Source organism: Tenacibaculum todarodis (assembly GCF_001889045.1).
Lineage (GTDB): Bacteria > Bacteroidota > Bacteroidia > Flavobacteriales > Flavobacteriaceae > Polaribacter > Polaribacter todarodis.
In genome coordinates this window covers 2,816,445-2,874,115 of record NZ_CP018155.1, presented here as the reverse complement: position 1 = coordinate 2,874,115, position 57,671 = coordinate 2,816,445, and the positions used below count along the sequence as shown (strand labels likewise).

Below are 57,671 nucleotides of genomic sequence, written 5' to 3'. Positions count from 1 at the left end.
CCCCTGAATTACTTGTTTGGTTTGTTGAGTTATCAACTGTATCGTCTGGCGTATCTGGATCAAGATAATCTATTGTGTTAATATTTCTTTGCCCATTACTATTACCAGACCAAATTAAAAATCCACTTAAATCTAACTTTGAATTTGGAGAATAGCTGAAATTTAATGCAGCTAATTTTGTTTCAATTCTATTTGCATTTCTTGCGCTTGCGTTTAAAAAACCGATTCCGGCATCAGAAATATCAATATTTGTTCCGTTTGAAGGACTTTGGCTTCTAAAATTATTTCCAAAGCTTCTTAAGGTTCTTCTATCTAATACAACTTCTCCAAGATTATTAACATCTCCAATAACATTTAACGTGTATTTTGGCGTGTAATAGAATAATTTCGGTTGAAAAAGGTACAAACCTTCATCTGGCGCAGAACCACCACCTGCTAAAACATCTCCAAACCAAAAGTTCTTTTTTCCTTCTTTTAGTTTAATATTAATAGCAACTCTATCTTGGTTATTTTGTACGCCACTTAACTGATTTACATTACTGTAATTTCTTAAAACCTGAATTTTATCAACCGCATTAGAAGGTATGTTTTTACTTGCCAATTTTGTATCTCCGCTAAAAAATTCTTTACCGTCAACCATTATTTTTTCAACAACCTTACCTTCTACTTCTATTTCACCGGCATCATTAACTTCTACGCCTGGCAACTTTTCTAAAACATCTTCTAACTTACGTTCGCTTCCGTTTTTAAAAGAATCTGCATTGTAAACAATTGTATCTCCTTTTATAGTTACAGGCATTTTATAGGTAATATTTACTTCTTCTAAAGAGTTATCTTCTTTTAAAGTAACGTTTTTAGTCAGTTTTTCTTCTTTTACATCTACATCAAACTCCGCAGTTATAAAACCTACGTAACTTATTTTAATAGCAAAAGCTGTATTTTTAGATAATGATAATTTATAACGCCCACTTGCATCTGTAAAACCGTATGATTGCATTTTGTTAGTCGACTTGTTTAATGCTAAAACATTAGACATTTCTAAAGGATTACCAATACTATCTTTTACTACACCAGTAAGTGTAATTTGTGCATTAGCAGTTCCTATAACCATAAAAATGGCTACGAGTAGTAATTTTTTCATGTGTGTAAATTTGCTTGATATTTATTGATTAACGCCCTCTTCCGCCACGACCTCTTCCGCCACGACCTCTAAAACGCTCTCTCAATTCTTCCATTTTAACTTTTACAACTTCGTTGTATTTTTCTCTAGAAATTTCTTTTCCTTTTGTTGGTTTAGAAATAGTGCTTTCTTCAGTTGGATTAATTACAATTTCTGTACAAAGTATTGTTGTTCTACCTGTACTAACTTCTAAAATTAAACCTGGTAAACCCCAATATTCTCCTGGTCCTGTACCAACTGGAATCTGTGGTGTAAACCACGCAGTTACTAAAACCGTTTCTGGTTTTTTTATTTCATCTGAAGCTGTATTTGTAGAATCTTTTTTAGCTTCGTCTTTATTATTATTTCCTCTTGGACCTCTTCTGAAGTTAGAAAAATCTGTTGGATCAACTTCTTTTAACATTGTAGCTTTAAAAGCCGTGTAGTTTCCTATTTGCTTAGATTCAGAACCTAACTCCCATTTTGGCTGACTCATATCATCCGAAATTAAAAATTGTTTTCCAAAAAACTCTGTCGACTCTAAGGCTACTTTATCTGCACTGTTTTTATATTGAGTTCCGCCACCAGACATGCCTCCAAATCTAAAACCTCGTCCGCCGCCAGGAGCTTCTAATTTTTCGTTTTCTTTGTATAAAGATTCGGATTTGTTAAAGTTTAACGTAAACGTCTTTTCTAACATAGATTTCATACGTTCTTGGATCTGTTTTTTTCTTTGGTCAGTCATTTGTCTTCCTCCAAAATTATTCATATCCATTGTTGTTTTAGACATGTAGACTGCTTTTCCTGTAAAATCTTTTTGAGAAAAAGTTACAATAGAAAATAATAAGAAAGCGTAAGTAAATACTTTTTTCATGTTTTTTATTTATTTTTTTATTTAAAATAGCTTTCGCTACCTCATATAAGACTACAATAAAACACGAAGGTTTAATCTAAGATTAAAAAAAAGTAAATATTTAACCACCAATCTTAATAGTTGTTCCATTTCCAAGATCTAATCCGTTTCTACTTTTAAATTTCTCCATCATTTCTTTAGATTTTTTTTCTTGAATCTCATTAAATTTACTTTGAGAAATAACCTTTCCTTTTTTTGGTTCTTTAATCTCAACTTTCTTAGACGGGTTTAACACAACTTCAGAACAAACAATGGTTAATTCACCTTGTCTCAACTCTAAAATTAAACCTGGTAAACCACCAAATTCTCTTGGTCCATTGCTAATTGGTATTTGCGGCGTGTACCAAGCTGTGGTAACAATAGTTTTCATTTTTTTCTCTTCTTTTACTTCGTTTTCTTTTGAATCTCCAGCACTAAAACTTGAGAAATCTATCTCCTCTACTTCTCTTGAAAATGTTGCTTTGTAACATGTATACATTCCTATATTTTTGGTTTCATCACTTAACTCCCAATCAATCTTTTTAATTTCATCTTTAATTAGGAAGTTTTTCCCCATAATATCCGTTTTCTTGGCATACGTATTTTCTTTAACATTTTTGTACAGTAAATCTGTTCCTCCGCCTCCAAAAGAAATCATTTTTATGCCACCCATTTTTGTTTGTGGAGCAGCTAAAGATTCGTTTTCTTTATAGGTAGATTCAAACCTATTAAAGTTGAGTGTAAATGTTTTTTGATTCATTTTCTTCATTTGAGCCTCTAATTTTTTTTGCATTTCTGGATTTGGAGCATTTTTACCATCTCCAAAAGAAATATTACTTTTTCTATGTGTTTTGTAAGTTGCTTTTCCCATAAAATCTTGTGCGTTTATTGAAAAAGAAATTGTCAAAATAATAAGTGTTATAATTGTTTTCATCTTTATGGGTTTTAAATTTTAGTAAGTTTGTTTAGTATCTTTTTTGCCATTGCAATAGTGTTATCAATATTTTTAGATTTCCCTTTGGAAGTAAATTTGTAACTCTTTTTAGCATCTTTTTTATCCTTTGGATAATTAACTTCAAATTCAAGAAGAATTAAATCTTCGGGTTTATTTTCAGAAAAAATTTCCTTTATATCATCCCAATTAATATCTTTTAATTCTTCAGCAGAATCTACCGAAAACTTTAAACTGTTAACAGTTGCTTCTGTAAAATTCATTTCTGCAATTGGTTTATCTTGAGCATTAACAAATAGGCTAGTAAATAAACATATAATAAATAGTAATTTTCTCATTGTATATGATTTTTAAATTGAACACTACAAAGATGACTATGATGAAACATATTTTAGGTTAATGAGTGTTAACTAGTGTTAACCAATTATTTTTATTCCTTTTTAGAACTTACCTTTGAAATATGAACACCAAAAAACAACGTTGGATTTTATACTTTATAACAGCTACTATTATAACAACTATAGCTGTTCAATTATATTGGAATTATAAAAACTACGAAGAAAACAAGCAAAGAGTCTTAAACGAAATTAAAAGTAGTTTAGATGAATCTATAGATGATTACTATACTAATCTTTCTAAGAAAAATTTGTTAACTATAATTGAACCAGACAATCCAACAGCAGCAGATAGTTTAAGAAAAAAACAACTTTGGAAAGATTTTTTCAAGAATGCAATACCACAAAAAAAGACTTCAGGAACAAATAAAAAAGCACCCGAATTTAAAATTTCTTCAATTGAGATAAGTACAGAAGAAAAAAGAGATTTTGAAAAAACAGATTCAATAATAACTAATGATTTACTAGATAAATTAAATAAAAGTTACCAAAAAGACCTACCTAAAAACAAAAAAATAAGTGGACTAATACAATTAGGGGACAATAAAAAAAAAGGTATTCATATTGCCAAAGATTCTGCAAACAAAATAACATCAATACAAGTATTTAGAGGAGAAAAAGCACGAGACAGCATTAAACTTATTAAAGGTTTAAAAACCATGTTTATTGCTATACATAATGATTCTTTAGATTATACCGTTTTAGACTCCTTATTAACTTCTAAACTAAAAAGCAGAAAAATTAATCTTGATTTTGCTTTTAATCACTTTAAAAAAGACACCCTTTTTTACGCTTATAATGTTTCGGAAAATATTGAAAAGAATGTAATCACTAATTCAAACTCAACTTATTTTCAAGATAATAATCGTTTTGATTTATTGCATACAAATCCTTCTAAAGAAACTTTAAAAAGAAGTTCTACAGGAATTTTATTATCACTCTTATTGTCCTTAGCCGTAGTTTCTAGTTTATTTTATTTATTGAAAATAATCAATCAGCAAAAAGAATTAGCAGAAATTAAAAACGATTTAATTAGCAATATTACGCATGAATTTAAAACACCAATTACCACTGTTTCTACAGCTTTGGAAGCAATTGGTAATTTTAATGCCATTGATGATAAAGAAAAAACCAAAAAATACGTTTCAATTTCTAACGTTCAATTGAAAAAACTACATCAAATGGTAGAGAAATTATTGGAAACAGCTACCTTAGATTCTGAGAGTTTATTATTACAAAAAGAGGAAGTAAACATTGTTGACTTGATTGATAAAATCACAAAAAAACATCAATTAATTTCAGAAAATAAAACAGTGCTGTTTTCTTCTAATATTTCTGAAATAACAGCAAATATAGATGCTTTTCATTTTGAAAATGCAATCTCAAACCTAATTGACAACGCTATTAAATATGGTGGAGAAACAGTTGAAGTTAATCTGAATTCGGTTTTAAATACTATTGAAATTAGTATTGTTGATAATGGAAATGGAATCGAAAAAAATCAACAAGAAAAAATATTTGAGAAATTTTATCGTGTTCCAAAAGGAAACACACACGATGTTAAAGGCTTTGGAATTGGCTTGTATTACACCAAGAAAATCATTGAAAAACACAACGGAATTATCAACTTAGTTCCGAATATAAAAAACACCGTTTTTAAAATTCTTTTGCCAAATGAATAATACTATAAAAATATTACTTGCCGAAGACGAACCAAGCTTAGGACAAATTGTAAAAGAAAGTCTAGAAACTAGAAACTTTGAAGTTTTTCATGTAGAAAATGGTGAAGAGGCTTATAAAATATATAAAGAAGAACAACCAGCAATTTTAGTTTTAGATGTAATGATGCCAAAGAAAGATGGTTTTACTTTGGCAAAAGAAATACGAGAAGAAAACAGTACAATTCCTATTATTTTTTTAACAGCAAAATCACAAACAAAAGATGTTTTAGAAGGATTTTCTCACGGTGGAAACGATTACTTAAAGAAACCATTTTCTATGGAAGAATTAATTGTTCGCATTCATTCTTTATTAAACAGAGTTGAAAAAATAAAAGATGTTGAAAAAATAAAAATCGGAAATTATACTTTCAATTACAAGAAACAGACACTAGAACTAGATAACATTTCCAATTTATTAACCCATAGAGAAGCGGAATTATTGTACAATCTTTGGCAACAAAAAAACGAAGTTTTGGACAGAACATTCATCTTAAAAAAGTTATGGGGAAATGACGATTTTTTTAACGCAAGAAGCATGGATGTCTTTATTTCTAAACTTAGAAAAAAACTTAAAAAAGATGAAAACATTCAAATTGTAAACATTCGTGGTTTTGGTTATAAATTGATGTGCTAAACATTATTTTAATTCCTTTTTTTGTGTAAATTTACCGTCCCTATAATTGTAACACTTTACACCTAGAATTATGCACGTAGCAATTGCCGGAAACATTGGAGCTGGAAAAACCACACTTACTAAATTATTAGCCAAACACTATAAATGGACTCCTCATTTTGAGTCGGTTGATGAAAATCCTTACTTAGATGATTTTTATGCAGAAATGGAACGTTGGTCTTTTAACTTACAAGTATTTTTCTTGAATAGTCGTTTTCGTCAAGTGTTAGAATTACGCCAATCTGGGAAGAAAATAATTCAAGACAGAACTATTTATGAAGACGCACATATTTTTGCGCCCAATTTACATGCAATGGGATTAATGACAAATCGTGATTTTAGCAATTATTCTTCACTTTTTGAATTGATGGAAAATTTAGTTACTCCACCAGATTTACTTATTTATTTACGCGCAGATATTTCTACCCTAGTTGGGCAAATTCACAAACGTGGTAGAGAATATGAAAACTCAATAAGTATCGATTACTTAAGTAGATTGAACGAACGTTACGAAGCTTTTATCAGCAAATACACAAAAGGAAAATTATTAATTATTGATGTTGATAATTTAGATTTTGTTGAAAACCAGGAAGATTTAGGATATATTATTGATAGAATTGACGCCCAAATAAACGGTTTATTTTAACGTCTAAATTCGCTCAATAAAATAGCAGTTGCAGTTGCAACGTTTAAACTTTCTGTTTCTTGTTTTACGCCAAAGCGTGGAATAGAAACTACATTTTTAGCGAGTTCTTTTATTTCTTTAGAAACACCATTAGCCTCATTACCCATTATTAAAACACCTTCTTTTGGAAGCTGACTTTTATATACATTTTCGCCATCCATATCGGCAATAAATGTTGGTAGTTTCGTTTCTGATAAATAAGAATTTAAATCAACGTAATTAATCTGAATTCTTGTTAAAGAACCCATACTTGCCTGTACAACTTTAGCATTATAACAATCTACAGTATCTTTAGAACACAATAACTGTTCAACCCCAAACCAATCACACAAACGTATTATTGTGCCCAGATTTCCAGGATCATTTATTGCATCTAACGCAATTACCAAACCGTTGTTTTTAAGTAGTTTTTGTTCCGGAATTTGAAACAAACCTAAAACCTTATTTGGCGTTTTTAGTTGACTTATTTTTTTAAGTTCAACATCAGAAACTTCAAAAGTTTTATCTACAGGAATATCAAAAGAACATTCATTTGTAACAAACAACTTCTCTAAAACTAAAGAGGATTTCAGTAATTCTTCAACGACTTTTATCCCTTCAGCAATAAATAATTTATGCTTTTGACGATACTTTTTTTGCTGTAAACTTGTTATTAGTTTAATATGATTTTTTGATAAACTCATTAAATAATTTTTAACAACTTAAAACCGTTAAAAAATAGTATTTTTGGTTCTTATTGCGATGCGTAAAGTTAATGAAAAAACTTTCTTTTTACATACTTCTTGTACTTTTAGTAACCTCGTGTAATTCTATAAAACGAGTTGCAGAAGGAGAACAGTTACTTACAAAAAACACAATTTTTGTTGATGATAAAAAAACATCAGGCACAGAAGACTATAATTATGTAATTCAACGCCCTAACGCTAAAGCACTTGGAATACCTTTATCACTCTATTTCTACAACTTAGGTAATCCAGATGGTTCAAAAAATTCAGCTGAATGGGAAAAAAGACATCCAAAAACATATAAATTTTTTAAAAACGTATTTTCAGAAAAGCAAAGTATTGGTGTAGCAAAATCTTTTATTGGTATAAATAATTGGTTTTTAACTAGCGGACAAGCACCTGTTATTATAGATGATATTAAAATTAATAGAACTGTAAATGAATTAAAATCATATTATTTTACAGAAGGCTATTTTCAAGCAGAAGTAACCTCAAAAAGAGATACCGTTGGCACAAAAAAAGGAGCTGTAAATTATTATATAGGAAAAGGAAAGGCTACATTTTTAGATAGTATTTCTAAAAAAATAATGTCTCCCGTTTTAGATTCTATTTATGAAGAAAACAAAAAATATACTTTTTTAAAATCTGGGGATCAATACAATAACAGTAATTTTGAAAACGAAGCAAAACGTATTACAAAGCTTTATAGAAACAATGGTGTTTATCATTTTAACCTTAATTCAATTGGTTTTCATGAAATTGATACGGCAAGTGTAAATTACAAAACAAATGTAGATTTAAAAATTTCAGATAGAATTATTGAAGAAGATGGCGACTATTTTTATAAGCCTTATAAAATTCAGAAAATAAAAAAGATAAATGTTTATACAGACTACACGTATTCTGATAAAGACAAAAAAATTAAAGATTCTTTATCTTACAAAGGCGTATCTTATTTAGCGCATGATAAATTAAAATACAACCCAAAATACTTATCTCAATCATTATTTATTCATCCAAATGAAATTTATTCAGATTCTTTAAGAAATTTAACTAGAAGCCATCTACGTGGGTTAAAAAATTTTAAAACTAATACAATTAAATATCGTGAATTAAATGATGATGAACTTGAAGCCAATATTTATTTAACTCCAATTGAAAAATATACGTTAGGTTTTGAAACAGAACTTTCTAGATCTAATATTAGAAATTTTGATGTTTCTGGTAAGTTTTCAATATTAAATAGAAACACATTTAGAGGCGCAGAAATATTTAAACTATCCGTTTCCGGTTCTTATTTTAATTCTAATAATGGTCCTGGTTGGGAACTTGGTACAGATTTATCATTAGAAGTACCTCGTTTTATGGCTCCTTTTGGGTTAAACAAGTTAGTTCCAAAAAGAATGTCACCAACAACCAGTTTCTATACAGGTCTTGTCGTACAACGTAATATTGGTCTAGATAAACAAAATATTAATGTCGGTGTAAATTACAAATGGAATTATAACAGTAAAAAAACACTGCAATTAGAAGTCTTAAATGCACAATACATTAGAAACCTAAATGTAGATAATTACTTTAATGTTTACGCATCTGAATACAGTAAATTAAATACCGTAGCACAAACATTTTATAATGACCCAACGTATCAATTAAGTGTGCCAAATGAAGTATTAAGTTTTATGAGTATGGTAGCAACAGACACTTCATTTGCTACCAATAACCCTATAGAATCTCAAAGTAATTTAAATATCTTAAATCGTTATAATATTATTTCTTCAGATTTCTTAATACCGGTTATCGCATACAATTTCACTTACAACAACCAAAGTAATTATGAAGATCAAGACTTTTCATATTTTAGAATTAGAATAGCAAATTCTGGAAATGTAATGGGTTTACTTTCCAATCAAACAAATAATAGAAATCAAAAAACAGTATTTAAAATTCCGGTTGCACAATACTTTAAAACAGATATTGAATACAAGAAATTCTGGCAACTAGGAGAAAATTCTGTATTAGGTTTTAGAGCTTTTACAGGTGTTATTATGCCTTATGGAGATTCTGACATTCCTTTTTCTAAAAGTTATTTTGCAGGTGGTTCTAATGATATTAGAGCTTGGAAGACTTATGATTTAGGACCCGGAACAAGACAACAAGGTTTAGAATATAATATTGGAAGCTTTAAATTTTTATCCTCTCTAGAATATCGTTTCGATTTAGTTGGAAGTCTAAAAAGTGCTATTTTTATAGACGCTGGTAACATTTGGGATATTACAGGTCAAGATTTTATAGACGATGCATCTAAATTTAACGGCTTTTCTTCAATAAAAGATTTAGCTGTAGGAGCTGGTTTTGGACTTCGATATGATTTTAAATTCTTAGTAGCACGTTTAGATTTAGGTTTTAAAGCACACGAACCTTATTTAAGCGGAAATAGATGGTTTAGAAACTTTAATTTTGGTAATACCGTCTACAATATTGGTATTAACTATCCATTTTAAAGTACAAACTCCCGAAAACGTAAAAGTTTAAAGACGGGTAATTCTTTCCATTTTGCACAAAAAAAATGTAATTTTGCTGTATTAAAATTTTAAATAACTAAATCTTTAAACCAATGATTAAACCAGGAGTTGCCACAGGTACAGAAGTTCAAGAAATTTTTAACCTTGCCAAAGAAAAAGGATTTGCATTACCAGCAGTTAATGTTGTAGGTTCTAGCACAATTAATGGCGTTTTAGAAACAGCAAAAGAACTAAATGCCCCAGTAATTATTCAATTTTCTAATGGTGGAGCACAATTTAACGCAGGTAAAGGTTTAGCTAACGAAAATCAAAAAGCAGCCATTGCAGGAGCAGTTGCAGGCGCAAAACATATACATGAATTATCAGTAGCTTATGGAGTTCCGGTAATTTTACATACAGACCATGCAGCAAAAAAATTATTGCCTTGGATCGATGGTTTATTAGATGCTTCCGAACAACACTTTAAAGAAACTGGTAAACCTTTATATAGCTCACATATGATTGATTTAAGTGAAGAACCACTTGAAGAAAACATAGAAATTTGTAAAAAATATTTAGCTCGTATGAGCAAAATGGGCATGACTTTAGAAATAGAGTTAGGTATTACAGGTGGTGAAGAAGACGGTGTAGATAATTCGGATGTAGATATTTCTAAACTATACACACAACCAGAAGAAGTTGCCTATGCTTATGAAGAATTAATGAAAGTTTCTCCACAATTTACCATTGCAGCAGCATTTGGTAACGTACACGGAGTTTACAAGCCAGGTAATGTAAAATTAACGCCAAAAATCTTAAAAAACTCTCAAGAATTTATCACAAAAAAATATGGTGTAGAAGAAAATCATATCGATTTTGTTTTTCACGGTGGTTCAGGTTCTACTTTAGAAGAAATTAGAGAAGCAATTGGTTACGGAGTTATAAAAATGAATATTGATACCGATTTACAATATGCATTTACAGAAGGAGTTAGAGATTACATGCATGAAAAGGCAGCTTTTATAGCATCTCAAATTGGTAATCCAGACGGAGCAGATAAACCAAATAAAAAATATTACGACCCAAGAAAATGGTTACGTTTAGGTGAAGAAACATTTAAAACACGTTTAAAACAAGCGTTTTCAGACTTAAACAATGTAAATACACTTTAATTTTTGGGCGTTACTTTATCCTAAAAGCATTTAGGATTAAAGTCAGGCTATCCGCACTCACTATAAAAAAAGCATTTTGAAAAACATCAAAATGCTTTTTTTATGAGTTCAGACAAAGCTTCTATCCTTAACGCAGAGATAATAGTAAAGAAAGAATTGTAGTTCATAAAAAACTTTTACATTTGTAGTCTGCACTTTTTATAAAATTAAAAAGTATATTTAACAAATAATAAACTAAACACCAACTAACTATGTCTTGGTTTAAACGTACAGATAAAGGAATTCAAACTCCTACAGAACATAAAAAAGATACACCTAAAGGCTTGTGGTATAAAACACCAAGCGGAAAAATAATAGATACCGAAGAACTTAAAGAAAACTTATATGTAAGTCCAGAAGACGGTTACCATGTAAGAATTGGAAGTAAACAATATTTTGAGTTATTTTTTGACGAAAATAAATTTACCGAATTAGATGAAAAATTAACATCTAAAGACCCTTTAAAGTTTGAAGACACCAAAAAATATCCAGAAAGAGTAAAAGCTGCACAGAAAAAAACAGGATTAAAAGACGCTGTAAGAACAGCTGTAGGTAAATCCAACGGAAAAGATTTAGTTATTGCTTCTATGGATTTTGCTTTTATTGGTGGTTCTATGGGATCTGTAGTTGGAGAAAAAATAGCAAGAGCTATAGATTACGCAATAAAAAATAAGTTACCATTTTTAATGGTATCAAAGTCTGGTGGAGCACGTATGATGGAAGCTTCGCTTTCTTTAATGCAATTAGTTAAAACTTCTACAAAATTAGCACAATTAGCAGAAGCTAAATTGCCTTATATATCACTATGTACAGATCCAACAACTGGAGGTACAACAGCATCATTTGCAATGTTAGGAGATATAAATATTGCAGAGCCAAACGCATTAATTGCCTTTGCAGGACCAAGAGTTGTAAAAGACACAACGGGTAAAGATTTACCTGAAGGTTTCCAACGTTCTGAGTTTGTTTTAGAGCATGGTTTCTTAGATGCGATTTACGAACGTAAAGACTTAAAAAAACAAGTTAATTTGTATATAGATTTAATACAAAACCAACCTGTTAGAGCATAAACAAAAAAACCGAAGCAAATTTGCTTCGGTTTTTTTTACTCCCAAATATCGGTTCTGTAATGTTCTTCTTCTCCTTCTAAAATTTGTAGGTAACTTTTATAACGAGACCAAGAAATAGTTTCTTCTTCTAATGCGTCTTTTACTGCACAATTTGGTTCTTTTACATGTATACAGTTATTAAACTTACAGTGTTCTTTTAAGGCAAAAAACTCAGGAAAGTAATCACCTAGTTCTTCTTTGTCTATATCTACAACTCCAAAACCTTTAATTCCGGGTGTGTCAATAATTTTAGCATCGAAACTTAATTCAAAAAGCTCCGCAAAGGTTGTGGTGTGTTGTCCTTGCTTGTGTTGTTCAGAAATTGCTTTGGTTTTTAAATCTAAACTTGGCTCAATAGCATTTACCAACGTTGTTTTACCTACTCCGGAATGACCAACAAACATAGATGTTTTACCAGTCATCATTTCTTTTATAGTGTCTACATTTTTATTTTGTGTAGCAGAAACCTCAACACATCTATAACCAATAGCTTCATACACATCTTTTAAATATAAAATCTCAGCTCGTTCTTCTATTTGGTAGCTATCAATTTTATTAAACACTAAAATGGTATCTATTCTATAGGCTCTTGTTGACACTAAAAAACGATCTATAAATGTGGTAAATGTTGGTGGATTGTTAATGGTAATCAACAAAAAAACTTGATCTATATTAGACGCAATTATATGGGTTTGCTTAGATAAATTTACCGATTTTCGTTCAATACAGTTTTTACGTTCGTGTATGTTGTTAATTACACCTGTTTCTTCATCGTTTTTGGTTTCTAACTCAAAGTCTACAACGTCTCCAACCGCAATTGGATTAGTGCTTTTAATTCCTTTTAATCGGAATTTTCCTTTCATACGGCAGTTATAAAATTCTCCTTCGTGAGATTTTACTTGATACCAACTTCCTGTAGATTTGTATACGATTCCTGTCATTATTACAAAGATGCTGAATTTTAACTAAAACTTTGGTGTGGTTTCCAGTGATTTTTTATTTTAAGAGAAAAAAGGTTTTCTTCTTCTATCTTTTTTCCATTGATGAAAAAAGAAACAAAAAAATCTAGACTACTGAATATTTATCTGAATTTATTATTCGTTGTCTAAATTTTAAGAACTCGCTACGCTCAAACAGCTTAAAATTTTACGACAACTTCATTGTAAATTCTACGACAAACCTTCAAGATGTCGTAGTTTCAATGCTACGCATTGATTACATTGTTTATAAATCACTCTTTGTTTATTAAAAAACAATTAGTTTATAAATAAGCCTGCGTTAAGGATTGAAGCGGCATCCTTTTTTCCGAGTTCGAGTGAATTTGCTTTTTTGCAAATTTGTATCGAGAACTCAGAAAAAAGATATAGCGAAAAGCCTGACCTGAAAGGTAACGCCAAAAAAAACCACAAATTCAGAAATAATTCGTGAACTTGCGGTTAAAATTTATATAAATACACTGAAAAAAGTTCAGCGTAATAATCTTATTAGATTATTATCCTTTAATAATTTTTTCTTGATGATTGATTGATTCTTGGTGAATTGCTTTAAACATCCTTAACACAAACTCTTCACTTAAACCTTTGCTTTCTCCTTCTAAGATCATGTTTCCAAGAATTTCATTCCAACGTCTAGATTGTAAAACGGCTACATTTTGCTCTTTTTTAAGCGCTCCAATTTGGTCGGCAACTTGCATTCTTTTACCCATCATTTCTATTAACTGACCGTCTACAACATTAATTTGGGCTCTTAAATTTTCTAATGAATCTCTGTAACTAGAATCGGTTTCTGTCTGTTTTCTAATCTTTAAATCTTCCATTATTTGCTTCAACTTTGTTGGTGTTACTTGCTGTGCAGCATCAGACCAAGCGTTATCTGGATCGTAATGAGTTTCTATCATTAATCCATCGAAATTTAAATCTAAAGCGGTTTGAGAAACGTCAAAAATCATTTCTCTGTTTCCTGTAATGTGTGATGGATCGTTAATTAAAGGTAAATCTGGAAATCTGTTTTGAAATTCAATTGCAATTTGCCATTCTGGGACGTTTCTGTATTTAGATTTTTCATAAGTAGAAAAACCTCTGTGGATTGCTCCTAAATTTTTAATATCTGCAGTGTATAATCTTTCAATACCACCTAACCATAAAGCTAAATCTGGATTTATTGGGTTTTTAACCAATACAATTTTATCCGTTCCGTGTAAAGCATCTGCTAGTTCTTGCATTATAAATGGAGAAACTGCTGTACGAGCACCAATCCATAATAAATCGATATCGTGCTCTAAAGCTAACTTTACGTGTGCTGTATTTGCAACTTCTGTACAGGTTTTCATACCTGTTTCTGCTTTTACTTTTTGTAACCATTTTAAACCTAAAGCTCCTACTCCTTCAAAATTTCCTGGTCTTGTTCTTGGTTTCCAAATTCCGGCACGGAAATAATTTACATCAGAATCTTTTAATTCGTGTGCAATTTTTAAAACCTGTTCTTCGGTTTCTGCACTACAAGGCCCTGCTATTACTAGTGGATGATCTAATTTCATATCGTCCAACCATGTTCTTAATTCTTTTGTATTCTTCATCTTTCTACTTGTTTTGGCTTTTAGTTTATGCCGTTTAATATTTGTTTTATATAATTTGTGTTCTCCATTTCGTTAAAAATTTCGGAGAAATTATCTTGTTCCATCAGTTTTTTAAAATGTTGTAAATTACTGATGTATTCTTCTAATGTTTCTATTACGTTTTCTTTATTCTGCTCAAAAATTGGTGTCCACATTGCTGGACTACTTTTTGCCAAACGAACTGTAGATCTAAAACCTGAACCTGCCATATCAAAAATATCACGTTCGTTTCTTTCTTTATCTATTACTGTTTTTCCTAACATGAACGCGCTTATGTGAGATAAGTGCGAAACATAGGCAATATGTTTATCATGCGAAACTGCATCCATGTATCTAATACGCATTCCAATCTCGGTAAAAAGCTTTAAAGCTTTCTCTTGTAATTTAAAAGTTGTCTTTTCCACTTCGCAAATAATATTCGTTTTACCAACGTATAAGCCAGAAATAGCTGCTGTTGGCCCAGAATTTTCTGTTCCTGCAATTGGATGACATGCTAAATAATTTCTTCTTTTAGGATGATGTTCAACCGCTTTACAAATTGCTTCTTTTGTTGAACCAGCATCTACAACTAGTCCAGTATCCGAAATTTTATCTAAAATTGTTGGCAATAATTTTACTGTTGCATCTACCGGAATTGACACAATTACCAAGTCTGCTTTTTCAATATCGTCTAAAACTGCTTTTTCTTGAATAATACCTATTGCTAATGCTTCATCTAAATGATCTTCATTGGCATCTATTCCATAAATTACAGTTTCTGGATTGTTCTTTTTTATATCGATAGCAAAACTACCGCCAATTAAACCAACACCAATTAAGTAAATGTTTTTCATTCTCTTTTCTCTTTAAGTGAGATTCCTCTTCGTTCCTCATTCGGAATGACACTCTTACGCTTAAACTTTTTATTTGATAATTTTTCAGCAAACAGACTAACTGCCAATTGCGACTGAAAACTGCAAACTTATTTATAACCTATTAATTGCTTCTTTAATTACATCTGTTGTTACACATAATGAAAAACGAATATATCCTTCTCCTTGTGAACCAAAAATGGTTCCTGGTGTTATAAAAATATCGTTTTCATATAAAACTGAATCTGTAACTTCTTCAGATTTTTTTCCTTCGGGAATTTTTGCCCAAACAAATAATCCTGTTGAATTTTTATTATAAATACAATTCAACTTATCAGCCAACTGAAAAATTAAACTTCTACGTTTTTCGTACACTTTATTTTGTTTTAAAAACCATTCATCAGATAGTTCTAAAGCTTCTATGGCCCCTTTTTGAATTCCGTAAAACATACCTGAATCCATGTTAGACTTCACCTTTAAAACTTCATTAATAAACGTTGAATTCCCTAACAACATACCAACTCGCCAACCTGCCATGTTAAAGGTTTTACTTAGTGAATTTAACTCTAATGCTATATCTTTTGCGCCTTCAACTTGTAAAATACTAATAGGTTTATCATTTAAAATAAAACTATACGGATTGTCATTTATAATTAAAATATTATGTTTTTTACCAAAGGCAACCAACTTTTTAAAAGTTGATAAGGTTGCATTTGTTCCTGTTGGCATGTGTGGATAATTTACCCACATAATTTTTACGTTTTCTAAATCTTGACTTTCTAATTCCTCAAAATTTGGCTGCCAATTACTGTCCGCTCTTAAATCATAAAAAAGTGGTTCTGCTCCTACTAACTTCGTAACTGATGTATAGGTTGGATAACCTGGATTGGGAATTAAAACCTTATCGCCTTCATTTAAAAAAGCCATAGAAATATGCATAATTCCTTCCTTACTTCCCATTAATGGTAAAACCTCATTTTCTGGATTCGACTCTACAGAAAATTTGTTTTTATAAAAAGTTGAAATTGCATTTCTTAACTCCGGTAAACCTTGATATGATTGATATTTATGTGCGCTTGCATCACCCAAACTTTTTTGGATTGCCTCCAAAACTTTTGTTGGCGGTTGCAAGTCTGGAGAACCAATTCCCATATTAATAATTGGTTTTCCTGCAGCAACCAAACCACGTACTTCTCTTAACTTTTTAGAGAAATAGTATTCTTGAACTGTATCTAATCTTTTAGCAGCTTTAATCATTTTCTCCCATTTTTGTAGGTTCCTAGTATTTTGAATTCTTCTGCCATTATCTTTAAAATTGCTTCCGCTTTTTTGTATTCCTTATAATCATCAAAAGTAACATCTACAAAAAATGAATACTTCCAAGGTGTTTCTATAACTGGCAACGATTGAATTTTTGTTAAACTCATTTTACAATCGCTTAACACATTTAAAATTGCTGCTAAACTTCCTCTTTTATGATTTAATTGAAATTTTAACGATGCTTTATTAATTTGATCTATTCCGTTATTTGGTGCTGTGGTTTGTACAATTACAAATCTTGTAGAATTGTCTTTTATTGTTTGAATTTCATCTTCAATAACTACTAAATCAAATATTTCTGCGGCTATTTTTGGTGCAATAGCTGCAATTCCTTTCAAATTTTTATTTGCTATTCGTTTTGCAACTTCAGCAGTATCTACATCTTCGATTAATTTAATATGAGGATGCTTTTTAAAAAACTCTTTACACTGCAATAATGCCATTGGATGCGACCAAACTTCTTTAATATCTTTAAGTTCCTGACCCTTTAAACACATTAAATGATGATTAATATTTAAATATTCTTCTCCAATTATATGAAGGTTGTTATTATCAATTAAAGCATAATTAGGAATAATTGAACCTGCAATTGTATTCTCTAAAGCCATAACAGCAAGTGTTGCAGAACCGTCCAATAAACTATCTACCAAGACATCAAAAGACATACATTCTTTTAATTCTATTGACGTTCCATAAAAGTCGTGAGCAACTTTATGATGATTTGAGCCTTCTGCTCCTTGAATAGCAATTACCTTTTTCATTTTTAATCAAAAAAAAAGCCTCGAAGTAAATTCGAGACTTTATATATTTTTTTATTGTTTTAACAACATGATACAAAGTCTCTCCTCTTATTGTAAAAATAAAAGTAAAAATAGAAACGTGTCCAAGTAGTATTTAACATCTTAATTCTCTCTGTTTGAGCAACAAATCTAAAGATTATATTGATATAAACAAACCTTTTGGTAAAAGATTACAACTTTTTATGAATTCTGTAAAAACTAATTTCAATTAGTTGTTAATTTTAAAGTATATCTATTTTAACAATCTTTTTCTATTGAATTCTAGAAAACTTTTTTATACGGATACTTTTCCTTTTATATGTGGATGTGGATTATAATTAACTAATTCAAAGTCCTCAAAAGTAAAGTCTTCTATGTTTTTAATTTCTGGATTTATTTTCATCGTCGGAAGTTCTCTAACTTCTCTAGATAATTGTAATTCTAATTGCTCTATATGATTGCTATAAATATGAGCGTCTCCAAAAGTGTGGATAAATTCTCCTGCTTCATAACCGCAAACTTGTGCTATCATCATAGTAAATAATGCATACGAAGCAATATTAAACGGAACTCCTAAAAATATATCTGCACTTCTTTGGTATAATTGACAAGATAATTTTCCGTTAGCTACATAAAATTGAAAAAATGCATGACAAGGTGGTAATGCAGCTTTTCCGTTTGCTACATTTTCTGAAAATGAAACTGAATTATCTGGTAAAACTGAAGGATTCCATGCAGAAACTAGCATTCTTCTAGAATTTGGATTGGTTTTTAAAGTAGCAATAACATCTTTTAGCTGATCTATTTCATCACTATTCCAATTACGCCATTGATGCCCATAAACAGGACCTAAATCTCCATTTTCATCTGCCCAAGAATTCCATATTTTAACACCATTTTCTTGTAAATACTTAATATTTGTATCGCCTTTTATAAACCACAACAGTTCATAAATAATAGATTTTAAATGTAACTTTTTAGTAGTTACCATTGGAAAACCTTTGCTTAAATCGAATCGCATTTGATGACCAAAAACACTTTTTGCTCCTGTCCCAGTTCTATCTCCTTTTTCGTTTCCACTTTCTAAAACGTGTTGTACTAAGTCGTGATATTGTTTCATTTTATGCTATAAGATTTATGTAAAAATAAAAAAGCATCGGCTTATTTTACCGATGCTTTTCTAAATAATATTAATAAGTTATTAACCAATTATCATTCCAGCAATTGTTGCCGACATTAATGATGCAATTGTACCACCAATTAAAGCTTTCATTCCGAATTCTGATAAGGTTTTACGTTGTCCTGGCGCTAAAGAACCTATTCCTCCAATTTGGATTCCAATAGATGCAAAATTTGCAAATCCACACAACATATATGTTGCCATAATAATAGATTTATTGTAAGTTAAATGGGTTGCTGAAGCTACATTTTTCAATTCTGCTAATTGTATATAACCAACAAACTCACTTGCTGCCAACTTAATTCCTAATAATTGTCCCATTAGTGCCATATCTTCTCTTGCTACTCCAATTAACCACATTAATGGCGCAAAAATATAACCCAAAATTGCTTCTAAAGTAAAACTTCCATAAGCAGTATTTTCTGCCATCCAAGTATTTAAAGATGTTACATCTCCAAACCAACCTAAAATTCCGTTTATCATTGCTATAAAAGCGACAAAAACTAATAGCATTGCTCCAACATTCATTGCTAATTGCAAACCTTCTGTTGTACCATTTGCAATAGCGTCTAACACATTAGAACCTATTTTTTCTGAAGATACTTTTACATCTGTATTAACCTCTTCTGTTTGCGGATATAATATTTTAGAAATTACAATGGCTCCTGGCGCTGCCATAACTGACGCTGCTAATAAATGTTTTGCAAAATGCAATCTTAAGGCAGGATCATCTCCTCCTAAAAACCCAATGTATGCAGCTAAAACAGCTCCTGCAACAGTTGCCATTCCACCAATCATAACTAAAAGCATTTCAGATTTATTCATCTTTTCTAAATATGCTTTAATTAATAAAGGAGCTTCTGTTTGCCCTAGAAAGATATTTCCTGCAACTGATAAACTTTCTGCTCCAGAAATTTTTAATACTTTGGTTAAAGCCCAAGCTAATGCTTTTACTAATTTTTGTATAATACCTAAGTAGAATAATAATGATGTTAACGCGGAGAAAAAGATAATTGTTGGCAATACTTGAAACGCAAATATGAATCCGAATTTGTCCATATCTACCACTAAGCCTTCAAATAAAAACTTACTTCCAGCTCTGGTAAAGTCTAAAACACTTACAAAAACACCTCCAATTGTTTCAAATATACCTTGTATAAAAGGCACTTTTAATACTCCAATTGCAATTATTAATTGAAAAGCTATACCTAAACCAACTGTTTTCCAATCTATGGCTTTTTTGTTTGAACTAAACAGGAAAGCGATTACTAAAAGTGCCGCCATTCCTAAAACACCTCGCCATAAACTTCCAATAGAAAATCCTTGGCTTGGTATAATTTGAGATGTAATTTCTGTTGTTTCTTGAGAAAATGCTGAAACTGAGACAAGACAAAATAGTAATAAAACTAGTTTTTTCATAAGTATATAAGTTTAAGAGCGCTTGCTAATTTCGTCTCTAATTTTTGCTGCTAACTCGTAGTTTTCATTAGTAACAGCATCGTTTAATTGTTGATGTAATTCTTCTGAAGTTAGGTTAGAAAAACTACTTTCTTGGCTAATTTCTTCTTCTAATTGAAGTTCTATTTCTTCTGACTCTAAATCTTCTTCCATAAAAAGCTCTTCTTCTATCTTTAGATAAATACCTGCTTTGTCTAGAATGTTTTCATACGTAAAAATAGGTGCATTAAAACGAACTGCCAATGCAATTGCATCTGAAGTTCTTGTATCTATTATTTCTTCGACACCATCTCTTTCGCAAATTAAACTAGAAAAGAAAACACCATCTACTAATTTATGAATAATTACTTGCTTGACATTTATTTCAAATCTATCTGCAAATGTTTTAAACAAATCGTGTGTTAATGGTCTTGGCGGACGAATTTCTTTTTCTAAAGCTATGGCTATAGATTGTGCTTCGAAAGCGCCAATTATAATTGGTAATGTTCTTGTTCCTTCTATCTCGCTTAACACTAGAGCATAGGCTCCACTTTGTGTTTGGCTGTAAGAAATCCCTTTAATGGTAAGTTTTATAAGGCTCATTAATCTTTCTTAAAATGAGAAATACTGTTTAAAAATTAGTGCTTAAAATCAGTATTATTCTGCGGCACAATTTACTAAAATTTATGGGTTTTAAAACTTTCTTAAAAAGAAAAACCTTAAAGACTATACTTTTCTTTAAGGTTTTCTATTAGTTTGCAAGTACACCTTGCGTTAGCGATTGAAGCGGCATCCTTTTTTTGCTGATTTTTCTCAGCTAAAAAAGATATAGCGGAAAGCGCGACCTGAAAGGGAACGCCCAAAACACACTACGCTTGCTTAAATGCTTTTAATTTTTCTACTAATTGTGGTACAAACTCAAAAGCGTCTCCAACAATTCCGTAATCGGCAGCTTTAAAGAAAGGTGCTTCTGGATCTGTATTGATTACTACTTTTACTTTTGATGCGTTGATACCTGCTAAATGCTGAATTGCGCCAGAAATACCAATTGCAATGTATAAGTTTGATGCTACTGGCTTACCAGTTTGCCCAACGTGTTCACTGTGCGGTCTCCATCCTAAATCTGATACTGGCTTAGAACATGCTGTTGCTGCTCCAAGAACTGATGCTAATTCTTCTACCATTCCCCAGTTTTCTGGTCCTTTTAAACCACGTCCTGCAGAAACTACAATATCTGCATCTGCAATGGTAATTACACCTGTTGCTTTGTCTACACTTTCTGACGTTACGCCCATTTCTGGTACGTTAGCGCTAAATGTTTCTGCACTTCCTGCAACTGCATTTTCATGTGCTCCGTAAGAGTTTTTTGCTACTCCAATTACTTTTTTATCAGTTGAAACGATAGTATTTGAAAATGCTTTGTTAGAAAATGCTTTTCTTTTTACTGTAAATGGTGCTGTTGAACTTGGTAAAGCCACAACGTTTGACGCATAACCTGCATTCATTGCTACTGCAACCATTGGCGCAACATATAAACCGTCTACACTAGAATCTATAACTACAACATTTGCACTTTGTGCTTCTGCTGCTTGATTTATGATTGAAGCGTATGCTTTTGCATTAAAAGTTGAAAGATCGTTTTTTACTTCTAAAACTTTTTCAGCTCCAAAAGCGTATAATTCTGATGCGTCTCCTCCGTTTATTGTTAAAGCAACTAAATTAGTTCCTAATTCTTCTGCTACTTTTTTTCCGTAAGAAACAACTTCAAAAGCTGTTTTTTTAAATTTTCCTTCCGATGAATCGGCAAAAACTAATACAGACATATTTTTTATTTTAGATTATTGGATTTCTAGATTATTAGATTTTTAGATTCTTTCTAAAAAACTTTTCTAAAAATTATTTTAATTCTTTTTTGAGATTCTGAATCGAGTTCAGAATGATTTAATTTAAAAATTAAATCACTTTTGCTTCGTTGTGTAATAAGTTGATTAAATCATCTACATTATCTACTAACTTAACCGCTCCTTTTGGCGCTGGTTTTTCAAATGATTGTGTTGCTGTTGATGCGGTTACACCAGAAGATTCTACAACATTTAAAGGTTTTTTACGCGCCATCATAATTCCTCTCATGTTTGGAATACGTAAATCTTTTTCTTCAACGATACCTTTTTGACCTGCAATAACAATTGGTAATGAAGTTGATACTTTTTCTTCTCCTCCATCAATTTCGCGAGTTGCAGAAACTGCTGTTCCGTCAACTTCCATTCCTACACAACCGTTTACAAAGTTAAAATCTACTAAAGAAGCTAACATTCCTGGAACCATTTGTCCGTTGTAATCTGCAGATTCTTTTCCTGCTAAAACAACATCATAACCTCCATTTTTAACAATTGTTGCTAATTCTTTTGCTACTAAAAATCCATCTGTAGGATTTACATTTACACGAATTGCATCATCTGCTCCAATAGCTAAAGCTTTACGTAATGTTGGTTCTGTTGAAGCTTCTCCAACATTTACAACTGTTACAGTTGCTCCTTGTTTTTCTTTAAACCACATTGCACGTGTTAAACTAAACTCGTCATATGGATTTATTACAAACTGAACTCCGTTTGCATCAAACTTTGTATCGTTATCTGTAAAATTAATTTTTGAAGTGGTATCTGGTACGTGACTAATACATACTAATATTTTCATATCTATAAGATTTATTTAAAAATAAGTGCTGCGAAGATACATCTTTTTTCTAATTTACTATGCATGCATAGTAAATTTTTGATATTTAAATTCTCAACTAAATCGTTTTCGTTTCCTACAAACAAATAAATAGTGTAATGAACCGAGAAAAAATGATATAAATTTTCTTATTTTTGTGAGCCAAAACAAACAACTAAACATCAACAAACAAATAATTTATGAAGACTGTTCAATTTAGAGAAGCAATTTGCGAAGCAATGAGTGAAGAAATGCGTAGAGATGAAAGCATTTACTTAATGGGAGAAGAAGTTGCTGAATACAATGGTGCTTACAAAGCATCTAAAGGTATGTTGGATGAATTTGGTGAAAAACGTGTTATAGATACACCAATTGCTGAATTAGGTTTTGGAGGTATTGCTGTTGGTTCTGCAATGAATGGTAATAGACCTATTGTAGAGTACATGACATTTAACTTCTCTTTGGTTGGAATTGATCAAATTATAAATAACGCAGCAAAAATAAGACAAATGAGTGGTGGTCAGTTTAACTGCCCAATCGTTTTCCGTGGACCTACAGGTTCTGCTGGTCAATTAGGAGCAACACACTCACAAGCTTTTGAAAACTGGTTTGCAAACACTCCAGGTTTAAAAGTAATTGTGCCTTCTAATCCATATGATGCAAAAGGATTATTAAAAGCGGCTATTAGAGATAACGATCCTGTTATTTTTATGGAAAGTGAGCAAATGTATGGTGATAAAATGGAAATTCCAGAAGGTGAATATGTTTTACCAATTGGTGTTGCAGATATAAAAAGAGCAGGAACAGATGTAACTGTAGTTTCTTTCGGAAAAATCATAAAAGAAGCTTACAAAGCTGCTGACGAGTTAGAAAAAGAAGGTATTTCTATAGAAATTATTGATTTACGTACTGTAAGGCCAATGGATCATAATGCAATTATAGAATCTGTAAAGAAAACTAACCGATTGGTGATTTTAGAAGAAGCTTGGCCATTTGGTAGTGTTTCTACAGAAATTACCTATAGAATACAAGATGAAGCATTTGACTATTTAGATGCCCCTATAAAAAGAATTACAACAGCAGACACTCCGGCTCCTTATTCTCCTGTTTTATTAGAAAAATGGATACCAAACTCAAATGATGTTGTTAAAGCTGTAAAAGAAGTTTTATACAAAAAATAAAAGCAACAATAAATGTTGAAATAAATCCTTTTGGCCAACGCTAAAAGGATTTTATTGTAAAAAAACCTAAATGAAGAATTACATAATTTTCTTGCTTTTTGCCTTATTTAGCTTAGGAATAAACGCACAATTAACCTTAAAAGGTAAAGTTGTTGACGAACAAGATGAACCACTTCCTTTTGTAAATGTTATTGTTAAAGAGACAACTATTGGTACAACTACCGATGATAATGGTAAATTTAGCATTACCTTAAAAAACAAAAAAAAACGAGGTACTCTTGAGTTTTCATTTGTAGGTTACATAACTAGAGATGTTAAAATAAATCCAAAAAGAAACAATTTAACAATTGTTTTAAAAGAAGAAAACAATGAATTAGATGAAGTTGTAGTTGTTTTCAAACCTAAAAAAAGACTAAAGAAAAAAGAAAATCCTGCGTTTAGGATTCTTAAAGAAATTTGGAAGAGGAAACGCCGAAATGGCTTAGACTTGGCAAATTATTATCAATACAAAAAACATTCATCAATAGAATTAGGTCTTAACAATCTTGACACTGTTTTTCTAAGAAGCCTTTTTGCTGACCAGTATGAAGACGCAATGAACAATGTAAAATACGATAGTGATGGCATCAATTACTACATCCCTATAAATATTACAGAAACCGTTGAAAATGTTTACGGAGACAATGTAAACAATCTTCTAAGAGAAGATATGGAAGCTGAGAAAAAAGAAGGTCTTACTACAAAAGGTTTTGTTTTCGACAGGATGTCTTTTACATTTAGAAACATCGATGTTTTCAAAAACAATATCACTTTACTAAGAAAATCATTTGTTAGTCCGCTTTCTTCAGATGGTTTTGCAACATATGATTATGTGTTATATGACAGTATTACTAGAAATGACAAAAAATACTACAACATTTATTACTTCCCGTTAAGAAATGAAGATTTAGCATTTGAGGGTAACTTTTTAGTAGACAGCAAAAACTTTTCATTATCAAAAATTAGAATGAAAGTTAATAAAAATATTAACTTAAATTTTGTTCGAGGGCTTACAATGGAAAAGGAATTTACTGTTAAAAACGACAGTTTATATATTCCAACAACAAATAAATATGAGGGAGACTTTACATTCCTTGATAAAAATGAAAGCAACAGGGGCTTAACTATTAAAAAGACCGAAAAATTTGAAGACTACATTTTAAATAAACCTTTAGCTAAAGAATTTTATGCAAATAGTATTGAAAAATATCGTCCTGATCAATTTTCAAAATCAGATGCTTATTGGGAAGGAAAACAAAATGAAGACGATTTAGCTACCTATAAAATAATAGAGAACGTAAAAGGAAAACGTAAGATAAAAAAGTTAACAGGTTTAATTAATACAGTAACTACAGGTTATTTTAGTGTTGGTAAAAACTGGCAACTTGGACCAATGTGGACCGCTTTTTCTAGCAACGAAGTAGAAGGTTTTAGAACACGTGTTGGATTTAGAAACTTTACAACTACTGATGATCGATTTAGATTTAACGGTTTCTTAGCATACGGTTTTAAAGACAAACGCTTAAAATATGGTGGTGAAGCAAGTTATTTATTATCATACAAGCCTAGAATAACTACAAGTCTAGCTTATCAAAAAGATATAGAACAATTAGGAAGTGTTCTCTTAAATACTACCCAACTATTAGGACGCTCATTTGGAACAACAGCTTTATTTAGTAGAGGTAATAATTTTTTCTTATCTGATGTAGAAAAAACTGCTGCAAATTTTGATTTTGCAATTTCTCCTAACTTACACGTTGGTACAAATTTTACGTATGAAACTATAAAATCTGCAAGTCCAGAAAATTTTAACATGAATTATCTAGACGAAAAGGGAGTAATACAATCTAACTTAACCAATGTAGCATCTGACGTATATCTTTCCTATACGCCAGGAAGATTTGTTTATGGTTTAGGTGTTTCACAACGTTTTGGAAAAAACATTTTCCCAACATTAGTCTTAAACTACAAACATGGTTATAAGGATTTTTTAAACGGAAGTTTTTCTTATGATAAATTACAATTCTTATACACACAACCTATTTTACTAGGTAAATTTGGTTTATTAGACGCAACTATAGAAGGAGGTAAAACATTTGGAACTGTACCCATTGGTTTATTAAGTCCAGTGCCAGCAAACCAATCGTTGTCATTAGTTCGTAATACGTTTTCTCTATTAAATTATTACGATTTTGTTACAGATGAATACCTTGCCGGACATTTTGAGCATCATTTTAACGGATTTATTTTAAACAGAGTTCCACTTTTAAAGAAACTTAAACTAAGAAGTTTAGTTACATTTAGAGCAGCTTATGGTTCCATTTCTAAAGAAAATAGAGACATTAATAGATCAGGAGTAAATTATAACACACCAAATAAACTATATTATGAATATGGATTTGGATTAGAAAATATCGGATATGGGAACCTAAGATTTCTAAGAATTGATGCTATCTGGCGCAGTAATTACAAACCTCCAATAGGTTCAATCGCAACACCAACACCTGAGTTTGCTATTAGAATAGGAATTAGACCTGGACTATAACATAAAAATAACCTTTAATTAATCTTAAAAAGACATATAATTTCGTAGTTTTGCACTCCGATTTTAGAACCGAAAGAATACAAAAATAATGACAGCAAAAGAAAAAAAGACAGTAGATTGTCTAATAGAAATACCTAAAGGAAGCAGAAATAAGTACGAATACGATTTTGATTTAGGTAAAATACGTTTTGATAGAATGTTGTTCTCATCAATGATGTATCCTGGAGATTACGGATTTATACCAGAAACTTTAGCTTTAGATGGAGACCCTTTAGATGTATTAGTTTTAGGAGCAGAACCAACTTTTCCAATGTGTGTGATGGAAGTAAAACCAATTGGTGTTTTCCATATGGCAGATGAAAAAGGACCAGACGAAAAAATTATCTGTGTTCCTACTACAGATCCTATTTGGAATAGCTATAATGATTTATCTGACTTAAACCCACACCGTATTAAAGAAATTACACATTTCTTTCAAGTATATAAAGACCTAGAAAAGAAACAAGTAGATATTGGTGCTTGGGGAAGTGCAGATGAAGCATATGATATCTTAGATAAATGTATAGAACGCTATGAAAATAGTGAACACAAAGCAAATGGAAACTTTACAATTTAAATTGTAAAAAAACCATTAATATGTATAAAGCCTTTCAGTTAATTCTGAGAGGCTTTTTTCTTTCTCATTGATTTTGTTATATTTACGACCGTTAAAAACTAATCAAAACATAAAATATATGGAATCAATGATGATTTGGATGCCAATTGTAGCCGCTATAATTGGATTACTTTACATGCTTGTAAAGCAAAAATGGGTTATGAAACAAGATGCCGGTGACGGTAAAATGAAAGAAATTTCTGACCACATTTACGAAGGAGCATTAGCTTTTTTAAATGCAGAATATAAACTACTTGCCATTTTTGTAGTTATTGTAAGTATTTTACTAGCAATTGTAGCCTTTTTTGTTCCAACAACAAGTTATTTAATTGTAATTGCATTTATATGTGGAGCCATTTTTTCTGCTTTTGCAGGAAATATTGGTATGAAAATAGCTACCAAAACAAACGTTAGAACTACACAAGCAGCTCGTACAAGTTTACCAAATGCCTTAAAAGTATCATTTGGAGGAGGAACTGTAATGGGTCTTGGTGTTGCAGGTTTAGCTGTTTTAGGTTTAACAGCATTTTTCATCTTTTTCTTCTGGTTTTTCATGGATAGTACATGGACAAACACCATGGACATGACAGTTGTTCTTGAAACCTTAGCAGGTTTCTCTTTAGGAGCAGAATCAATTGCATTATTCGCTAGAGTTGGTGGAGGAATTTACACAAAAGCTGCCGATGTTGGTGCAGATCTAGTTGGTAAAGTTGAAGCTGGTATTCCAGAAGACGACCCAAGAAATCCTGCTACCATTGCAGATAACGTTGGAGACAATGTTGGTGATGTTGCTGGAATGGGTGCCGATTTATTTGGTTCTTATGTTGCAACAGTTTTAGCAGCAATGGTTTTAGGGAATTATGTAATTAAAGATATGGGCGGAAGTATTTCTGATGCTTTCGGCGGAATTGGGCCAATTTTATTACCAATGGCAATTGCTGGTGTTGGAATTATAATTTCTATGATTGGAACCATGTTGGTAAAAATAAATAGTAACGACGCAAAAGAATCTCAAGTTATGGGCGCCTTAAACTTAGGAAACTGGGTTTCTATTGGTTTAGTAGCTGCTGCTTGTTTTGTTTTATGTAAATGGATGTTACCAGAAACTATGAAAATGGAATTCTTTGGTGAAGGCTTACAAGAAATTTCTTCTATGAGAGTGTTCTATGCTACCTTAGTTGGTTTAGTTGTGGGTGCAGTTATTTCATCAGTAACAGAATACTATACTGGATTAGGGAAATCTCCAATTTTAAAAATTGTTCAACAATCTTCAACTGGAGCTGGAACTAATATTATTGCAGGTTTAGCAACGGGAATGATTTCAACTTTCCCTTCAGTACTATTATTTGCTGGAGCAATTTGGGCTTCATATTTCTTTGCAGGATTTTACGGAGTTGCTTTAGCAGCTTCTGCAATGATGGCAACAACTGCTATGCAATTAGCAATTGACGCATTTGGACCAATTGCAGATAATGCAGGTGGAATTGCAGAAATGAGTGAACAAGAGCCAATTGTTAGAGAACGTACAGATATTTTAGATTCAGTTGGTAATACAACCGCAGCAACAGGAAAAGGTTTTGCTATTGCTTCTGCCGCATTAACATCCTTAGCATTATTTGCTGCTTATGTAACCTTTACAGGTATTGACGGAATTAACATTTTTAAAGCACCCGTTTTAGCCATGTTATTTGTTGGTGGAATGGTTCCTGTAGTATTTTCTGCTTTAGCAATGAATGCTGTAGGAAAAGCTGCCATGGAAATGGTGCAAGAAGTTAGACGTCAGTTTAAAGATATTCCAGGAATAATGGAAGGAACTGGGAAACCAGAATACGACAAATGTGTAGCAATTTCTACACAAGCATCTTTAAAAGAAATGATGTTACCTGGTTTATTAACAATCGGATTTCCTTTAATAATTGCATTTGTTCCAATGATTTTTGGAATGGATAATTTAGCTATCGCCGAAATGTTAGGTGGTTATATGGCTGGTGTTACTGTTTCGGGTGTACTTTGGGCAATTTTCCAAAACAATGCTGGTGGAGCTTGGGATAACGCTAAAAAATCTTTTGAAGCAGGTGTAGAAATCAACGGAGAAATGACTTATAAAGGTTCTGAAGCACATAAAGCGGCGGTAACTGGAGATACTGTTGGAGATCCTTTTAAAGATACTTCTGGACCATCAATGAATATTTTAATTAAACTTACTTGTTTAATTGGTTTAGTAATTGCTCCTATTTTAGGAGGACATACTTCTGATGACACGCATGCTAAAAATGAAATTAAAAAAGAGGTTAGAGTTGAAGTAAAAAGTGGAGAATCTGAAATTGCTCAAGCTACAATAACAACAACCACAATTCAAAATGGAAAAACCTCAACAGATATTCAAGAAATAAAAGGAACTGTTGCAGAAATTGAAGCCAAAGCAAAAGAAGCTGGAACAATTGTTTCTGTTAATGTTGAAAAAGAAGCTAAAACGATTACAAAAGAAGTAAAAGTTGAAGTTGAAGAAATAAAATAATTTCTCAATTATATTTTATAGAAACCCGATAGTTTTACTGTCGGGTTTCTTATTTTTGCGCAATGCCAATTAGAACAACACAAACTTTTTCAATTGATTCTCCTTCGGAATTTAAGCAACGCTTATTCCAATGGTCGCAACAATTTGAAACTATAATTTGGTTAGATTCTAATAATTACCAGCAGCAATATTCTTCGTTTGATAGTTGTTTGGCTGTTGAAGAATTTACGTCTATTAAAACCGATTATCACGGTGCTTTTGAAAAGCTAAAAGAATATCAATCCTACACAAAAGATTATATTTTTGGATATATTTCTTACGATGTAAAAAATGATATTGAACAACTATCTTCCAATAACTTTGATGGTTTAGATTTCTCTGATTTGTATTTTTTTCAGCCTCAAAAGTTAATTTTTATAAAAGGAAACACTGTTGAATTTCAGTATTTAAGAATGATTGATGATGAAATTGAGGAAGATTTTGAAGAAATAATAAAAACCAATACAAATGTCACTTCGAGCGTAGTCGAGAAGTATTCAGAACAAGAAAAAATAAAAATAAAACTTCGCATTCATAAAGATGAATATTATCAGAAAGTAGAAAAAATGCTTGCACATATTCGTCGAGGAGATATTTATGAAGCTAATTTTTGTCAAGAGTTTTATACAGAAAATACAAGTATTAATCCGCTTGAAGTTTTTCAGCATTTAAACGAAATTTCTGAACCTCCTTTTGCAACTTTTTTAAAGCTGGAACATCAATATTTATTATCGGCAACGCCAGAAAGATACATTAAAAAGGAAGGAACAAAAGTTATCTCTCAACCTATAAAAGGAACCGCAAAAAGGTTAATTAATAAAGTTGAAGATGCTAAAATTTCTTTCGATTTAGCACACGATAAAAAAGAACAAGCAGAAAACGTAATGATTGTAGATTTGGTAAGAAACGACTTATCTAAAACTGCAAAAAAAGGCTCTGTAAAAGTTGAAGAATTGTGTAAAGTGTATACATTTAAACAAGTGCATCAAATGGTTTCTACAATAGTTTCTGAAGTTGAGCACACAACACATCCTGTAGATATTATCAAAGAAACCTTTCCAATGGGAAGCATGACGGGTGCTCCAAAAGTTTCTGCCATGAAAATTATAGAAAACCTAGAAGAAACCAAACGAGGTTTATATTCTGGAACTGTTGGCTACTTCACTCCTACTGGAGATTTTGATTTTAATGTAGTTATTAGAAGTATACTTTATAATGAAGAAAAAAAGTATATATCTTATTCTGTTGGTGGCGCAATTACAGCCAAATCTACACCAGAAAAAGAGTACGAAGAATGTTTATTAAAGGCAAAAGCTATGAAATACGTTTTGCTAAATTCAAAATAGAATTATGATTATTAATCAGGAAGAAAAATTTAAAAACGTTTACAATTCGTTAAAAGAAAAACAAACGGAACAAAGTATGTTTAATGCATTTTTAAAAATGTATCCTTTGGAGTGGAAACAATTAAAAACTACCTTCACAAAATTTAATAGAAGTAAACAATTTGGAAAAACAATTCCGTTACCTAAGCCAGAACAATCACTAAGAGTTGCTATTAGGGTTTGGTTGAAAAAAAACGCTTAAAAAACTATCTTAAACGATTAACAAAGCATAAAAAAAGCTGTCTTTAAAAAGACAGCTTTTTTTATGCTTTGTATTTTATTTAATACTTATAACTTTAAAGTTAATCCTGCTCTAAATGTCATTCCATTAAACCCAAACTGGTTTACTTCCCAAGGGTATTTAAAGCGACCTCCCAAATCAGTAGAAGCATCTCCTTTAGCATCTAACTCATCTGGATACACATTAAATAAATTATTTACCTGTGCATTAATAGATATTTTATCAGTTAACTCATATCCAAAAAATAGATCTGTAATAACTTTTCCTTGAAAAGTTTGATCTTTGCCAGGATCTGTTGCATGCATCCAAGTTACTTCACCAAAATAAGTGTTATTTAAATTTGCTGAAAATTTATTTATTTTATAATCTCCTCCAAATAAGAATTTAGTGCTTGGTCTAGCGCTAATAATTCTCGATTGTTCTTTTCTGTTAAAAATAGCATTTTTATAACTTGATAATTTTGTAGGAGTTTTAACCTCTCCTTCTAATCTAGTATTATTAACATTTAATGCTAAATTAACACCTAGTTTCCCTGCACCAACTTCTAAGTTTTTTTGACGTACTGTAAAGTCAAATCCTTCTGTTTTGGTATCTGCTGCATTAATAAAAAATTTAATACTGGTAACACTATTGTCATCTAAAATTTGTTGTACTGCTGCATTTGGATTACCATTATCATCAGTTCCTCCAATTTCGCCAGAGAATACTACCCTGTCTTCAACTTTTACATTATAATAATCTAATGAAATTGTAAAATCTCTAGAAGCTTTAACAGTTATACCAGCAGAAATACTTTTAGATGTTTCAGCAAATAACGAAGCTACACCTAAATCTTTTATCACAGGACTTACATTATTAAAGGTCCCTTGATTAGAAATTGTACCACCAGAAACTAACGTTTGTACATTACTTAAATATACTTGATGTAAAGATGGCGCTCTAAAACCAGTACTATAAGATGCTCTCAATACACCTGAATCATTAATCTTATATCTTGAGCTAATTTTCCAAGAAGTATTTCCTCCAAAATCTGAATAATTTTCATAACGAGCTGCTCCACTTATTAAGAACTTATCTGTTATATCCCAATCTAAAGTACCATAACCTCCAATATTAGTTCTTGTTTCACTTAAAGCGTTTCCTGGTTGTAATCCTGGAAAAGATTGAGCTCCTCCGTCTATATAAGATTCTTCCTGACCTGCAGTAACATCAAACTGCTCTTGACGTCCTTCTAAACCTATACCTATACTTACATCTCCAAAAGAACGACTAACATCAAAATTTCCAATAATATTACTAAAAGCATACGCTCCAGCATCAAAAGATGTTGGACTATTTGCTCCTAAACTTGGGTTTAAAGTATTACCAATAGTATAACCAACTGAATTACTACCATAACTAGCACTTGCATCCGCATTAAATTCTCCTAACTTAAATTTACTTCCTGCAGTAAATAAAAAGTCCTTTATATCAGTTTCAAAGGTCGGCTGAAAACCTTGATATTCTGTTCCTGCTTCATGTAGTAAATTATGTGGATCTTGAACCCAATATGGTGGTCTGTATAATGCAAAACTCTTTCCTTGTCTCATATTAAAACCTCCAAAAGCATACAATTTAGTATTATCATTTAAAGGCATCTCTGCATTAACAAATATATCTCCTTTTTTCATTTCTGGTTGCCCAATAGTCATTCCTAATGCTGGGTTATCTCTAGTCCATTGATCATCAACACCAAATAAGTCATCTTTCCCTGGCTCACCGGCTCTATTAGTAATGTCTTGGTAACTTAATCCTAAAGAAGTATTTACAAAACCGCCATCTGCAAAAGTAAATGTGTGATTTACATCACCATCAATATTAAATCCGTCTCCTTCTTTAGTAACACCTGAATTAACGTTTACTTCAGTAAAACTAACATTTTTCTTCAAAATGATATTTATTACACCTGCAACTGCATCAGAACCATATTGTGCAGATGCACCATCACGTAAAACTTCAACTCTTTCAATTGCTGCTGTAGGTATACTTTTCATATCTACACCAACTTCACCTTTACCAGGAGTGTCATTTACATAGACTAAAGCACTTTGATTTTTACGTTTACCGTTTACTAAAACTAAAGTTCTACTTGGCCCTAAACCTCTTAAATCTGCAGGGTCAAAATGAGCAGTTCCATCAGAAACTGTTTGACTACTTGCATTATAAGAAGGAACACTAAAAGTTAGCATTTGATCTACACTAGTTTGCCCAGTAGCTTTTAAGTCACCAGCATTAATATTATCAATTGGCACTGCCGAATCTAATATTGTTCTAGGTTTAGAACGGTTACCTGTTAATACAATTTCATCTAAACTTACACTATCTTCTTTTAGTGTAAAAGTTAATGGAGTTGTATTTGTAATTTGTTTTTCAATGGCAGAAAAACCAATAGACGATACCACTATTATTGTAGGCATCTTTTTTACATTAAGAGAAAAAGCTCCATTTTCATCTGTAGTAGTACCATTAGTGGTACCTTTTTCGATGACATTAACGTAAGGCAAAGACTCACCATTTGTATCAGTAACTTTTCCTGTAATTGTTTGCCCAAAAGCTGTGGTAACAAGCAATAATCCAAATGCAAAAAGTAATTTGCTAATAAAGTTGTTTAGTTTCATAATTAATTTGATTAAAATTATAAAACAAATGTTTAAATTATAATCAACATAAGCAAGATAAAATTAATAAAAAATTATTTTCGGACTACTAGAATTATAGATTCGATAAAAAAACCCCAGATATATTACGTTCTTATTTACTACATTTGTTATTAATCTATTATAACTTCATGACACATCAAGAGTTTACTTTCAATATTTATAAAACTGATTTTTTTGGTCAATATTGGCAACCAGAAAACCCAAAAGCAGTTGTAGTTTTGGTTCACGGAATGGGCGAACATTCTACAAGATATACAACTTCAGTAGTTCCAAAATTAGTAGAGAATGATTTTTCTGTAGTTGCTTTTGATCATTTTGGACACGGAAAAACTACTGGAAAAAGAGGTCACAATCCTAATTATAATGCCGTCTTAGAAAGTATTACTGAAGTTATAAATAAAGCAAAAGAATTGTACCCAAACAAACCTGTTTTTTTATATGGACATTCAATGGGAGGAAATGCCGTTATTAATTACACATTGAGAAAAAACCATACTTTAAAAGGTGTTATTGCAACCAGCCCAATGTTAAAATTAGCATTTACACCACCAGCTTGGAAATTATCTGTAGGGAAAATTATGCAAAAGATTGCGCCGTCAATTACCTTACCAAGTGAGTTAGATGCTAACGGAATTTCACGAGTCCAAGAAGAAGTAGATCTATATACAAATGATCCTTTGGTGCATGATAAAGTGAGCCCTAATTTTTCATTATCCTTTTTTGACGCTGCGGATTGGGCAATTGAAAACGCTTCTAAATTAGAAACGTCGATGTATTTATTACATGGAACTGACGATAAAATTATTGACTATAAAGGAACTGAATCTTTTGCCAACAAATCAAAAAACGCAACCTTAAAAACCTATAAAGGTGGTTATCATGAATTGCATAACGATTTATGCAAAGAAGAAATGCTAGAAGATGTTGCAAATTGGATGAATTCTCAACTTTAAAAAAATTGTCATTCCTGCGAAGGCAGGAATCTCATTAATAATAGCCTCATTTTATTTTTAGATTCCTGCCTTCGCAGGAATGACAGGAAATGTTTACTTTTGAAGCTGAAATGCATCAGAAATTCAAAAAACATATTGCCGATAATTTTCCTTTCTTAGAAGGAAAAAAACTACTAATTGCTATTTCTGGCGGTTTGGATTCTGTAGTTTTAACACACATATTCAGTACACTGAATGTAGCTGAAGCTTCTTTAGCTCATTGTAATTTTCAATTACGTGGAAACGAAAGTGATTTAGATGAACAATTTGTAGTTAATCTAGGCGAAAAACTAAATTTAAAAGTATATCAAACTACGTTTAATACAAAGAAATACTCCAAAGAAAACAAATTATCTACACAAATTGCAGCAAGAGAATTACGTTATAATTGGTTTCAAAAATTGGTTAAAAAACATTCTTTTGATTTTGTATTAACTGCGCATCATGCAGATGATAATTTAGAAACTTTTTTAATAAATCTAACTAGAGGAACAGGATTGGAAGGTTTAACCGGAATTCCAGCGATTAACAAAAATATTGTGCGTCCGTTATTAGTTTTTTCACGTGAAGAAATTAAACAATTTGCTACAGAAAACAATATTAATTGGAGAGAAGATGCAAGTAATGCGGAAACAAAATATGTCCGTAATAAAATTAGGCACGAAGTAATTCCGAAATTAAAAGAATTGAATCCTAACCTATTAAATTCGTTTGAAAAAACCTCTCTTTTTCTGCAAGAAAGTCAACAAATTATTGACGATAGCATTGAAGATATTAAAGCAAAAGTTGTTTCAAAAGACTTCTCAACTGCGCTAGAAGTGACAAAGATTGATATTGAAAAAATTCAGCAATTATCAAACCCAAAAGTATATTTATATCAACTTTTAAAAGCATATAATTTTACTGAATGGAATGATGTTGAAAATTTACTTTCTGCCCAATCGGGAAAACAAGTGTTTTCTAAAACACATCGACTTTTAAAAAATCGAGATTTTCTTTTGGTTACTGAGATTAGTTCTTTTGAAGAAAACCAGGTTTTTTATATTGAAGAAAATCAAACAAAAATCACGAATCCTATTCAGCTTAAACTAGAAAAAGTTTCTGAGAAAGTTGACACAAAAAATAATGTTATTTTTGTAGATAAAGATTTGTTAAAATTTCCATTAACAGTAAGAAAATGGCAAAATGGCGACTATCTTTACCCGTCAGGAATGAATGGTAAAAAGAAGTTAAGTAAGTATTTTAAAGATGAAAAACTTTCACTCTTAGAAAAAGAAAATACTTGGTTACTTTGTTCTTCTGACAATAAAATTATTTGGGTTTTAAACAAAAGACAAGACAATCGTTTTTTGGTTACCACCAACACACAAAATATTATAAAAATAACACACAAATGAAGCAATTCATATTATTAATTTCACTTATTTTATCACTCACCTCTTTTGCACAAACAGAAGATAATCCGTCAGTTTGGAATGCTGAAATAAAAAAAATATCAGATACAGAATATGATGTTATTTTTAAAGCCAAAATCTTAGATAAATGGCATGTGTATTCTCAATACAATCCAGATGGAGCATCTTTGCCTATTGAAATTTACGCACCAGACAGTCTTGCAAATTATAAAATTATTGGTAAAGCCAAAGAAAGCAAAACCTATAAAGAGTATACAGAAATTTGGGATAAGGAAGAGATTTTCTTCAAAAAAAACGCAACCCTAACACAGCGTATAGAAATTACAGATCCAACAGCTTCTAGAATTAAAATTATCTTAGAAGGGCAAGTTTGTAAAGAAGCTTGTTTACAAATAGAAGAATCATTTATTTTATCATTAAATGGGCAAACTTTAAACATTGTTGAAACCATTGATGAACGCAGTAAATTACTATCAAAAAAATTAAAATTAGATTTAAAAAACACTTCACTTTTAAAAATGGATTCTGATGGTAATTCTGAAGAAGGAAGTAGTCTTTTTACCATTTTTATTCTTGGTTTTGTTGGTGGATTATTAGCATTATTAACACCTTGTGTTTTCCCAATGATTCCGCTTACGGTTTCATTTTTCACAAAACAATCTCAAACAAAGTCCAAAGGAATTACCAATGCTGTTTTATACGGTGTTTTTATTGTTGTTATCTACTTTCTTTTAAGCCTTCCTTTTCATTTAATTGACGGTTTAGATCCTAGTATTTTAAATAGCATTTCTACCAATGTATGGCTAAATCTATTTTTCTTTGCTATACTTGCCTTTTTTGCGTTTTCATTCTTTGGTTTTTATGAAATTACACTACCAAGTTCTTGGGGAAATAAAATGGATGATGCTTCAAATGTTGGAGGAATTATTGGTATTTTCTTTATGGCATTAACCTTAGCTATTGTATCTTTTTCTTGTACAGGTCCAATTTTAGGTTCTTTATTAGCAGGTTCTTTAAATGCATCTGGAAATACCGCAATGCAGCTTTCTACAGGTATGGTTGGTTTTGGTTTAGCGTTAGCGTTACCATTTGCTTTATTCGCATTGTTTCCTAGCTGGTTAAACTCATTACCAAAATCTGGTGGTTGGTTAAACACAACAAAAGTTGTACTAGGTTTTTTAGAATTAGCTTTTGCTTTTAAATTCTTATCAAATGCTGATTTAGTTGGGCATTGGGATTTCTTAAAACGTGAGGTCTTTATTGGAATTTGGATTCTTATCTTCTTTGGATTAGCTTTATATATCTTCGGAAAAATTAAATTTCCACATGATGGCCCTTCAAAAAAATTATCTTTTTCTCGTATTTCCTTCGGAATTTTAGTTGCATCATTTGTAATCTATTTAATTCCAGGTGTTATGAAAAATCCAACTTGGAATTTAAATCAATTAAGCGGATTTCCACCACCACAATTTTATAGTATTTACGAGCAAGAAAGTGATTGTCCGTTAGGTTTAAATTGTTTTAAAGATTTTGATGAAGGTTTACAGTATGCTAAAGAAAATAACAAACCAATCTTGCTAGATTTCACAGGTTGGGCGTGTGTAAACTGTCGTAAAATGGAAGAAAATGTTTGGTCTGAACCGGATATTTATCAAACATTAAAAGAAGATTTTGTATTAATCTCTTTATACGTAGATGATAACGAAAAAGAACTTCCGAAAGATCAGCAATTCGACTTTTTAAAAGCCAACGGAAAGATTAAAAAAATAGAAACTGTTGGAGATAAATGGGCAACTTTTCAGGTGCTAAACTTTAAAAACGCATCGCAACCTTATTATTTATTATTAAGTCCAGATTTAGAAATTTTACATAGACCTGAGAAATATACGGATAGAGATACTTATAAACAATGGTTGGATGAAGGTTTGGTGAAATTTAAAAATTAAACTAAAATGTCTCCAGAAAGCATAATCAGTATTTTTCTAGGAATTGGACTTGCTGCTTCAGTAGGTTTTAGAGTATTTTTCCCGCTTTTCGCATTAAGTTTAGCTGGATATTCTGGTGTAATACCTTTAAATGAAAGTTGGCTTTGGATTGCAAGTATCCCTGCTCTAATAACATTAGGAATTGCAATGCTTGCTGAAATTTTTGCCTATTATATTCCTTGGTTCGATAATTTATTAGACACTATAGCTGTTCCGTTAGCAGCAATTGCTGGAACCGCAGTAATGATTTCTACAGTTGCAGATTTATCTCCAGTAATTACATGGGCATTAGCTATTATTGCAGGTGGAGGAACAGCAACTGTTATTAAGGGAACTACTGCTTCTACTAGACTTACCTCAACAGCCACAACAGGTGGAATAGCAAACCCTATTATTGCTACCGTAGAAACAGGAACTGCAATGGTACTTTCTGTTTTCTCAATATTACTCCCAATAGTAGCTATTATTTTGGTTGTTTTAATTTTCTTAGGAATCAGAAAACTGTATAAAAAGCTATTTAAAAAATCTTTAAAAGCATAGTTTTCAAACATTTAATATTTTTCTCTATCTTTAACAAAAAGAGAAAGAAAAAAATATGCTAGTTAAAGTCTATGGTAGCGCCGTTTTCGGCATTGATGCTACCACAATTACTGTTGAAGTAAATATTGATAAAGGTATTGGTTATCATTTGGTAGGTTTACCAGATAATGCCGTTCGAGAAAGTTCTTATCGAATTTCCGCTGCACTTAACAACAATTCTTACAAACTTCCTGGAAAGAAAATTATCATTAATATGGCGCCTGCCGATATTCGAAAAGAAGGTGCTTCTTATGATTTAACGCTGGCAATGGGAATCCTTGCTGCTTCAAATCAAATTAAATCTGATGGAATTGATGAGTACATTATTATGGGTGAATTATCTTTAGACGGAAGTTTACAACCCATAAAAGGCGCTTTACCTATCGCAATAAAAGCACGCGAAGAAGGTTATAAATATTTTATACTTCCGAAAGAAAATGCAAAAGAAGCTGCTATTGTAGACAATTTAGAAGTTTTGGGGGTTGAAAATATTATGGAAGTTATCAATCATTTTAATGGTGATGAATTACTAAAACCTACAGTTGTTGATACTCGTGCAGAATTTTATAAAAATGTAGATTTCCCTGAGTTTGATTTTAGCGATGTAAAAGGACAAGAATCTATAAAACGCTGTATGGAAATTGCCGCAGCTGGCGGACATAATATTATTCTTATTGGCCCACCAGGAGCAGGAAAAACTATGTTAGCAAAACGATTACCTTCCATTTTACCTCCAATGACGTTACATGAAGCTTTGGAAACCACCAAAATTCATTCGGTAGTTGGTAAAACTAAAAACAATGGATTGTTATATGAAAGACCTTTTAGAAGTCCACATCATACAATTTCTGACATTGCTTTAATTGGTGGCGGTAATAGCCATCCACAACCTGGAGAAATTTCTTTGGCACATAATGGCGTGTTATTCTTAGATGAATTACCAGAGTTTAAGCGTGGCGTTTTAGAAGTGATGCGACAACCTTTAGAAGATAGAGAAGTTACTATTTCTAGAGCTCGCTTTTCTGTAAATTACCCAAGTAGTTTTATGTTGGTGGCAAGTATGAATCCGAGTCCATCAGGATATTTTAACAATCCAGATTCGCCAATGACATCATCTCCTCAAGAAATGCAGCGTTATTTAAGTAAAGTTTCTGGACCTTTATTAGATAGAATTGATATTCATATTGAAGTTACTCCGGTTCCGTTTGAAAAACTTTCTGATGAACGAAAAGGTGAATCTTCGGTAAAAATTAGAGAGCGTGTTACTTTAGGTAGAGAGATACAATCTGAACGTTTTAAGGAATTTGAAAATGTACATTACAACGCTCAAATGAGTGTAAAACAAATTCGAAAATATTGCAAATTATCTTTAGAAAGTAAAACGCTTTTAAAAACTGCAATGGATAAATTAAACCTTTCTGCCCGTGCTTACGATAGAATTTTAAAGGTCTCTAGAACAATTGCCGATTTAGCAAATGAGGAAAATATTTCTCCAGATCATATAGCAGAAGCAATACAATATAGAAGTTTAGACAGAGAAGGTTGGTTAGGATAAAATAGTTAGCAATTTTCAGGAATTAGTTGGCAAGTACGCGCGTTAAGGATTGAACCTTTCGACTGCGCTCAAGACAGGCTCTATGTTTGAGCTCTTTTTGTTTTAGCAAAAACAAAAAAGCGAATAGTGAAAGCCTGTTAAAACGCCAAAAAAATAGGTAAAATCCTTATTTTAAGAGTGTTATTACTTCTTTTAATTCCCTAAATTTACATACCAAAAACTACTATTAATGAGAGGTGAAAAACAACTCTTGGGAAATCTATGCAATAAAACAACAATTTGTTTTATTGGTTTTCTGTTGTTTTTTAGCTTTTCTTCTTTAGCGCAAACACCATTATACGCAGATATTCCTGTAAGTGATAATGGCACAAATAACAACCTTGGTAATGCAAATACAAGTAGAAATGTTGCTATTGATTTTAACGGAAATATTTACGTTGTATACGCTAATAATAATCAAGTAAGAGTTGCTAAAAGCACTACTGACGGTTTAAATTTTAATTCGAGTGTTTTGGTTGCTATTGCAACTAATGTTGAGCCCGAAATTGCAATTAACAACCAAGGAACTGTTTTTATTGCTTGGGTAGAAAGTAAATCTATTTATTTTACACTAAGTACAGATGGTGGCGCAACTTTTAGTACTCCAGAATTAATTAGTTCTACTATTTTAGATACCCAAATACATATGACAACTTATAACGAAAATGTATATCTAACAGAAAGACAAGGGAGAAATTTATACTACAATAACAATAATGGTGTTGGTGGTTTCAATGCTACCTCAACAGGTAGATCTATGATTTTTGCAGATGTATTAACAGACCAAAATGGTGTTGTTTATATGCCAATGGATAATCCTAATTTGTTACTTTTTGAAAGCACAAACCAAGGTACTTCTTTATCACAAACAAATTTAAATCCTTCGGGCTTGGTTTATTACTCTAGTTACGCTTTAAGCGATGGACCTTGTGGAACTTTTATTTTTGTTGGTGGCGGAGAAACAAATCCGTCTACTAATTTAGGCTACAAAATGGACGTAAATACTGGGGTAATAACTGAATTAACTCTAGGTCTAAATACAACTACAGCACAAGCAAGAACTTTATATGCAGACAATCAAGGTACTTTAATTGATGGTTATAGAAGAAGTAATGGAGATTTAATGATTAGTGTAAGTTCTAATCAAGGTAATAGTTTTGACACACCAATTGTAGTTGCAAGTGGAGAAAGCCATAATATTGCTAGAAGCCCAACAACAGACAATATTGTTGTAGTTTACGAATCTAATGGAGAAATATTTTTAACGGTGTATGATAACATTTTAAAAAACATTGAATTACTAGAACCAAACCCTCCGTTGAGATTATGTGTTAATGAAAGTTTTGAAATTTCTTTTGAACTTACAGGTGTTTTTAGTCCAGGTTCAGTTTTTTCGGCTTCTTTAAGTGATGAAAATGGTGATTTTTCCAATGCTACTGAAATAGGTACAGTTACAACAAATAGTAGCGGAACCATAACCTGTACAATTCCTAACAATGCAATTGCTAGTTCTCTTTATAGACTTCAAATTGAATCTCTAGAAAATTGCATACAAAGTAATAGCATTCTTTTAACGGTAAATGAAGGTTCAGTTTCTGGGCTTTCTAAAATATGCGAAGGAGATAATACCCAATTAATTGCTACAGGAATGCCAGATTCTACTATACCTTGGACGTCTTCTAATATAAATGTTGCTACAGTTAATAATACTGGACTTGTAACTTCTGTAGGCATTGGAACTACAAATATAATTTATAATACAAGTGGTGGTTGCTCTATAACATATCCTTTTGAAGTATTAAAAATCCCTACTTTAAATCAAAATATATCTCTGAATAGTTGTCAAACTGATACAGACGGAACAGCGGCTTTTGATACCTCAACTATAGAAAACACCTTATTAAACGGACAAACCGGAATGTCTGTTTTTTATACGGATGAAAATGGAAATGCGCTTCCAAGTCCGTTACCAAACCCGTTTAATTCTGAGACACAAACTGTTAATGTGAGAGTTGAAAACAGTCTTTCTGCGACTTGTTTTGCGGAAACTACAATTGATTTTATTGTGAATGCAAATCCAACTATAACAGCAATTCCAACTCAAGAAGTATGTGATAATGATACTGATGGATTTGCAGATTTTGATACTTCAACCATAGAAAACACCTTATTAAACGGACAAACAGGAATGTCGGTTTTTTATACGGATGAAAATGGAAATGTGCTTCCAAGTCCGTTACAAAATCCGTTTAATTCCAATTCGCAAACAATTACTGCAAGAGTTGAAAACAGTCTTTCTGCGACTTGTTTTGCGGAAACTACAATCGAATTTATTGTGAATGCAAATCCAACTTTAACAACAATTCCTGCTCAAGAAGTCTGTGATGATGATACTGACGGATTTGCAGATTTTGATACTTCAACCATAGAAAACACCTTACTAAACGGACAAACTGGAATGATTGTTTCTTATACTGATGAAAATGGAAATACACTTCCGAGTCCGTTACCAAACCCGTTTAATTCTGAGACACAAACTGTTAATGTGAGAGTTGAAAATAGTCTTTCTTCAACTTGTTTTGCTGAAACAACTATCGATTTTATTGTGAATGCAAATCCAACTATAACAACAATTCCTGCTCAAGAAGTTTGTGATGATGATTCTGATGGTTTTGCTGATTTTGATACTTCAACCATAGAAAACACGTTGTTAAACGGGCAAACAGGAATGACGGTTTCTTATTCAGCTGAAAATGGAAATCCATTGCCAAGCCCGTTGCCAAATCCATTTAATTCCGATTCGCAAACAATTTCGGTAAGAGTTGAAAATAGTCTTTCTGCGACTTGTTTTACGGAAACTACAATCGAATTTATTGTGAATGCAAATCCAACTATAACAACAATTCCTGCTCAAGAAATATGTGATGATGATTCTGATGGTTTTGCTGATTTTGATACTTCAACCATAGAAAATACGCTGCTAAATGGACAAACAGGAATGACTTTTTTTTATACCAATGAAAACGGAAATACATTGCCAAGTCCGTTGCCAAATCCGTTCAATTCCGATTCGCAAACAATTTCGGTAAGAGTTGAAAACAGTCTTTCTGCGACTTGTTTTACGGAAACTACAATCGAATTTATTGTGAATGAAAATCCAACTATAACAACAATTCCTGCTCAAGAAGTATGTGATGATGATACAGATGGATTTGCTGATTTTGATACTTCAACAATAGAAAACATACTACTTAATGATCAAACAGGAATGACTGTTTCTTATACGGATGAAAACGGAAATGCACTTCCAAGTCCGCTTCCAAATCCGTTTAATTCTGAGACACAAACTATTTCTGTGAGAGTTGAAAACAGTCTTTCTGCGTCTTGTTTTTCGGAAACTACAATCGAATTTATTGTTAGACAAGAACCCATTGTTCAAGTAGATCCAGAAGCAACTATTTGTATGACAGAAAACCCTTCTTTAGATATTTCTGTGATGAATCCAAACCCTAATTACACCTATCTTTGGACTGATGAAAACGGAACTCAAATTGGTTCTGGTGCAACTATAAATGTTTCCAATGCTGGTTTGTTTAATGTTAGCGCAACACTGCCTTTAGGTTGTATTACAAATAATGCTCAAATAAACGTTATTGAATCTAATATTCCTGTACTTACAATTGATGATATTACTATACATGAAAATTCGACAAGCAATTCAATTACCATAAATACATCTAATCTTTTACCAGGAGAATATCAATTCAGTTTGTTAGATGATAATTTAAATGTTGTATATGATTATCAAAGTGAACCGTTTTTTGATAATTTAGATATTGGTTTGTACACAGTTTTAGTTAAAGATATACATAATTGCGGAACAGATGAGGTTAATATCTCTATACTAAATTTCCCAAATTTCTTTACTCCAAATGAAGATGGCATCAATGATTTTTGGACAATTGAAGGTTTTAATAATTCATTTTATCCATCAAGTAGTATTCATATTTATAATAGATATGGAAAAGTAATGGCAGAACTTCCTGCCGAAAACCCATCTTGGAATGGAACTTTTAGAGGAAAAAGAATGCCTTCTACAGATTATTGGTATTTAGTTTTATTGACGGATATTTATGGGAGATTAAGAGAAGAAAAAGGGCATTTTAGTTTACTTAGGAAGTGAAACTTTTAAAGTTATTTTAGAAGATGAAAATATTGGAGTAAAATTCATATTTTTGAATTCTATGAAAAAAACACTCCTTTCAATTCTTTTTTGTTTTCTTTTTTATTTCAATTCTAATTCTCAAATCACTTTATCTCATAATGTTGGTGATGATGTTATTCAAAATAATATGTACGGCTGTAGTTGGGGTGGTATTAATTGGGCAAGAACATTTAAACTTGAAAACTTTAATATCAATACAAATGAAGAATTTGTTATTAAGTCAGGGAAAGTTGGGCTTTTTAACTCCTCTAATTGGGGAGTTTATATTCAATTTAATATTTATGAAATCGATGATGACTTTCCGGATTCTTTTTCTGAAAATAGTTTAATTGGAAGTAGTCAAAGTGTACATCAATTTGCTACTACAGATCAGCCTCATATTGTGAATGTGATTTTTGACAATGAAGTTATTGTACCTGCTAGTGTAAAAAAAATTTTAGTTGAAGTAAAACAATTACATAGTACAGCAAGTTCTGCTGTAGCATTTTGTGCTGGTACTCAAAATGATAATGATTTATCATGGTTCAAATCCGACAGTGGAGGATGTCCACCTTTTCAAGAATATAAAAGCACTACAGAAATCGGTCGTCCCAATGCTCGGTATTACATAACTGTTAACGGAGAATCTAAAACAATTTTACCTTTTGAAATAGAAAGTGAAAATAATTGTATTAATTCAGAAATAGATTTCACATTAACTAATCAATCAGAAATTGACACTGTAATTTGGAATTTTGATGACCCAAGCTCAGGAGTTAATAATACCTCTAACTCTATAGATGTTGTACATCAATTTTCAAGCCCAGGAATTTATAATGTTACAGCAGAAGTTCTTCATACAGATGGAACAAATTATACAATACCTAAAGAAATAGAAATTTTCGACGCTCCTATTGTTAATCCACTTGTTCAATTAAAACAATGTGATAATTTTGATATTAATGGATTTAGTTTTTTCAATTTAACAGAAGTGAATGAAGAAATTATTACTAATTCTTCAAGTTATACAATTACTTATTTTGAAACTGAATTACAAGCTCAAGAGAATAATACGCCACCTATTGCAAACTTTACAGCTTATGAAAATCAAACTGTAAGTTCAGATACGGTTTGGGCAAGAATTGAAAATACCAACGGATGTTTTAGAACCAGCCAAATTGACTTAATAGTTTCTACCACGAAAATACCGTTAACCTACACAAAAGAGTTTTATGAGTGTGATGATGGTGCAAATACCACAGACGGAATTGCAACTTTTGATTTCAGTCAAGTAACCACTGAAATTGAAAATATTTTTCCAGCTGGTCAACAATTGATTATAAAATATTATCAATCCGAAGCAGAAGCCTTGGCAGAAATGAATGCAATACCTGATGCTAATATTTCAAATTATCAAAATACAGCAAGCCCAAATCAGCAAGAGATTTACATTCGAGTTGATAGCGCACTAGATAATGATTGTTTAGGTTTAGGGCATCATATTACGTTGAATGTAGAAGCGCAACCTGTAGCAAATCCTGTAACTATTACTCCAGAATGTGATAATGATAGAGATGGTTTGTTTGCTTTTGATACATCAAATATCAAAAGCACACTTTTAGGTTCTCAAACAGGAATGACAGTAACCTATTTTGATGAAAACGGAGCAAGTTTATCAAGTCCGTTGCCAAATCCTTTTTATACTGCTTCACAAACTATAACAGCTAGAGTTACCAACACATCAAGTCAAGATTCTGATGGACAATGTTATGCGGAAACTACTTTTGATTTTGTGGTAAATGCTGTACCAATTGCAAACCCAATAGCACCTTTAGAACAATGTGACAATGATACTGATGGAATAATTGCTTTTGATACATCAAATATAGAAAGCACTATTTTAGGCACACAAACAGGAATGGTTGTAAAATACTTTGATGAAAATGGAACGGCATTACCAAGTCCGTTGCCAAATCCGTTTACAACGGCATCACAAACTATTACGGTAAGAATTGAAAATCCGATTTATGCTGTTTGTTATGAAGAAACCACAGTTGCCTTTATTGTTAGAGAGAAACCTGTTGTTAAAGTATTTCCAGAAGACATAATTTGTATGACGAGTTCTCCTTCAAAAGATATTTCTGTAGAAAACCCGAACTCAAATTACACCTACACTTGGACAGATGAAAATGGAACTCAAATAGGCACAGGAGAAACGATTCCTGTAAATGAAGGCGGAATGTATTCTGTAATAGCAACTTCTCAGTTTGGTTGTGATTCTGATAAGGCAACAATTACTATAATTGAATCCGAAATTGCAACCATAACGCAAAATGACATTGAAATTGTTGACGATTCTGATAACAATTCAATTGTAATTAATACAGCTAATCTTGGACAAGGAGAATATCAATTTAGTCTATTAGATGAAAATTTATTGACTGTTTATGATTACCAGAACAGTCCAGTTTTTGAAAACTTAAAAGGAGGAATTTATACTATTGAAATCAGAGATAAAGATGACTGTGGTATAGCTCAAGAAGAAGTTTCTGTAATTAGTTATCCAAAGTTTATAACCCCAAACAACGATAGAATTAACGATGTTTGGACAATTAAAGGGTTTAATGCTACTTTTTATCCTTCAAGTACTATTCTTATTTACAATAGATTTGGAAAAATAATGGCAGAATTATCTGCTGAAAACCCAACTTGGAATGGTTTATACAAAGGGAAACCTGTACCTTCAAACGAATATTGGTTTACGGTTCAATTAGTTGATAGAAATGGAAATTTAAAAACTAGAAAAGGGCATTTTAGTTTACTTAGGAAGTAATTTCATTTATAATTTTCACATGATGATTTGTATGCAAAACCAAAAACCGAACAACTCTTTTTTTATTGATATGTCTAAAAAGAGGGTGTTTAAAATAAGCGTTGTTATCTAAACTTGAGATTGTTTTAATATTCGTTTTTGCTATTTCAAGTTGCAAAATTATATCTTCTTTTAAAACCACTTCTGGTGGTTTTACATGTTTTGGAGCTTTTGCTTTTCCACGAGGAAAAAAACCTAAAGCAAAAAACACTTTACCAACAAAACTAAAATTGTTTTTATATGTTGTTGGATCAGATTCTTGGAGTGTTTTAACTACCGCATTAACTACCTTAAGACTATGATCTAAATGCCAACCTACAGATGCTTTAGAAATATCTAATTTTAATACTTCATGATTTTCAATATAACCCTCTATTCGTTGTAATAAATAATCTAGTTTTTCAGTATTCATAAAGTCGATTTTCGAGTATAAATTTAATCATTTTATTGCGTTAAAGATTGAAACCGTTCGAATATCTATTGATATTCTTAACCTTTTTTCTTTTTCTGAAAAAAGATATAGCCTTTCGACTGCGCTCTAGGTAAATTCCAGCCTGTTAAAACGCCAAAAAAAAGAGATTCCTCAATCGGCTTAAAAAGACTCATTTCGGAATGACAGAGTAAGAAAAAACCCTCACAACTAATGTAAGGGTTTTGATTTTTATGAGATTTCTCAATCGCCTAAAAAGGCTCATTTCGAAATGACAAATAGTTTTTAAAGTTAAGTTGTTACTAATAACTAACGACTAAAACCTAACAACTATTTAATATCTATAATGTTCTGGCTTATAAGGACCTTCAACAGTTACACCAATATAAGATGCTTGATCAGAACGTAATTCTGTTAACTCAACACCAATTTTAGCTAAGTGTAATTTTGCTACTTTTTCATCTAAATGTTTTGGTAACATGTACACTTCGTTTTCGTAAGCATCTCTGTTTGTCCACAATTCAATTTGTGCTAAAGTTTGGTTTGTAAATGAGTTACTCATTACAAAACTTGGGTGACCTGTTGCACAACCTAAGTTTACTAAACGTCCTTCTGCAAGAATAATAATATCGTTTCCTGCAATGTTGTATTTATCAACTTGAGGTTTGATTGTATCTTTTGTATTTCCGTGCTCTTTATTTAACCAAGCCATGTCAATTTCGTTATCGAAATGTCCAATATTACAAACTATTACCTTGTCTTTCATTGCTTCGAAATGACGACCTTGAATAATATCTTTGTTTCCTGTAGTTGTAATAATAATGTCAGAATTAGCAACAACAGTTTCTAATTTCTTCACTTCAAAACCGTCCATTGCAGCTTGTAAAGCACAAATAGGATCGATTTCAGTTACGGTTACAATTGAACCTGCACCTTTAAAAGAAGCAGCTGTTCCTTTACCAACATCTCCATAACCACAAACAGTTACACGCTTTCCTGCTAACATAATATCTGTTGCTCTTCTAATTGCATCTACTGCAGATTCTTTACAACCGTATTTGTTATCAAATTTAGATTTAGTAACAGAATCGTTTACGTTAATTGCTGGCATTGGTAATGTTCCTGCTTTTACTCTATCGTATAAACGGTGAACTCCAGTAGTAGTTTCTTCTGATAAACCGTTGATTCCTGCAGCTAGTTCTGGATATTTATCTAACACCATGTTTGTTAAATCTCCACCATCATCTAAAATTAAGTTTAATGGTTTTTTATCTTCACCAAAGAATAAAGTTTGCTCAATACACCAGTCAAACTCTTCTTCTGTCATATCTTTCCATGCATACACAGGTGTTCCTGCAGCAGCAATTGCAGCAGCAGCTTGATCTTGTGTAGAGAAAATATTACAAGAACTCCAAGTAACTTCTGCTCCTAAAGCTTGTAAAGTTTCAATTAAAACAGCAGTTTGAATTGTCATATGTAAACATCCTGCAATTCTTGCACCTTTTAATGGTTGTTCGTTTTTATATTCTTCTCTTAAAGACATTAAGCCTGGCATTTCTGCTTCAGCCAATAAAATTTCTTTTCTTCCCCAATCAGCTAAAGAAATATCTTTAACTTTAAATGGTACGTAAGCTGTTGTTGTGCTCATATTTTGTATATTTATATTCTAATTTTCGAGCTGCAAAGTTACGACATCCATTTTAAAAATTATGGCTCTTTACAAAAGTTTAACGGTAGATAATAACACTAAAGTTCTGATTTGGAAGATTGAAGAATCTTTTGAAGCATTAAATGCAGATATTATTCTGACAGAGAACAGTCAAACTCGTTTAAACGGAATGAAATCTGAATTGCATCAACGCGGTTTTCTAAGCGTTAGACATTTGCTAAAAGAAGCAGGTTATACAGATAATGATTTGTTTTATGATGAATTTGGGAAACCCTATTTAAAAGATGGAAAGCATATTTCTATCACGCATTCTTTTACCTTTTCTGGCTTAATTATTTCTGATGATAAACATGTTGGAATTGATATTGAAAAACAACGTGATAAAATCTTAAAAATAGCGCATAAATTCACACCAATTGAAGAATACAAAACCATTGCAAATCATGATGCATTAATTAGTAAATTGACGATTGTTTGGGGAGCAAAAGAAAGTTTGTATAAAATCTACGGAAAGAAAAAACTCTTATTCTTACATCATATTTATATTGAAGATTTTAAGTTTGAAGATGAAAGAACTACTGGAGAGATTAGATATGAAGGAGAAATTAATTCATACGGAATTCACTTTTTAGAGTTTGATGGTTTTACTTGTGTTTTTGCTTATTAATGAAAAACCTAATCTTCACTATAAAACATATAAATCCAAATAGATCTAGAGCTTCTAAAGTTAAAAGTACTTAATAGTATAGCTATTGTTATAGCAATTATGATAACATTTATATATGAAAAGTTTAATATTAATCTAAATAAAACTGCAGTTGCTATCATTTCTGCAGCTACAAGAGCGTAACTTACAAACATAGACCCGAAGAAGAAACCAGGTTCTTTTTCGAATTTAAAATTACACTTTTTACAAAAAGCATTCATTTTTGGTGCTTTAAGTAACAAAAAGTTACCTGTCTTATAAAACATTTTCCCATCTTTACAATTAGGACATTTACATTTTAATATATTTAATACTTTTGGCATAATATTTATACTATTTTTATGCAAAATTAAAGTAATATAGTTAGAAACTTCATATAACATAATCGCCATTTTTTATACTTTTAAGACATCATCATGAAAATACCAGTTTTAAAAATTAATCAATTTAAAGAACCTGAAACATTAAATGATTTCTACATCAATTCATTTTCGAATCATATAGATTTAAATAAGAAGTTATTAAAAAAGCCACATAGCCATAACTTTTACCTTTGCGTTATATTTACACAAGGTTCTGGAACTCATGAAATAGACTTTAATTCTTACCAAGTTAATTCTGGTAAAGTATTTTTCTTAAAACCTGGACAAACACACTCTTGGAAGTTTGAAACAAAACCAGAAGGTTTTATATTTTTTCATTCATTAGAATTTTATAATTTAAAATTTTTAGACCATACACTTCAGTCATTTCCATTTTTTTATTCTAACCAAAATCCACCTTTATTAGATTTATCGAAAAAAGAATTAAATAAATTAAAAATGCTTTTTGAAGAAGTATATAAAGAATATCTTCAGAAAAACTTATTACGAGAATTAAAAATAACAAACATTGTAAATAATATTTACATAGAACTAACAAGAGCTTATACAGCTAATATTGATATAGAAGAATTGGTTTCTACTAATTACTCTGTAATATTAGAAAACTTAGAAAATTTAATTAACACAAATTTTTATAGAGAAAAATTCCCTAAGTTTTATGCAAATCAATTAAATATAACAACAAAACACCTTAACAGAGTTGTAAAAAATGCAATTAATAAAACTACAAGTCAGTTAATTTCTGAGAGAATTATTTTAGAATCTAAAAGGTTAATGATACACTCTGAAAATAATTTAGCAGATATTTCTGATACGCTACAATTTACAAATTATGCTTATTTTTCTAAGTTTTTTAAATTAAAAACCGGTTTTACACCTTTAAGTTTTAGAAAAAAATATGCTATTTTTAAATAGAATAAAAACTAATTATTATCTATAATTTAGTAATTTGTATTTTCGCAATTGTGAATATTTACCAAAACATTATATCAGCAAAAGCAGCAAACAAAAAACTATTAGCAGTTTTAATTGACCCAGAAAAGTTTGAAGTTGAAAATACAGTTTCATTTTTTGAAAAAGTGCATCAATCTATTGCTACGCATATTTTTGTTGGGGGAAGTACAGATGAAAAAAACCAAACAGAAAACGTAGTTTCTGCTATAAAAGAAACTACTGATTTACCTGTTATTTTATTTCCTGGTGATGTTTCACAAATTTCACAAAAAGCAGACGGAATCTTGTTTTTAAGTTTACTTTCTGGTAGAAATCCTGAATATTTAATTGAGCAACAAATTAAAGCTGCTTCAATTTTAAAAAAATCAGATTTAGATATTTTACCAACTGGTTACATCTTAATTGACGGAGGAACTAAAACTGCAACTCAAAAAGTAAGTAATACAACACCAATTTCTCAAGACAATTTAAAACTTGTTTTAAACACTGCTTTAGCTGGTGAATTCTCAGGTAAAAAACTTATTTATTTAGAAGCTGGAAGTGGCGCAAAAATTTCTGTAAATGAAAACATTATTAAAGCAGTTTCTGATAATTTATCTATTCCCTTAATTGTTGGAGGCGGAATTTGTTCTAAAAAACAATTAGATGAAGCCTTTAATGCAGGAGCAGATTTAGTGGTAATTGGAACTGCTTTTGAAAAAGACACATCATTTTTTAATCAATTGAAAAAATAGTTGTGTTTTGTCATTCCTGCGAAGGCAGGAATCTATAAATACATAATCGAGATTCCTGCCTCCGCAGGAATGACATTGATTATAAAAATGTACTTTTGATTTTTAAAAATAATTTTCTAATGAAAATATCTATAGAACTTACTTTGTTACCTCTCAATAATAATTTTGAGGATCATATTATTACGTTTATAAAACGTTTACGCGCATCTAAGTTTACTGTTTTAGAAAACCCAATGAGCACTCAAATTTATGGCGAATATGATTTATTAATGCCTTTTTTAACTTCAGAAATTAAAAAATCGTTTGAAAATCAAGAAAATGTTGTCGTAAATTTAAAAATAGTAAAATCTGATAGAAGTAATTATGAGCCACATTTTTGATTTCCTTTTTGGTCAATATAAAGACTATTCTACAGTTGATACAACTTTAGAAATTATAGCAGTAATTTTTGGTTTTTTATCTGTTTGGTTCTCCAAACAAAATAAAATTTGGGTGTTTCCAACTGGAATGATAAGTACCGCAATTTTTGTCTATTTGCTTTTAAAATGGGAACTTTTAGGTGATATGATGATTAATGGCTACTATTTTATAATGAGTGTTTATGGTTGGTATATTTGGACTCGTACAAAAGATGGAGAAGTTGTTAATCCGATTTCTAAAACTACATTAAAAGACAAGAAAATTTCAATAGCCATCTTTTTAGCAACCTTAGTTTTTGTTTATATCGTTTACAAAACCTTTGACAAATGGACAAGTTGGGTTGCGTATGCAGACACTATTACAACAGCAATTTTCTTTGTTGGTATGTGGTTAATGGCAAAAAGAAAAATAGAAAATTGGTTATTCTGGATTGTAGGAAACATCATTTCTGTACCTTTATACTTCTATAAAGGATTTACATTTACAAGTTTCCAATATTTTGGATTTACATTTATAGCAATATTTGGCTACATAGCATGGAAAAAAAACTTAGACAAAAATCAATCAATCTTGTAAAGGTTGTTTTATTTGGACCAGAAAGCACAGGTAAAACTACACTTTCTACACAACTTGCACGTCATTACAATACTGTTTGGGCACCAGAATTTGCACGTGAGTATTTACAAGACAAATGGAATAACGAACGTAAAACTTGCGAGGCTTCTGATTTAATTCCTATTGCAAAAGGGCAAATGAAATTAGAAAACACCTTAGCTAAAAAAGCTGATAAGGTTTTAATTTGTGATACCGATTTATTAGAAACCAAAGTGTATTCAGAAGAATATTATGGCGGTTTTGTTGATCCAGAATTAGATAAAGCAGCAAAAGAAAATAAATACGATTTATATTTGCTAACCTATATTGATACGCCTTGGGAAGCAGATGATTTACGCGACAAACCTGAAGAGCGTTTGGAAATGTTTACTACTTTTGAAAATGCCTTGAAAAAGCATAACAAAAACTACATCTTATTAAAAGGTGATAAAGAAACGCGCCTTAAAGAAGCTACAATTGCTATTGATAAATTGATTGCTGAGAAAGATGATTTATTTTCTTTTTCAGATTCTTTATTAGATTTAGATATGCATTTCTTACACCAGAATACAGATGATTTTGGTAATTCTTTTGATTACTAATGAATTCTGAAACCATCATAAAAGAATTATCTTTTAAGGCTACCAGAAGTTCTGGTGCTGGTGGGCAACACGTAAATAAAGTGTCTTCTAAAATAGAATTATCATTCGATTTAGAGAATTCTACTTCTTTGTCTGATGATGAAAAAGAACGTTTAAAGGACAAACTTTCATCTAAACTTACAAAAGAGAATATCCTTATTTTATATTGCTCAGAATCTCGTTCTCAACATAGAAATAAAGATATTGCCATTAAACGTTTTTTGGATCTTATTAAAATTGGTATAAAACGCCCCAAAATTAGAAGGAAAACAAAACCAAGTAAAGCTTCTGTTAAAAGAAAGGCAGAACATAAAAAAAGAACTTCCGTTAAAAAAGCTTTGAGAAGAAAACCAAAATTAGATTAAGTTTTCTAATAATTGGCAAGTAAGCTTAGCCCTGATTGAACGGCTTGTTTGAGCTCTTTTTTGGTTATTGAGCGTAGTCGAAATGCCAAAAAAAGCGAGTAGTGAAAGCAGGAAATAGCTTCTAAAAAGAAAAATCGTTTTTTTGTTTTCTAATCAATTTTTCCAATATACCTTTGCCGCGTTCTCATAAAGGGGTGCTAATTTTAGTTGGCAGTTTTTTAGTATTCAGTAGGCAGTTAAACTGTAGACTGATTACTGATTACTGATTACTAAGAAAGGCTGAGATCATACCCAATGAACCTAGAACAGATAATGCTGTTTAGGGATTGCGAGCGTTAAGAAAACATCTTGTAGATGTTTTTAGTGAGTAGCGAAAAAGCTATGCTTTTTCTTTATTTAATGTTCGATAACTAATTATTCAATATTAATCACAAGAATAATTACCTCTTTTTATTCGTTTTAAAATTTTTTAAAATGAAAAAATCTATCATTTTTTTATTCTTGTTTGTAACAGCAGTTGCAAACTCCCAAAACTACACTTTTTCAGGAAAGGTTGTAGATGAAAATCAAGAACCACTTGTTGGTGCTACTATTGCCGTTAGCGCATTAAAAAAAGGAACTACTTCGGACTTTGAAGGAAAGTTTAAACTAAGTTTACCTAAAGGAACTCACAAAATTGAAGTTTCGTTTTTAGGCTTTAGAACTGGTTATTTTACACAAGAAATTCTTAAAAACGAGCATGTTTTTGTTGAATTATTTTCTGATTTATCTAAGTTGGATGAAGTTTTAGTTTCCGCAGTTCGTGTACAAGCAGATGCGCCTGTAACACATTCTAACTTAACCAAAAAAGAAATTGCTAAACGTAATTTAGGACAAGACATTCCAATGTTAATGAACTATATGCCAAACGTTATTTCGTCTTCAGACGCTGGTGCAGGAATTGGTTATACCTACATTCGTGTTCGTGGTTCTGATGCTTCTAGAGTTAATGTTACTTTAAACGGAATTCCTTTTAACGACTCTGAAAGTCAAGGTTCTTTTTGGGTGAATATGGGTGATTTTGCTTCATCAACACAAAGTTTACAACTACAACGTGGTGTTGGAACATCAACAAATGGTTCTGGTGCTTTTGGTGCAAGTTTAAACATTTTAACCGATGCTATTTCTGAAGAAGCTGGTGGAGAAATTTCTAATTCTTTTGGTTCTTACGGAACAAGAAAACACACCGTAAAATTTACTACTGGTAAAATAAACGAGCATTTTGAGCTTGCAGGTCGTTTGTCTAATATTTATTCGGACGGTTATATTGATAGAGCATTTACTGATTTAAAATCGTACTTTTTACAAGGAAGTTATTCCGATGAAAACACATTGGTAAAAGCAATTGTTTTTGGAGGAGAAGAACATACTTACCAAGCATGGGAAGGAATTGATGCTGCACAATTAGCAACTGACAGAAGATTTAATCCTTATACGTATGAAAACGAAACGGATAATTACAATCAAGATCATTATCAATTACATTGGAATGAAAAGCTGAATGACAAATGGTCTACAAACTTGGGTTTAAACTACACAAGAGGAAAAGGGTATTATGAGCAATATAAAGCTGGTAGAGACGCAGCAGACTACAATAATTTAATTGTAGACGGAAGTGATGTTATTGTACAACGTTGGTTAGATAATCATTTTTATGTTGCTAATTTTAATGCTGATTATAAAGGCGATAATTTTGATCTAATTTCAGGTGTTTCTTATAATAATTACAAAAATGATCATTACGGAGAAATTCTTTGGGGAAACGATTTAGCTCCAAATACATCAATTTATGATCGTTATTATGAAAGTAATTCAACCAAAACAGATTTTAGTATTTTCTCTAAAGCAACCTTTAATATAGCTGAAGATTTAAAAGCTTTTGTTGATTTACAAGGAAGATTTGTAAACTATACAACTGCAGGTTTAACTTCTGATAGAGATCCAATTGATGTTGATGCAGATTACAGTTTTTTTAATCCTAAGTTAGGTTTAACATATACTTTAAACGAACAAAACAGTTTGTATGCTTCTTATGCACGCGCAAATAGAGAACCAAACAGAACCGATTTTGAAGGCGGAAACTCTCAACATGAAAGTTTAGATGATTATGAATTAGGTTGGCGTTTAAAAAACGAAAAAGTAAAATTAAATACCAACGTATATTATATGGATTACCAAAACCAATTAATATTAACGGGTGCAATTGATCAAAATACTGGAGAGCCATTGCGAGCTTCGAGCGGAAAAAGTTACCGTTTAGGTTTAGAAATTGATGCAGATATTAAATTATCTGAACAAGTTTCAATTAGACCAAATGTTTCTTTTAGCAAAAATATAAATCAAGATTATAATGCAGAAGTTGACGGAGTTTTACAAAACTTAGGAAACACACCAATTACATTTTCTCCAGATATAGTTTTTGGAAATGCAATAACATATAGTCCAACAAATAATTTTCAAGTAGCATTATTATCTAAATACGTTGGTAAACAATTAATGAGTAATTTAGATAGTAAAGTTTCTGACTTAGATGTTTTAGAAGGTTTTTTCACAAGTGATTTAAACCTAGTTTATGAAATACAAACTAATAAAATATTTAAATCTATAGTGTTTACAGCTTTAGTAAATAACATTTTTAATAAAGAATATGTAGACAGAGGTTATTATTATACCTATGATGATACTTGGTCTAATCCAGGCACTACAACAACTGTAGATGGCTCTGGTTATTATCCGCAAGCAACAAGAAACTTTTTAATTGGTGCTACTTTAAAGTTTTAAAATATTTTTTCCTTTGGAAGAAAAAATCTCGAGCAAATGCTCGAGATTTTTTTGTTAAACAAGGTTTTACCTTTTGTTAAAGAAGTAATACCC

46 protein-coding genes (1 of these 46 only partly in view) are annotated in these 57,671 nt (G+C 31.2%); 27 read left to right on the top strand and 19 right to left on the bottom strand.

What is annotated here, in order from left to right:
• The 4 genes from LPB136_RS13120 to LPB136_RS13105 form a co-directional block, all read right to left on the bottom strand.
• Nucleotides 1–1,141, bottom strand: partial view of a carboxypeptidase-like regulatory domain-containing protein gene (locus LPB136_RS13120; RefSeq protein WP_072556770.1) — the 5' portion only. The gene continues 1,610 nt to the left of window position 1, outside the view; only the first 1,141 of its 2,751 coding nucleotides appear in the window; its start codon is at nucleotides 1,139–1,141; the stop codon falls past the left edge of the window.
• Nucleotides 1,142–1,169: 28 nt separating this feature from the next.
• The gene (locus LPB136_RS13115; RefSeq protein WP_072556769.1) at nucleotides 1,170–2,033 is read right to left on the bottom strand and encodes a GLPGLI family protein; all 864 of its coding nucleotides are present in this window, start codon (nucleotides 2,031–2,033) and stop codon (nucleotides 1,170–1,172) included.
• A gap of 100 nt (nucleotides 2,034–2,133) precedes the next feature.
• Complete coding sequence (locus tag LPB136_RS13110) at nucleotides 2,134–2,985, bottom strand: GLPGLI family protein (protein WP_204218339.1); 852 nt, start codon at nucleotides 2,983–2,985, stop codon at nucleotides 2,134–2,136.
• A gap of 11 nt (nucleotides 2,986–2,996) precedes the next feature.
• Nucleotides 2,997–3,341, bottom strand: coding sequence for a hypothetical protein (locus tag LPB136_RS13105; protein ID WP_072556767.1), 345 nt, complete (start codon nucleotides 3,339–3,341; stop codon nucleotides 2,997–2,999).
• A 122-nt stretch (nucleotides 3,342–3,463) separates the two neighbouring features.
• Between LPB136_RS13105 and LPB136_RS13100 the strand changes: the two genes are divergently transcribed.
• The 3 genes from LPB136_RS13100 to LPB136_RS13090 all read left to right on the top strand — a co-directional run bounded on the left by LPB136_RS13100 (nucleotide 3,464) and on the right by LPB136_RS13090 (nucleotide 6,438).
• Complete coding sequence (locus tag LPB136_RS13100; RefSeq protein WP_072556766.1) at nucleotides 3,464–5,080, top strand: sensor histidine kinase; 1,617 nt, start codon at nucleotides 3,464–3,466, stop codon at nucleotides 5,078–5,080.
• Nucleotides 5,073–5,753, top strand: a complete 681-nt coding sequence (locus LPB136_RS13095) for a response regulator transcription factor (protein ID WP_072556765.1) — start codon at nucleotides 5,073–5,075, stop codon at nucleotides 5,751–5,753. The genes LPB136_RS13100 and LPB136_RS13095 overlap by 8 nt, the downstream gene beginning before the upstream one ends.
• Before the next feature lie 70 nt (nucleotides 5,754–5,823).
• Nucleotides 5,824–6,438, top strand: coding sequence for a deoxynucleoside kinase (locus tag LPB136_RS13090; RefSeq protein WP_072556764.1), 615 nt, complete (start codon nucleotides 5,824–5,826; stop codon nucleotides 6,436–6,438).
• Here LPB136_RS13090 and LPB136_RS13085 read toward each other — a convergent pair.
• Nucleotides 6,435–7,160, bottom strand: coding sequence for a TrmH family RNA methyltransferase (locus LPB136_RS13085; protein ID WP_072556763.1), 726 nt, complete (start codon nucleotides 7,158–7,160; stop codon nucleotides 6,435–6,437). The genes LPB136_RS13090 and LPB136_RS13085 overlap by 4 nt on opposite strands.
• A gap of 71 nt (nucleotides 7,161–7,231) precedes the next feature.
• Here LPB136_RS13085 and tamL point away from each other — a divergent pair, with 71 nt between their 5' ends.
• From tamL to accD, 3 genes are all read left to right on the top strand, one after another.
• The gene (gene tamL / locus LPB136_RS13080; RefSeq protein ID WP_072556762.1) at nucleotides 7,232–9,706 is read left to right on the top strand and encodes a translocation and assembly module lipoprotein TamL; all 2,475 of its coding nucleotides are present in this window, start codon (nucleotides 7,232–7,234) and stop codon (nucleotides 9,704–9,706) included.
• Between the two features lie 113 nt (nucleotides 9,707–9,819).
• A complete protein-coding gene (fbaA, locus tag LPB136_RS13075; RefSeq protein ID WP_072556761.1) occupies nucleotides 9,820–10,878 on the top strand; it encodes a class II fructose-bisphosphate aldolase in 1,059 nt (352 codons plus the stop codon).
• Between the two features lie 251 nt (nucleotides 10,879–11,129).
• Nucleotides 11,130–11,987: an acetyl-CoA carboxylase, carboxyltransferase subunit beta gene (gene accD, locus LPB136_RS13070; RefSeq protein WP_072556760.1), complete on the top strand. Its 858-nt coding sequence runs from the start codon at nucleotides 11,130–11,132 to the stop codon at nucleotides 11,985–11,987.
• 35 nt (nucleotides 11,988–12,022) lie between these two features.
• On the opposite strand, the gene rsgA is transcribed toward accD, so the two are convergent.
• From rsgA to LPB136_RS13020, 10 genes are all read right to left on the bottom strand, one after another.
• Nucleotides 12,023–12,967 (bottom strand): ribosome small subunit-dependent GTPase A, encoded by a 945-nt coding sequence (rsgA, locus tag LPB136_RS13065; protein WP_072556759.1) that lies wholly within the window; start codon nucleotides 12,965–12,967, stop codon nucleotides 12,023–12,025.
• Nucleotides 12,968–13,518: 551 nt separating this feature from the next.
• On the bottom strand, nucleotides 13,519–14,601 hold the full coding sequence (locus LPB136_RS13060) for a bifunctional 3-deoxy-7-phosphoheptulonate synthase/chorismate mutase type II (RefSeq protein ID WP_072556758.1): 1,083 nt from the start codon (nucleotides 14,599–14,601) through the stop codon (nucleotides 13,519–13,521).
• Nucleotides 14,602–14,621: 20 nt separating this feature from the next.
• Entirely contained in the window at nucleotides 14,622–15,473 is an 852-nt protein-coding gene (locus tag LPB136_RS13055; protein ID WP_072556757.1) for a prephenate dehydrogenase, read from the bottom strand.
• Between the two features lie 132 nt (nucleotides 15,474–15,605).
• Nucleotides 15,606–16,748, bottom strand: a complete 1,143-nt coding sequence (locus tag LPB136_RS13050) for a pyridoxal phosphate-dependent aminotransferase (RefSeq protein ID WP_072556756.1) — start codon at nucleotides 16,746–16,748, stop codon at nucleotides 15,606–15,608.
• The gene (locus LPB136_RS13045; protein ID WP_072556755.1) at nucleotides 16,745–17,572 is read right to left on the bottom strand and encodes a prephenate dehydratase; all 828 of its coding nucleotides are present in this window, start codon (nucleotides 17,570–17,572) and stop codon (nucleotides 16,745–16,747) included. The genes LPB136_RS13050 and LPB136_RS13045 overlap by 4 nt, the downstream gene beginning before the upstream one ends.
• 313 nt (nucleotides 17,573–17,885) lie before the next feature.
• Nucleotides 17,886–18,710, bottom strand: a complete 825-nt coding sequence (locus LPB136_RS13040) for a thymidylate synthase (RefSeq protein ID WP_072556754.1) — start codon at nucleotides 18,708–18,710, stop codon at nucleotides 17,886–17,888.
• 81 nt (nucleotides 18,711–18,791) lie between these two features.
• A complete protein-coding gene (locus tag LPB136_RS13035) occupies nucleotides 18,792–20,189 on the bottom strand; it encodes a NupC/NupG family nucleoside CNT transporter (RefSeq protein ID WP_072556753.1) in 1,398 nt (465 codons plus the stop codon).
• Between the two features lie 12 nt (nucleotides 20,190–20,201).
• Nucleotides 20,202–20,810 (bottom strand): bifunctional nuclease family protein, encoded by a 609-nt coding sequence (locus tag LPB136_RS13030; RefSeq protein ID WP_072556752.1) that lies wholly within the window; start codon nucleotides 20,808–20,810, stop codon nucleotides 20,202–20,204.
• Nucleotides 20,811–21,076: 266 nt separating this feature from the next.
• The gene (locus LPB136_RS13025) at nucleotides 21,077–22,030 is read right to left on the bottom strand and encodes an electron transfer flavoprotein subunit alpha/FixB family protein (protein ID WP_072556751.1); all 954 of its coding nucleotides are present in this window, start codon (nucleotides 22,028–22,030) and stop codon (nucleotides 21,077–21,079) included.
• 130 nt (nucleotides 22,031–22,160) lie between these two features.
• A complete protein-coding gene (locus LPB136_RS13020; protein WP_072556750.1) occupies nucleotides 22,161–22,901 on the bottom strand; it encodes an electron transfer flavoprotein subunit beta/FixA family protein in 741 nt (246 codons plus the stop codon).
• A 218-nt stretch (nucleotides 22,902–23,119) separates the two neighbouring features.
• Here LPB136_RS13020 and LPB136_RS13015 point away from each other — a divergent pair, with 218 nt between their 5' ends.
• From LPB136_RS13015 to LPB136_RS12990, 6 genes are all read left to right on the top strand, one after another.
• On the top strand, nucleotides 23,120–24,100 hold the full coding sequence (locus LPB136_RS13015) for a pyruvate dehydrogenase complex E1 component subunit beta (protein ID WP_072556749.1): 981 nt from the start codon (nucleotides 23,120–23,122) through the stop codon (nucleotides 24,098–24,100).
• A 70-nt stretch (nucleotides 24,101–24,170) separates the two neighbouring features.
• The gene (locus LPB136_RS13010; RefSeq protein ID WP_072556748.1) at nucleotides 24,171–26,684 is read left to right on the top strand and encodes a DUF5686 family protein; all 2,514 of its coding nucleotides are present in this window, start codon (nucleotides 24,171–24,173) and stop codon (nucleotides 26,682–26,684) included.
• Nucleotides 26,685–26,772: 88 nt separating this feature from the next.
• The gene (locus LPB136_RS13005) at nucleotides 26,773–27,300 is read left to right on the top strand and encodes an inorganic diphosphatase (protein WP_072556747.1); all 528 of its coding nucleotides are present in this window, start codon (nucleotides 26,773–26,775) and stop codon (nucleotides 27,298–27,300) included.
• 118 nt (nucleotides 27,301–27,418) lie between these two features.
• Nucleotides 27,419–29,857: a sodium-translocating pyrophosphatase gene (locus LPB136_RS13000; protein WP_072556746.1), complete on the top strand. Its 2,439-nt coding sequence runs from the start codon at nucleotides 27,419–27,421 to the stop codon at nucleotides 29,855–29,857.
• Between the two features lie 62 nt (nucleotides 29,858–29,919).
• Nucleotides 29,920–31,242, top strand: a complete 1,323-nt coding sequence (locus tag LPB136_RS12995) for an anthranilate synthase component I family protein (RefSeq protein WP_072556745.1) — start codon at nucleotides 29,920–29,922, stop codon at nucleotides 31,240–31,242.
• Nucleotides 31,243–31,246: 4 nt separating this feature from the next.
• Complete coding sequence (locus LPB136_RS12990; RefSeq protein WP_072556744.1) at nucleotides 31,247–31,483, top strand: hypothetical protein; 237 nt, start codon at nucleotides 31,247–31,249, stop codon at nucleotides 31,481–31,483.
• An 86-nt stretch (nucleotides 31,484–31,569) separates the two neighbouring features.
• Here LPB136_RS12990 and LPB136_RS12985 read toward each other — a convergent pair whose 3' ends face one another.
• Nucleotides 31,570–34,179: a TonB-dependent receptor gene (locus tag LPB136_RS12985; RefSeq protein WP_072556743.1), complete on the bottom strand. Its 2,610-nt coding sequence runs from the start codon at nucleotides 34,177–34,179 to the stop codon at nucleotides 31,570–31,572.
• A 170-nt stretch (nucleotides 34,180–34,349) separates the two neighbouring features.
• Here LPB136_RS12985 and LPB136_RS12980 point away from each other — a divergent pair, with 170 nt between their 5' ends.
• The 7 genes from LPB136_RS12980 (at nucleotide 34,350) to LPB136_RS12950 (ending at nucleotide 47,823) form a co-directional block, all read left to right on the top strand.
• Nucleotides 34,350–35,174 (top strand): alpha/beta hydrolase, encoded by an 825-nt coding sequence (locus tag LPB136_RS12980; protein WP_072556742.1) that lies wholly within the window; start codon nucleotides 34,350–34,352, stop codon nucleotides 35,172–35,174.
• 89 nt (nucleotides 35,175–35,263) lie between these two features.
• Entirely contained in the window at nucleotides 35,264–36,610 is a 1,347-nt protein-coding gene (gene tilS / locus LPB136_RS12975) for a tRNA lysidine(34) synthetase TilS (protein ID WP_237267397.1), read from the top strand.
• The gene (locus tag LPB136_RS12970) at nucleotides 36,607–38,574 is read left to right on the top strand and encodes a protein-disulfide reductase DsbD family protein (protein WP_072556995.1); all 1,968 of its coding nucleotides are present in this window, start codon (nucleotides 36,607–36,609) and stop codon (nucleotides 38,572–38,574) included. Before tilS ends, LPB136_RS12970 begins: the two co-directional genes overlap by 4 nt.
• A gap of 6 nt (nucleotides 38,575–38,580) precedes the next feature.
• Entirely contained in the window at nucleotides 38,581–39,153 is a 573-nt protein-coding gene (locus LPB136_RS12965; RefSeq protein WP_072556741.1) for a DUF4126 domain-containing protein, read from the top strand.
• Nucleotides 39,154–39,208: 55 nt separating this feature from the next.
• Nucleotides 39,209–40,747, top strand: coding sequence for a YifB family Mg chelatase-like AAA ATPase (locus LPB136_RS12960; RefSeq protein WP_072556740.1), 1,539 nt, complete (start codon nucleotides 39,209–39,211; stop codon nucleotides 40,745–40,747).
• Between the two features lie 229 nt (nucleotides 40,748–40,976).
• A complete protein-coding gene (locus LPB136_RS12955; RefSeq protein ID WP_072556739.1) occupies nucleotides 40,977–44,969 on the top strand; it encodes a T9SS type B sorting domain-containing protein in 3,993 nt (1,330 codons plus the stop codon).
• Nucleotides 44,970–45,030: 61 nt separating this feature from the next.
• The gene (locus LPB136_RS12950; protein WP_072556738.1) at nucleotides 45,031–47,823 is read left to right on the top strand and encodes a T9SS type B sorting domain-containing protein; all 2,793 of its coding nucleotides are present in this window, start codon (nucleotides 45,031–45,033) and stop codon (nucleotides 47,821–47,823) included.
• Here LPB136_RS12950 and LPB136_RS12945 read toward each other — a convergent pair.
• Together LPB136_RS12945 and ahcY are read right to left on the bottom strand one after the other, a co-directional pair.
• Nucleotides 47,813–48,274: a DUF1569 domain-containing protein gene (locus LPB136_RS12945; RefSeq protein ID WP_072556737.1), complete on the bottom strand. Its 462-nt coding sequence runs from the start codon at nucleotides 48,272–48,274 to the stop codon at nucleotides 47,813–47,815. The genes LPB136_RS12950 and LPB136_RS12945 overlap by 11 nt on opposite strands.
• 352 nt (nucleotides 48,275–48,626) lie before the next feature.
• Nucleotides 48,627–49,940: an adenosylhomocysteinase gene (gene ahcY / locus LPB136_RS12940; RefSeq protein WP_072556736.1), complete on the bottom strand. Its 1,314-nt coding sequence runs from the start codon at nucleotides 49,938–49,940 to the stop codon at nucleotides 48,627–48,629.
• A gap of 61 nt (nucleotides 49,941–50,001) precedes the next feature.
• Here ahcY and LPB136_RS12935 point away from each other — a divergent pair, with 61 nt between their 5' ends.
• On the top strand, nucleotides 50,002–50,628 hold the full coding sequence (locus LPB136_RS12935; RefSeq protein ID WP_072556735.1) for a 4'-phosphopantetheinyl transferase family protein: 627 nt from the start codon (nucleotides 50,002–50,004) through the stop codon (nucleotides 50,626–50,628).
• 8 nt (nucleotides 50,629–50,636) lie between these two features.
• On the opposite strand, the gene LPB136_RS12930 is transcribed toward LPB136_RS12935, so the two are convergent.
• A complete protein-coding gene (locus LPB136_RS12930) occupies nucleotides 50,637–51,059 on the bottom strand; it encodes a DUF983 domain-containing protein (RefSeq protein ID WP_237267396.1) in 423 nt (140 codons plus the stop codon).
• 24 nt (nucleotides 51,060–51,083) lie between these two features.
• Here LPB136_RS12930 and LPB136_RS12925 point away from each other — a divergent pair, with 24 nt between their 5' ends.
• The 7 genes from LPB136_RS12925 (at nucleotide 51,084) to LPB136_RS12895 (ending at nucleotide 57,578) form a co-directional block, all read left to right on the top strand.
• Nucleotides 51,084–51,965: an AraC family transcriptional regulator gene (locus tag LPB136_RS12925; protein WP_072556733.1), complete on the top strand. Its 882-nt coding sequence runs from the start codon at nucleotides 51,084–51,086 to the stop codon at nucleotides 51,963–51,965.
• A gap of 50 nt (nucleotides 51,966–52,015) precedes the next feature.
• A complete protein-coding gene (locus LPB136_RS12920) occupies nucleotides 52,016–52,738 on the top strand; it encodes a phosphoglycerol geranylgeranyltransferase (protein ID WP_335743862.1) in 723 nt (240 codons plus the stop codon).
• A 119-nt stretch (nucleotides 52,739–52,857) separates the two neighbouring features.
• On the top strand, nucleotides 52,858–53,118 hold the full coding sequence (locus tag LPB136_RS12915; RefSeq protein WP_072556731.1) for a thiamine-binding protein: 261 nt from the start codon (nucleotides 52,858–52,860) through the stop codon (nucleotides 53,116–53,118).
• Nucleotides 53,102–53,734, top strand: coding sequence for a nicotinamide riboside transporter PnuC (gene pnuC, locus LPB136_RS12910; protein WP_072556730.1), 633 nt, complete (start codon nucleotides 53,102–53,104; stop codon nucleotides 53,732–53,734). The genes LPB136_RS12915 and pnuC overlap by 17 nt, the downstream gene beginning before the upstream one ends.
• A complete protein-coding gene (locus LPB136_RS12905) occupies nucleotides 53,695–54,354 on the top strand; it encodes an AAA family ATPase (protein WP_072556729.1) in 660 nt (219 codons plus the stop codon). Before pnuC ends, LPB136_RS12905 begins: the two co-directional genes overlap by 40 nt.
• On the top strand, nucleotides 54,354–54,758 hold the full coding sequence (gene arfB, locus LPB136_RS12900; protein WP_072556728.1) for an alternative ribosome rescue aminoacyl-tRNA hydrolase ArfB: 405 nt from the start codon (nucleotides 54,354–54,356) through the stop codon (nucleotides 54,756–54,758). The genes LPB136_RS12905 and arfB overlap by 1 nt, the downstream gene beginning before the upstream one ends.
• 474 nt (nucleotides 54,759–55,232) lie before the next feature.
• On the top strand, nucleotides 55,233–57,578 hold the full coding sequence (locus LPB136_RS12895) for a TonB-dependent receptor (protein ID WP_072556727.1): 2,346 nt from the start codon (nucleotides 55,233–55,235) through the stop codon (nucleotides 57,576–57,578).
• Nucleotides 57,579–57,671: the final 93 nt, after the last annotated feature.

Coding starts and splice junctions, on each gene's coding strand:
- LPB136_RS13115 (WP_072556769.1), bottom strand. CDS start 2,033: ATGAAAAAAGTATTTACTTACGCTTTCTTATTATTTTCTATTGTAACT.
- LPB136_RS13110 (WP_204218339.1), bottom strand. CDS start 2,985: ATGAAAACAATTATAACACTTATTATTTTGACAATTTCTTTTTCAATA.
- LPB136_RS13105 (WP_072556767.1), bottom strand. CDS start 3,341: ATGAGAAAATTACTATTTATTATATGTTTATTTACTAGCCTATTTGTT.
- LPB136_RS13100 (WP_072556766.1), top strand. CDS start 3,464: ATGAACACCAAAAAACAACGTTGGATTTTATACTTTATAACAGCTACT.
- LPB136_RS13095 (WP_072556765.1), top strand. CDS start 5,073: ATGAATAATACTATAAAAATATTACTTGCCGAAGACGAACCAAGCTTA.
- LPB136_RS13090 (WP_072556764.1), top strand. CDS start 5,824: ATGCACGTAGCAATTGCCGGAAACATTGGAGCTGGAAAAACCACACTT.
- LPB136_RS13085 (WP_072556763.1), bottom strand. CDS start 7,160: ATGAGTTTATCAAAAAATCATATTAAACTAATAACAAGTTTACAGCAA.
- tamL (WP_072556762.1), top strand. CDS start 7,232: ATGAAAAAACTTTCTTTTTACATACTTCTTGTACTTTTAGTAACCTCG.
- fbaA (WP_072556761.1), top strand. CDS start 9,820: ATGATTAAACCAGGAGTTGCCACAGGTACAGAAGTTCAAGAAATTTTT.
- accD (WP_072556760.1), top strand. CDS start 11,130: ATGTCTTGGTTTAAACGTACAGATAAAGGAATTCAAACTCCTACAGAA.
- rsgA (WP_072556759.1), bottom strand. CDS start 12,967: ATGACAGGAATCGTATACAAATCTACAGGAAGTTGGTATCAAGTAAAA.
- LPB136_RS13060 (WP_072556758.1), bottom strand. CDS start 14,601: ATGAAGAATACAAAAGAATTAAGAACATGGTTGGACGATATGAAATTA.
- LPB136_RS13055 (WP_072556757.1), bottom strand. CDS start 15,473: ATGAAAAACATTTACTTAATTGGTGTTGGTTTAATTGGCGGTAGTTTT.
- LPB136_RS13050 (WP_072556756.1), bottom strand. CDS start 16,748: ATGATTAAAGCTGCTAAAAGATTAGATACAGTTCAAGAATACTATTTC.
- LPB136_RS13045 (WP_072556755.1), bottom strand. CDS start 17,572: ATGAAAAAGGTAATTGCTATTCAAGGAGCAGAAGGCTCAAATCATCAT.
- LPB136_RS13040 (WP_072556754.1), bottom strand. CDS start 18,710: ATGAAACAATATCACGACTTAGTACAACACGTTTTAGAAAGTGGAAAC.
- LPB136_RS13035 (WP_072556753.1), bottom strand. CDS start 20,189: ATGAAAAAACTAGTTTTATTACTATTTTGTCTTGTCTCAGTTTCAGCA.
- LPB136_RS13030 (WP_072556752.1), bottom strand. CDS start 20,810: ATGAGCCTTATAAAACTTACCATTAAAGGGATTTCTTACAGCCAAACA.
- LPB136_RS13025 (WP_072556751.1), bottom strand. CDS start 22,030: ATGTCTGTATTAGTTTTTGCCGATTCATCGGAAGGAAAATTTAAAAAA.
- LPB136_RS13020 (WP_072556750.1), bottom strand. CDS start 22,901: ATGAAAATATTAGTATGTATTAGTCACGTACCAGATACCACTTCAAAA.
- LPB136_RS13015 (WP_072556749.1), top strand. CDS start 23,120: ATGAAGACTGTTCAATTTAGAGAAGCAATTTGCGAAGCAATGAGTGAA.
- LPB136_RS13010 (WP_072556748.1), top strand. CDS start 24,171: ATGAAGAATTACATAATTTTCTTGCTTTTTGCCTTATTTAGCTTAGGA.
- LPB136_RS13005 (WP_072556747.1), top strand. CDS start 26,773: ATGACAGCAAAAGAAAAAAAGACAGTAGATTGTCTAATAGAAATACCT.
- LPB136_RS13000 (WP_072556746.1), top strand. CDS start 27,419: ATGGAATCAATGATGATTTGGATGCCAATTGTAGCCGCTATAATTGGA.
- LPB136_RS12995 (WP_072556745.1), top strand. CDS start 29,920: ATGCCAATTAGAACAACACAAACTTTTTCAATTGATTCTCCTTCGGAA.
- LPB136_RS12990 (WP_072556744.1), top strand. CDS start 31,247: ATGATTATTAATCAGGAAGAAAAATTTAAAAACGTTTACAATTCGTTA.
- LPB136_RS12985 (WP_072556743.1), bottom strand. CDS start 34,179: ATGAAACTAAACAACTTTATTAGCAAATTACTTTTTGCATTTGGATTA.
- LPB136_RS12980 (WP_072556742.1), top strand. CDS start 34,350: ATGACACATCAAGAGTTTACTTTCAATATTTATAAAACTGATTTTTTT.
- tilS (WP_237267397.1), top strand. CDS start 35,264: ATGTTTACTTTTGAAGCTGAAATGCATCAGAAATTCAAAAAACATATT.
- LPB136_RS12970 (WP_072556995.1), top strand. CDS start 36,607: ATGAAGCAATTCATATTATTAATTTCACTTATTTTATCACTCACCTCT.
- LPB136_RS12965 (WP_072556741.1), top strand. CDS start 38,581: ATGTCTCCAGAAAGCATAATCAGTATTTTTCTAGGAATTGGACTTGCT.
- LPB136_RS12960 (WP_072556740.1), top strand. CDS start 39,209: ATGCTAGTTAAAGTCTATGGTAGCGCCGTTTTCGGCATTGATGCTACC.
- LPB136_RS12955 (WP_072556739.1), top strand. CDS start 40,977: ATGAGAGGTGAAAAACAACTCTTGGGAAATCTATGCAATAAAACAACA.
- LPB136_RS12950 (WP_072556738.1), top strand. CDS start 45,031: ATGAAAAAAACACTCCTTTCAATTCTTTTTTGTTTTCTTTTTTATTTC.
- LPB136_RS12945 (WP_072556737.1), bottom strand. CDS start 48,274: ATGAATACTGAAAAACTAGATTATTTATTACAACGAATAGAGGGTTAT.
- ahcY (WP_072556736.1), bottom strand. CDS start 49,940: ATGAGCACAACAACAGCTTACGTACCATTTAAAGTTAAAGATATTTCT.
- LPB136_RS12935 (WP_072556735.1), top strand. CDS start 50,002: ATGGCTCTTTACAAAAGTTTAACGGTAGATAATAACACTAAAGTTCTG.
- LPB136_RS12930 (WP_237267396.1), bottom strand. CDS start 51,059: ATGGCGATTATGTTATATGAAGTTTCTAACTATATTACTTTAATTTTG.
- LPB136_RS12925 (WP_072556733.1), top strand. CDS start 51,084: ATGAAAATACCAGTTTTAAAAATTAATCAATTTAAAGAACCTGAAACA.
- LPB136_RS12915 (WP_072556731.1), top strand. CDS start 52,858: ATGAAAATATCTATAGAACTTACTTTGTTACCTCTCAATAATAATTTT.
- pnuC (WP_072556730.1), top strand. CDS start 53,102: ATGAGCCACATTTTTGATTTCCTTTTTGGTCAATATAAAGACTATTCT.
- LPB136_RS12905 (WP_072556729.1), top strand. CDS start 53,695: ATGGAAAAAAAACTTAGACAAAAATCAATCAATCTTGTAAAGGTTGTT.
- arfB (WP_072556728.1), top strand. CDS start 54,354: ATGAATTCTGAAACCATCATAAAAGAATTATCTTTTAAGGCTACCAGA.
- LPB136_RS12895 (WP_072556727.1), top strand. CDS start 55,233: ATGAAAAAATCTATCATTTTTTTATTCTTGTTTGTAACAGCAGTTGCA.